Consider the following 56,062-nt stretch of genomic DNA (forward strand, 5'->3'; position numbering starts at 1 on the left):
TTGAGGCAGCACTTTCAGGGAAGTTGCGCGGGTCTTGAGGGCGCGACGGCGGCGCGAGGCGCGGTCAGCCGGGGAGGAAGGAGAAGCGGACCTGGCGGGTGGGGTTGTCACCGTTGGTGTCGACCAGGCAGACGGACTGCCAGGTGCCGAGGGCCAGCCGGCCGCCGAGCACCGGCAGTGTGGCGTACGGCGGAATGAACGCCGGCAGCACGTGGTCCCGGCCGTGGCCGGGCGAGCCGTGCCGGTGCCGCCAGCGGTCGTCGGTGGGCAGCAGCGCGTCGATGGCGGTCAACAGGTCGTCGTCGGAGCCGGAGCCCGTCTCGATGATCGCGAGGCCGGCGGTGGCGTGTGGCACGAAGACGTGCAGCAGGCCGTCACCCTCACTGGAGACGAACTGCTGGGCCTCTGCGGTGATGTCGTGGACGCTCGGGCGGGACCCGGTCCGGACGGTGATGACGTCGCTGCGCATACGTCGCATTCTGCCCGAGCGGGTCAGGACCCGCCGCCACCGCCACCAGAGTCCCCACCACCCCCACCGCCGGAGTCGCCACCGCCGCCGGACCAGTCCCAGCCGCCCGAGTCGCTCCCGTAGTAGGTCGCCGGGACACCTGTGTCCGCGTTCCTGCGGCGCTGGCCGGGCACGGGCCGCGCCTTCCGGTCAGCAGGTGCCCGCAGGCCGCCGCGCAACTGGGCCGCGCCGAAGACGGCCGCGGCCAGGGCGAGGACGATGATCGGGAGCACGGCGGGATCACCCGACAGGAGCACCCAGGTCGCTGGGATCGCCGCGAGCACCCCGACCGCCAGGAGTGCACCGCCGACAACTACTCGTCGCCCGAACATGTCACCACGGTAGGAAACGAGAACAAGGGCCGAAAGCTCGTCGTAGCGCTAAGTTACCGACGGGTACCTGTGTTGAGCGTCGCGTCAGGGGCCCCTAGACGTGACGACAGGTGCCACCAGGGGGCAGGATGGCGCTAGAGACCTATCCCACACACAACCGAGGGAACGCCTGTGGCTACGGAACGCAAGCGCCCGGTGATCAGCGACGGCCTACCGAGCCAGCTTCCGGACATCGACCCTGACGAGACAAGCGAATGGGTCGAGTCGCTTGACGGTGTCATCGACGAACGCGGCGCCAAACGCGCCCGCTACGTCATGCTGCGCCTGCTGGAGCGGGCCCGTGAGCGCCAGGTCGGGGTTCCGCCCCTGACCACCACCGACTACATCAACACCATCCCGTCGGAACGCGAACCGTGGTTCCCGGGTGACGAGCACGTCGAGCGGCGGATCCGGGCGTACGTCCGGTGGAACGCCGCGATGCTGGTGCACCGGGCGCAGCGCCCGGAGATCGGCGTCGGCGGGCACATCTCGACCTTCGCCAGCTCGGCTTCGCTCTACGAGGTGGGCTTCAACCACTTCTTCCGGGGCAAGAACCACCCGGGCGGCGGCGACCACATCTTCTACCAGGGCCACGCCTCCCCCGGCATGTACGCGCGGGCGTTCCTGGAAGGGCGGCTCAGCGAGCACCAGCTCGACGGGTTCCGCCAGGAGTTGTCGCACCCCGGCGGCGGGCTGCCGTCGTACCCGCACCCGCGGCTGATGCCGGACTTCTGGGAGTTCCCCACCGTCTCGATGGGTCTCGGCGGTCTGAACGCGATCTACCAGGCCCGGTTCAACCGGTACCTGCAGCACCGCGGCATCAAGGACACCTCGCAGCAGCACGTGTGGGCGTTCCTGGGCGACGGTGAGATGGACGAGCCGGAGACGCTGGGCGCCATCGGTGTGGCCGCCCGCGAGGAGCTGGACAACCTCACCTTCGTGATCAACTGCAACCTCCAGCGGCTGGACGGCCCGGTCCGGGGCAACGGCAAGGTCATGCAGGAGCTGGAGTCGTTCTTCCGGGGTGCCGGCTGGAACGTGATCAAGGTCGTCTGGGGCCGCGAGTGGGACCCGCTGCTCGCAGCGGACACCGACGGCGCGCTGGTCAACCTCATGAACACCACGACCGACGGCGACTACCAGACCTACAAGGCGGAGTCGGGCGCGTACGTGCGGGAGCACTTCTTCGGGCGCGACGCGCGGACCCGCAAGATGGTCGACCCGCTCAGCGACGACGAGATCTGGAACCTCAAGCGGGGTGGGCACGACTACCGCAAGCTCTACGCGGCCTACAAGGCGGCCACCGAGCACACCGGTCAGCCCACCGTCATCCTGGCCAAGACGATCAAGGGCTGGACGCTCGGCTCGCACTTCGAGGGCCGCAACGCGACCCACCAGATGAAGAAGCTGACGCTGGAGGACCTGAAGACCTTCCGCGACCGGCTCTACCTGGACATCCCGGACAAGGCGCTGGAGGACAACCCCTACCTGCCGCCGTACTACAACCCGGGTGAGAAGTCCGAGGAGATCCAGTACCTCAAGGAGCGCCGCGAGCAGCTCGGCGGCTACCTGCCGTCCCGGCGGACCAGCACCAAGCGGCTGACCATCCCCGGTCCGGAGCGGTTCGCCGACGTCAAGCGCGGCTCGGGCAAGCAGAAGGTGGCCACCACGATGGCCTTCGTCCGCCTGCTCAAGGACATCATGAAGGACAAGGAGTTCGGCAAGCGCTGGGTGCCGATCATCCCGGACGAGGCCCGCACCTTCGGTCTCGACTCGATCTTCCCCACCGCGAAGATCTACTCGCCGCACGGCCAGCGCTACACCTCTGTCGACCGGGAGCTGTTCCTGTCGTACAAGGAGTCGACGACCGGGCAGATCCTGCACGAGGGGATCAACGAGGCCGGCTCGGTGGCCTCGTTCACCGCGGCCGGTTCGGCGTACGCCACGCACGACGAGCCGATGATCCCGATGTACATCTTCTACTCGATGTTCGGGTTCCAGCGGACCGCCGACGGGCTGTGGGCGGCGGCCGACCAGATGGCCCGGGGCTTCCTGCTCGGCGCCACCGCCGGTCGCACCACGCTCAACGGTGAGGGCCTCCAGCACGAGGACGGCCACTCGATGCTGATCGCCGCCACCAACCCGGCGGTGGTCGCGTACGACCCGGCGTTCTCGTTCGAGATCGCGCACATCATGGAGCACGGCCTGCACCGGATGTACGGGGACGCGCAGGAGAACGTCTTCTACTACCTGACGGTCTACAACGAGCCGATCCTTCAGCCGGCCGAGCCGGCCGGGGTGGACGTGGAGGGCCTGCTCAAGGGCATCTACCGCTACTCCCCCGCACCGGAGGTCGACGGCCCGAAGGCCAACGTGCTCGCCTCGGGCACCGGCATGCAGTGGGCGCTCAAGGCCCAGCAGCTGCTCGCCCAGGACTGGGGGGTGGCCGCCGACGTCTGGTCGGTGACCTCCTGGACGGAGCTGCGCCGCGACGCGGTGGAGACCGAGGAATACAACCTCCTCAACCCGGGCGCCGAGGCGAAGGTTCCGTACATCCAGCAGAAGCTGGCCGACGCGGACGGGCCGAAGGTCGCGGTCAGCGACTGGATGCGTGCGGTGCCGGATCTGATCGCCCGCTGGGTGCCCGGCGACTACACGTCGCTCGGCACCGACGGCTTCGGCATGTCGGACACCCGGCACGCGCTGCGTCGGCACTTCCACGTCGACGCGGAGTCGATCGTGGTGGCCACGCTGCGGCAACTTGCCCGCAGCGGCGCTGTGGCGGCCACCGTGCCGGCCGAGGCCGCCAAGAAGTACGCGATCGACGACGTCAACGCCGCCCCGGTCGGCGAGACCGGCGGCGACAGCTGATCCAGCACGACCAAGGAAGGGCCCGGCGCGTGTGCGCCGGGCCCTTCCTGCGGTACGACCCACCCCCACTGCGGGGTCCGGGGTGCGGAGCCGGAAGCGGCGGCGGTCCGGGGTCCCTGGCGGGGATCCGGACCACCGCCGTCGCGGGTGACGCCGGGAGGATGTGCGCTCGTCAGCCGACGGCGGCCAGGTCGGTGAGCCGGGCCAGCGAGTCCTCCAGGTCGGCGCCGACCCGACGTAGTCCGAGGCGCAGCAGGGCCGCCTTGACCGGACCGGCCGGCCAGCGGACGACGATGAGCCGCACGACGGTCCCGCCCTCCTCCTCGTCGGTGGTGAGCTGGACGTAGATCTCGGTGCGCGCCTCCGCACGAGCACCGGCACCCTTGGCCCGTTCCCGCCAGCCGATCAGCGTCGGCTCCTGGTAGGCGATCACCTCGGCCTCATGCGCCGAGCCGCGCCCCGCCTGGACCAGTTGTCGCCTGCCGAAGCCCTCTCCCGAGAGCACTTCGGCCGCGCGGACACCCGCCAACCAGGCCGGCAACTGCTCGGCCCGCTGGACAACATCCCAGACCACTTCAATCGGCGCCGCCACGTGCGCACTGCGTTCAACGAGGATCATTTCCGTCTTCCTCCGGTGAGGACATCCCACGATATCGGCACTCTATGCGTTAAATCGGACTTACCTGGACGGGTTCGGAAAAAGACACGCCGATCAACCATTGCGGATTGCGCCAAGCCGGCCTATGGCGCATTCATCGAGAGCGCCCTAAAGTCCCGAGCACGTTTCACGTTGACCGGGAGGGCGCATGTCGACAACACCGATGCCCCAGTTCCCCACCGGCTTCCGTTGGGGTGTCTCCACATCGGCCCATCAGATCGAGGGCGCCACAGCGGTCGACGGGCGTGGTCCGTCCATCTGGGACACGTTCGCGCGCTCCCCCGGCCGGATCGGCGACGGCAGCACCGGCGAGGTGGCCTGCGACCACTACCACCGGCACACCGAGGACGTCGCGTTGCTGGCCGGGCTGGGCGTTTCCGCGTACCGGTTCTCGATCGCCTGGCCCCGGGTGCAACCCACCGGCACGGGCCCGGCCAACCGGGCCGGCCTGGACTTCTACGACCGGCTGGTCGACGAGCTGCTGGCCGCCGGCGTCGACCCGGTGGCGACCCTCTACCACTGGGACCTGCCCCAACCCCTCGAAGACGCCGGCGGCTGGCTGCACCGCGACACCGCCGCCCGGTTCGCCGAGTACGCCGACCTGACCGCCGCCCGACTCGGCGACCGGGTCCGGCTCTGGATCACCCTGAACGAACCCTTCATCCACATGAGCCTCGGGTACGGCATGGGAGTGCACGCTCCCGGTCGGATGATGCTCTTCGACGCCTTTCCGGTCGCCCACCACCAACTGCTCGGGCACGGGCTCGCGGTCACCGCGCTGCGGGCCCGCACCACCAGCCCGGTGGCGATCGCCAACAACTACTCGCCAGTGCGGGTGCTCGGCGACCGGGACGCCGACCGGGCCGCCGGGGCCGCCTACGAGGCGCTGCACAACCGGCTCTTCACCGACCCGCTGCTCGGTCGCGGCTACCCGGAGCTGCCCGGCTTCGACCCGGGCGTCATCCACCCCGGCGACCTCGACACGATCGCCGCGCCGATCGACGTGCTCGGGGTCAACTACTACAACCCCACCGGCGTACGGGCCGCCGAGGAGGGTTCACCGCTCCCGTTCGACCTGGTGCCGCTGGACGGCTACCCGCGTACCGCCTTCGACTGGCCGGTGGCCCCCGACGGGCTGCACGAACTGCTCGGCTGGCTGCACGACACCTACGGCGACGCGCTGCCACCCGTCGAGATCACCGAGAGCGGCTGCGCGTACGACGACGCGCCGGACGCCGACGGCCAGGTGGCCGACCCGGAGCGGATCGCGTACCTCGACGGGCACCTGCGCGCCGTCCGGGCCGCGATCGACGACGGGGTCGACGTGCGCGGGTACTTCGTCTGGTCGCTGCTGGACAACTGGGAGTGGGCCGAGGGGTTCACCAAACGCTTCGGCCTGGTGCACGTCGACTACGCCACCCAGAGGCGTACGCCGAAGTCGTCGTACACCTGGCTGCGGGACGTGATCGCGGCCTCCCGGCCGGGGTCGGCGCGGTGACCACCCTCGACCCGACGCCGGCGTCGCTGCCGGCGGCGCTCGCCGAGCCGACCGTGCCGGTGCGACGCGGCTGGATCGGGTTGATCTTCGCCGCCAACCTCGGCGTCTGGATGGCGTTCTTCACGCCCATCCAGGTGCTGCTGCCCCAGCAGATCGAGCAGATCGCACCCGGCGACAAGGAGAACATGCTGGCCGTGGTCACCGGCCTCGGCGCCCTGGCCGCAGTGCTCGCCAACCCCCTCGCCGGCGCGCTCTCCGACCGCACCTGCCTGCGGGTGGCCGGCCGCGAGTTCGGTCGTCGGCACGTCTGGACGGCGGGCGGGGCCCTGCTGGGCGCGGCGGCCCTGGTGCTGCTGGCCCAGCAACGGACCATCCTCGGGGTCGCGCTCGGCTGGGTGGCCGCGCAGGTCTGCTTCAACGCGATGCTGGCCAGCCTCAGCGCCGCCGTCCCGGACCGGGTCCCGGTGACCCAGCGCGGCGGCGTCTCGGGCTGGGTGGGCATCCCGCAGGCGCTCGGGCTGGTGCTCGGCGCGGTGCTGGTGACCGCAGTGGTCACCGGCAACGCCGCCGGCTACCTGGCCATCGCCGTGGCCATCCTGCTGTTGTCGCTGCCGTTCGCGCTGTTCACCCCCGACGAGCCGCTGCCACGTACGCACCGGCCCGTGGTGCGCACCCGGGCGTTGCTGGCCTCGATGTGGATCAGCCCGCGTCGGCACCCGGACTTCGCCTGGGCCTGGATCACCCGGTTCCTGGTGCAGCTCGGCAACGCCCTGGGCACCCTCTACCTGCTGTACTTCCTCACCGACGGGGTGGGCCACCCCGATCCTGAGGGTGGGCTGCTGGTGCTGATCCTGCTCTACACGCTCGGCATGATGCTGACCGCTGTGGTCGCCGGACGGCTGTCGGACCGTTCCGGACGCCGCAAGATCTACGTCATCGCGTCCGGGGTGATCATGGCGGTGGCGGCGCTGCTTCTGGCGGTGGCGCCGGTCTGGCCGATGGCGATCGTCGCCGCGCTGCTGCTCGGCGCCGGCTACGGCGTCTACCTCGCCGTGGACGCCGCGTTGATCACGCAGGTGCTGCCCCGGGCGACCGACCGGGCCAAGGACCTGGGCGTCATCAACATCGCGAACTCGGCGCCGCAGGTGCTCGGCCCTGCCCTCTCCGCCCCGCTCGTCGTGTACCTGGGTGGCTATCCCACCCTCTACGCCGTCACCGCCGTGGTCACCCTGATCGGCAGCGCGCTGGTCGTCAAGATCCGCTCGGTTCCCTGAGTCGAGGCCCCTGGCGGAATGCGCTCGACCGTCGCCGTAGGCTGGGGGACGTGACAGTACGTGTGCGCTTCGCCCCCTCCCCGACCGGCATGTTCCACGTCGGCGGCGCCCGCTCGGCGCTGCAGAACTGGATCTACGCCAAGCAGCAGGGCGGGGTGTTCGTGCTGCGTATCGAGGACACCGACGCGGCGCGCAACAAGCCCGAGTGGACCGAGGGGATCCTCTCCGCGCTGGACTGGATCGGCATCTCGCGGGGCAGCTACGAGGGCCCGCACTTCCAGTCGGAGAACGCCGGCGAGCACCGGGCCGCCGCCGCCCGGCTCTACGAGTCGGGTCGCGCCTACTACTGCGACTGCACCCGCGAGGACGTGCAGGCCCGCACCGGCTCGCAGTACCAGGGCTACGACGGCTACCACCGCGACCGTGGCCTCGGCCCGGGCCCGGGGCACGCGCTGCGCTTCCGCACGCCGGACGAGGGCGCGACAGTGGTCGTCGACCTGATCCGCGGTGAGCCCACCTTCGAGAACAAGCTCATCGAGGACTTCGTCATCGCCCGGGGCGACGGCTCGCCGGTCTTCCTGCTGGCCAACGTCGTGGACGACATGACCATGGGGATCACCCACGTGATCCGGGCCGAGGAGCACCTGCCCAACACGCCCAAGCAGCAGCTGCTCTGGGACGCCCTCGGGGTCAAGCCGCCGATCTGGGCCCACGTGCCGGTGGTGGTCAACGAGAAGCGGCAGAAGCTCTCCAAGCGCCGGGACAAGGTCGCCCTGGAGGCGTACCGCGAGGAGGGCTACCTCCCCGGTGCCATGCGCAACTACCTGATGCTGCTCGGCTGGGCGCCGTCGGGCGACCGGGAGATCGTTCCCTGGTCGGTCATCGAGGAGGAGTTCCGGCTCGAAGAGGTCAACCCCTCCCCCGCGTTCTTCGACGAGAAGAAGCTCCGCGCGTTCAACGGCGATTACATTCGCGCGCTGCCGGTGGACGAGTTCATCGACGCCTGCCAGCCGTGGCTGACCGGCACCGGCACCATCGCGCCGCCGCCGTGGCAGCCCGAGGAGTTCGACGCCGACGCGTTCGCCGCAGTCGCCCCGCTGGCCCAGACCCGGATCACGGTGCTCAGCGAGATCGTGCCGAACGTCGACTTCCTCTTCCTGGCCTCGCCACTGATCGACGAGGCCGCGTGGGCCAAGACGATGAAGGACGGCTCCGCCGAGCTGCTCGACGACGCCGTCGCGGCGTTCGAGGCGCTGGAGTCCTGGGAGGCCGAGTCGCTGAAGTCGACGCTGGAGGCGGTCGGCGCCGAGCGTGGCCTCAAGCTCGGCAAGACGCAGGCGCCGGTACGCGTCGCGGTCACCGGCCGCACCGTGGGCCTGCCGCTGTTCGAGTCGCTGGAGGTGCTCGGTCGTGAGCGCACCCTGACCCGGATGCGCGCCGCCCGGCTCCGACTGGTCTGACCTCCGAGCACCGACGCCGTCTCCGCCGCCGGTCGCCAGCCAACCGGGCTGGCGCCCGGCCGCTCAGCGGCGTCGGGCTCGGAGCCACCGCTGCAACCCGACGACGAGCGCGCCCACCAGCAGGGCCGCCGCGATCGTCCACAGCCAGCCGCGCATCTGGCTGCTCTCCTGCGCGGCCGGCACCGGGCTGCCCGCCGCGGTCGCACCGGCCGTCGCGGTGACGGCCGGAGCCGCCGACGACGCCCCGCCGGCAGTCGAACCCGCCGCCGCGGTCGGGGCGGTGCCACCGGCGGTCGCCGGCGAGGCGGACGGGTCGGCAGCGGTGCCGGTCGTGAGGGTGAATCGCACCTCGCCCTTCACCGGGTGTCCGTCCGAGGACGCGAGCTGGTAACCGACGATGTAGAGCCCGGCCGCCGCCGGCTTGAACGGCACCCGCACCCGGCTGCCGTCGAAGGCCGGCGGGCCGCCAGCGACCACATTGTCCGGCCCGGTTATTGTGATCTTCGTCGTAGCCGGTGCCGGCTTGGCCAGGAACCGCAGCTCGATCTGGGCGGGTGCCGTCGCCACCCGGACACCGTCGCGCGGGTCGCTGCCAGTCAGCGAGTTGTGCGCGGCGGCTGGCGTTGCCGGCGCCAGGAACGACACACCGAACGCCACGCCGAGCACCACTGGCACGACCCGTGCCATACGTGTAACCCTGCCCCCCATGAACCCCTCCGTAAGGGTACGATCCGCCCGCTGATCTAACCGCTCCTCATTAGTCGAGCAGAGATCGCAGATAGTTCCAATTACTGTTCCACAAGCTGCAACTCATCGACGTTTTCCGGAGTCTGTAAGGGTGAGCCCGACCATCTGGTCGGTGCCGCATCGGCAGACCGATCCAGACGTCACAACGATGCCATCCATCGAACGGGGCGAGGAGGCGGGATGGTCCGTCACATGAGGTGGTTGGCAACCGTGCTGGCGGGCGCGCTGGCCACGGCGTTGCTGTCACTCGGCACTGCCGGCCCGGCCTCGGCGGCGCCGAAGCCGCCACCCGCCGGAGTGGACATCGCCGGCGAGGGCCTCTCCGCGCCGCTGCAGTTGCGCGCCGACACCCAGCCCACCCACGTGGGCGCGGTCATCGACCAGGTCAACTTCCTGGCCCACACCGGCATGCCGAAGGGCCCGAAGCCGGCCGACCTCGGTCCGAAGTACACGGTCGTGGTGCTTGCCGGCGAGACGCCGAAGCAGACCTACGATCTCTATCCCAAGGCGGTCGGCGGCCCCCGCGTCTACCGGCCGGCGAAGCAGCCGGACGGCCGCAAGATCAGCGCCGGTTGGTTCCTGGGTCGGCTCAGCATGTCCGAGACCCTGCGCACCGCCGGCGTCCCGCTGGAGCGGCAGTTCGACACGGTCAGCGGTGGCGTGGGCGGCGGCGAACGGGTGCTCCCGGAGAACACGCTGGACCCCGCGAAGGACCTTGACAAGGCGCTCGGCGACCTGCAACGCCTGCTGCTGCTCAACGTCGGGGTGATGCTCACGATCACGGTCGGCCTCGCCGGGATCGCCCTGCTGATCCGTCGCCGCACCCGCTGAGCTACCCCCGCGCGGTGGTCAGCACCAGCGGCGCGGTGGGCGTTGCCGGCGGGTGGCCCGCGGCCGAGGCCGGACCGGGCCGTGCCGATGCGCCCCGGCCCAGCCGGGAAGTTCGCTGAGGCAACCAGCGGGAACGTCCGAGTCGGGTTCGGCGAGGATGTTGGGCTCCCCGGAGCGCTGGCGCGGCAGGGCGGCATCGTCGTCGGCACGACCGGCGAGCGGCTCCACCGGGTGCGACGGCGCGCCGCCGACCGGCCGGCGGTGTTTGCCAGCCGCCTGCGGGTCGTGGTGCCCCGGTCGGCAGGGCTCGCCCTGGGCGCAGCCGTGCTCGGCCTCCCCGTGCGCCATCCCCGGTCTCCTCACACTCGTCCCAACCTCGGGTACTCCCCCCGACGTGCCCTGTCACCGTACTGGCCGGGACCGGCGGGCCGCGCGCCGCGTACCCGGGGTCAGGACCGGGCGGTGCATCCGGACGACGGGGAGCGCGGGAACCGGTTACGCAGCTCACAGCTTCTTTTCGTGCCGTTCACCGTGAGGGCGCGGCCGGGGCGGAGCGGTGCTCAGCGGGTGCGGTGAGCCTCCAGGTCGGCGCGGGTGAAGAGCGCTCGCAACGCCACGCCGTGACCGGCGAGCGCCTGCGCTCCACCCTCGGCCCGGTCGATGACACAGAGGGCGTGCTCCACCCGGGCACCCAGGTCACGTAGTTGACCGGTGGAGATCACCACCTGTCCGCCGGAGGTGACCACGTCCTCGACCACCAGCACCCGCCGACCGACCAGCTCCGCCCCCTCGGCCAGCCGGGCCGTCCCGTACGGCTTGGCGCTCTTGCGGACGAAGGCGCAGGGCAGCCCGGTGTGCCGGCCGAGCGCGGTCACCACCGGAATGCCGCCCATCTCCAAACCGGCCAGCACTTCGGTGTCCGTCGGGACCAGGAGCGCCAGTCGGGCGGCCACCCGGTCCAGCAGACGGGGGTCGGCCTCGAAGCGGTACTTGTCGAAGTACTCGTCGGCGGTCCGCCCGGAGCGGAGCACGAACGTGCCGGTCAGCCGGCAGGTGGTGTCGATCTCGCAAGCCAGCGCGGACAGGGTTTCCACATCGGTCATGATGATCATTATCGCGTCGGCGGCTCGGGGTCCGCGTACCCCTTTCGGCGCATGTCGGCGCCGTCGGGCTCCTCCTGCCGACGGTGTCCGAGGGGCGGCGGCTGTGGTGGGATCGGGGCATGCGTCCGCCACCGTGGCTCGGCTCCGGCACCCTGGCCCGCGACGTCGCGCTCGCCGGCGCGTCGCTCGTCGGAGGCCTGGCGCTGTACGCCCTGGATTGGCAACCGCAGATCCACCGGAACGCGGACCTGCCGACGACGCTGTTCCTGCCCCCGCTGCTGGCGATGTGTCTGGCCGTCGGCCTGCGCCGGGTCGCCCCCCGCACCAGCCTGGCCACCGGCACCGTGGCACTGGTCGTGGACGTCGCACTCGGCGGCTCCCTGGGGACGATCCTGATCTACACCCAGGTGCTCTACGACGCCTGCGTGTACGGCCCGCCCCGCCTGTGGCGGTGGTTGCTGCGGGTGACCGTCGCGCTGAGCCTGGTGGGTGCGGTCCTCGGCGTCTTCGCCCTCGGCCAGTGGCGCGGGGTCGCCGTGGGGGTGCCAGTGGTGCTCGCCGGGTTGCTGCCGGTCCTGACCGGCGTCAGCGTGCGGCAGTACCGCGACCAGGCCGCTGCCGAGCGGGCGCGGGCCGAGCAGACAGCCCGGCTGGTCGAGATGGACCGCCGGCAGGCGGTCAGCGCCGAGCGCGCCCGGATGGCCCGGGAGCTGCACGACGTCGTCGCCAACCACCTCAGCGCGGTGGCCATCCACGCCACCGCCGTGCTGTCCGTACCCGGGCTGGACCGCGGCCAGGTCGAGTCGGCGTTGCGGGTGATCCGGGAGAGCAGCGTGCAGGGGCTCGCGGAGATGCGTCAGATGATCGAGGTGTTGCGCGAGCCGGGGACCACCGGTGGGCCGGCCCCGGTGGGAGACGACCCCGTACCGGAGATGGTCAGCGCGCGGTTGGCCGAGGCGGACGGGTTGGTCGAGCGGATCCGCGCTGCCGGCCTGGCGGTGCGGGTCCGCACCGACGGCACGCCGGGGCCGCTGCCGGTGGCCGTGGATCTGGCCGCCTACCGGATCGTGCAGGAGTCGCTGACCAACGCGCTCAAGCACGGCACGGGTGAGGCCGATCTGACGATCGCGTACGGCTCAGCGGAGGTGGTGCTGACGGTGGAGAACCCCGTGCGCCGGAACGGGAGCGGTCTGCCCGGCGCCGGGGCCGGGCTGATCGGGATGCGGGAGCGGACCACACTGCTGGCCGGTCGACTCACCGCCGGATCGCAGGACGGTCGCTGGCTGGTCCGCGCCGCCCTGCCCACCGGGCAGGGCGCGTGACCGGGCCGTCGGGAGACGCGGGCGCGGCAACGGTACGGGTGGTGCTCGCCGACGACCAGCCAGCGGTACGGGCAGGGCTGGCCCTGATCCTGGGTGGCTCACCGGGCATCGAGGTGGTCGGCGAGGCGGCCGACGGCGACGAGGCGGTGCGGTTGTGTCGGGAGTCGCGCCCGGACGTGGCGGTGCTGGACGTCCGCATGCCCCGCCGGGACGGGATCTCCGCGACCCGGGCCATCGTCGCCGACGGGCTCGCCGACGTGCTGGTCCTAACCACCTTCGACCTCGACGAGTACGTCTTCGGCGCGTTGCGCGCCGGCGCGGCCGGGTTCCTGCTGAAGGACACCGACGCCGACGGCCTGGTGACCGCTGTGCGTACGGTGGCGCGCGGCGACGGCTTCATCGCCCCCGCGGTGACCCGCCGCTTGATCGCCGCTTTCGCGGCCACCACGCCGGGCGCGTCCGCGGCCACCCGGGCGGCGCTGGGCACCCTCACCCCACGCGAGCGGGACGTGCTGGCCTGCCTCGGCCTGGGCCTGTCCAACCAGCAGATCGCCGATCGGCTGGTGCTGGCCGAGAGCACCACCAAGACACATGTGAGCCGGATCCTCGCGAAGCTGGATCTGCGTAGCCGGGTGCAGGCCGCGATCCTGGCCCAGGAGCTGGGGCTGACCGCTCCCCCACAACCCTGAGCCCGCGCGCAGCACGTCGGGGTGCCGGAGCGGGACCTGGACGGCCCGATCGACCGCTCACCACCTCACTGAAGGGTGTCGGCCGAACCGGCCTTCCGGCGGCCCGCTGACCGGTGCCGACGTGGATGGCCTGCTCACCACGTGTCAGGCTAGTGCGGTGAGTACGCCGGGCGGTGGAGACCTGTCGGCCACGCTGCGCCGGATCGAACGTTCGGCGGGGGCGTTGGCCACCTCCAGCGTGGCCCGGATGGACGACACGCTGCCGTGGTTCCGGACCCTGCCGGCCGACCAGCGCTCCTGGGTGATGCTGGTGGCGCAGGCGGGCGCACGGTCGCTGGTGCAGTGGCTGCGTGACGGCGGCGGCACGGCGGACAGCACCCAGGAGGTCTCGGACGAGGTCTTCGCCGCCGCCCCGCAGGCGCTGGCCCGGTCGATCACCCTCCAGCAGACCGTGGCATTGATCAAGGTGACCATCGACGTGGTCGAGGAGCAGGTGTCGCACCTGGCCGCCGAGGGTGAGGAGCAGCAGCTCCGCGAGGCAGTGCTGCGCTTCTCCCGGGAGATCGCGTTCGCCGCCGCCCGGGTGTACGCGCGGGCGGCCGAGTCGCGCGGCGCGTGGGACGCCCGGTTGCAGGCTCTGCTGGTCGACGCGCTGCTGCGCGGTGACTCGCCGGACGTGCTGGCCAGTCGGGCCGCCGCGCTCGGCTGGGCGGACGCGCCGCCGGTGGCGGTGGCGGTCGGTCGGTCGCCCGGCGGCGAGGTGTCCGCGGTGCTGCACGTGGTCTACCGGCAGGCCCGCCGAATCGGGGTGGAGGTCATCGGCGGGGTGCACGGCGACCGGCTGGTGATCGTGCTGGGTGGCGCACCGGACCCGTTGACGGCGACCGCCAAGTTGTTGAGCGCGTTCGGGGACGGCCCGGTCGTGGTAGGTCCGGCCGTGCCGAGCCTGGACGAGGCGACCGAGTCGGCACGGGCGGCGTTGTCCGGTTTCCGGGCGGCACCGGCATGGCCCAGCGCCCCCCGGCCGGTGCCGGCCGCGGACCTGTTGCCGGAGCGGGCCCTCGCGGGCGACGCGGAGGCCCGTCGACGGCTGCGGCACGACGTGTACGCGACGCTGGTACGCGCCGGTGGCGAGCTGCTGGCGACCCTGGACGCGTTCCTGGCCGCCGGCGGCACACTGGAGAGCGCAGCGCGGGCGCTGTTCGTCCATCCGAACACCGTGCGTTACCGGTTGCGTCGGATCGCCGAGGTGACCGGCTTCTCGCCGCTGTCGCCGCGGGACGCTTTCGCTCTCCAGGTCGCGCTGACAGTGGGCCGGTTGGATCCGGTCGCCCCGCTCATCTCGCCTGTCCCGACTCAGACAATGACCCCGGCCACCCGGAAAACCACCCAAAACGAGGATGATCCCCGCCGATCTTTGTAGGAAACCTCCAAAGGCGCTAGTGCGGTTTGGTCGAAGGCGGCACAGCGTTACCCGCGCGTATCCGGGAGAGTCATAGGCGTGCTCGCCGTACTTAGTCCCGGCCAGGGTTCCCAGAAACCCGGCTTCCTGACCCCCTGGCTCGACCTGACCGGCACCGAGGCGCGTCTGCGCGAGTGGTCGGCGTTGGCCGGGGTCGACCTGATGCATCTGGGCACCACCGCCGACGCCGACGAGATCAAGGACACCGCCCGCACCCAGCCCCTGCTGGTCGCCGCGGCGTTGCTCGCCGGCGAGCACCTGCCGCTGGACGACGTGACGCTCACCGCCGGGCACAGCATCGGCGAGCTGGGCGCTGCCGCCCTGGCCGGCGTGCTGTCGGCCGAAACGGCGATCACCCTCGCTGGCGTCCGCGGCCGGGAGATGGCGGCCGCGTGCGCGCTGGAGCCGACCGGCATGGCCGCGGTGCTCGGTGGCGACCCCGACGAGGTGCTCGCCGCGATCGAGGCGCACGGGCTCTACCCGGGCAACCGCAACGGCGCCGGGCAGATCGTCGCCGCCGGCTCGCTGGACGGGCTCGACAAACTCGCCGCCGAGCCGCCCGCCCGGGCCCGGATCATCCGGCTCAAGGTGGCCGGAGCGTTCCACACCCCGTACATGGCCCCGGCCGAGACCGCGCTCGCCGCGGTCGCCGCCGAGATCACCCCCGCCGACCCGGTCCGCCTCCTGCTGTCGAACCTCGACGGCACCACTGTCGACACCGGCGCGGACATGGTGCAGCGCCTCGTGCGCCAGGTGACCGCACCGGTGCGCTGGGATCTGTGCATGCGTACGCTGGCTGACCTCGGTGTCACCGGCGTGATCGAGCTACCACCGGCCGGCACCCTCGCCGGGCTGGTCAAACGGGACCTCAAGGGCGACGGAGCCCCGGAGATCGTCACCCTGAACACCCCGGACGACCTGCCGGCCGCACGGGACCTGATCGCCCGCACCGGAGGTCGCTCATGACTGGCAGTCGCATCGTCTCGATGGGGCACTACCAGCCCTCCCGGGTGGTGACCAACGACGACATCGCCCAGCTCGTCGACACCAACGACGAGTGGATCCGCGACCGGGTCGGCATCGTCAGCCGGCGGATCGCCGACAGTGAGACGGTGGCAGACATGGCTGCCGCCGCCGCCGGCAAGGCGCTGGCCAACTCGGGCCTGACCGCCGCCGACATCGACCTGGTCGTCGTCGCCACCTGCACCTCCATCGACCGCAGCCCCAACGTGGCCTGCCGGGTCGCCGCCAAGCTGGGCATCACCGCGCCGGGCGCGTTCGACGTCAACACCGCCTGCTCGGGCTTCGCGTACGCGTTGGGCACCGTCGACCACGCCATCCGGGCCGGCGCGTCGCGCAACGCCCTCGTCATCGGCGCCGAGAAGCTCTCCGACTTCACCGACTGGACCGACCGCTCCACCTGCATCATCTTCGCGGACGGCGCCGGCGCCGCGGTGGTCAGCGCCACCGCCGACGACGAGCCGGCCGGGATCGGGCCGGTGGTCTGGGGTTCGGCGCCGGAGAAGAGCGACGCGGTCCGCATCGAGGGCTGGCGCCCGTACGTCCAGCAGGAGGGGCAGGCGGTCTTCCGCTGGGCCACCACCGCGATCGCGCCACTCGCGCTGCAGGCCTGCGAGCGGGCCGGGGTCGACCCGTCGGAGCTGGCCGCGTTCGTGCCGCACCAGGCCAACGCCCGGATCATCGACGGCATCGCCAAGCGGCTCAACATCCCCAACGCGATCATCGCGAAGGACATCGTCGAGTCCGGCAACACCTCCGCCGCGAGCGTGCCGCTGGCCCTGTCCAAGCTGGTCGAGCGCCGGGAGGTGCCCTCGGGCGCACCGGTGCTGCTGTTCGGCTTCGGCGGTGGCCTGACCTACGCCGGTCAGGTCATCCGCTGCCCCTGATGACCCCCTCGGCGCGTACGCGTCCAGGAGCGGCGGTCGGCGACGCCGTCCGCCGGAAACCCCGATGAAAGGAACCAACCGTAATGACCCGTGACGAGATCACCACCGGCCTCGCCGAGATCCTCGAAGAGGTTGCCGGGGTGAACCCGGACGACGTGGCCGAGGGGAAGTCCTTCACCGACGACCTCGACGTCGACTCGCTCTCCATGGTGGAGGTCGTTGTCGCCGCCGAGGAGAAGTTCGGCGTCAAGATCCCGGACAACGAGGTGCAGAACCTCAAGACCGTCGGTGACGCCGTCAGCTACATCGCGGCGCAGTCCTGATCATGAGTCGTCCCGACGTCGTCGTCACCGGGCTCGGCGCGACGACCCCGCTTGGCGGGGACGTCGCGTCGACCTGGGACGCCATGCTCGCCGGCCGCTCCGGGGTGAGTGCCCTCACCCAGGAGTGGGCCGCGCAACTGCCGGTCCGAATCGCCGCCCAGCTGGCCGTGGAGCCGTCCGAGGTGCTGGACCGGGTCCGGCTGCGCCGACTGGACCGTTCCGAGGCGATCGCCATCATCGCGGCGCAGCAGGCCTGGGCGGACGCCGGCCTCGCCGGCTCCGACCTCGACGGGGAGCGGCTGGCCGTCAGCGTCGGCTCCGGCATCGGTGGCGCCACCACCCTGCTCGCCCAGGACGACATCCTGGAGGCATCCGGGCCACGGCGGGTCTCCCCGCACACCATCCCGATGCTGATGCCGAACGGTCCGGCCGCCTGGGTCGGGCTGGAGCTGGGCGCCAAGGCCGGCGTGCACTCGGTGGCCAGCGCCTGCGCCACCGGTGCCGAGGCCATCGCCCTCGGGCTGGACATCATCCGCGCCGGTCGTGCCGACGTGGTGGTGGCCGGCGGCACCGAGGCGGTCATCCACCCGCTGCCGATCGCCGGCTTCAGCTCGATGCGGGCCATGTCGACCCGCAACGACGACCCCGAGCGCGCCTCCCGCCCGTGGGACCGGGGCCGGGACGGCTTCGTCCTCGGCGAGGGCGCCGGCATCGTGGTCCTGGAGCGGGCCGAGCACGCGGCCGCCCGGGGCGCCCGGGTGTACGCGCGCCTCGCCGGTGCCGGCATCACCTCCGACGCGTACGACATCGTGCAGCCGCACGCCGAGGGTGAGGGCGCCATCCGGGCCATCGCCAAGGCGATCGCGGACGCGGACGTGGCGAAGCGGGACATCGTGCACGTCAACGCGCACGCCACCTCGACCCCGGTCGGGGACATGCTGGAGATCAGCGGGCTGCACAAGGCGCTCGGCGACCACCCGGTGCTGTCCGCGACGAAGTCGATGACGGGTCACCTGCTCGGTGCGGCCGGAGCGCTGGAGTCGATCGCCACCATCCTGGCGATCCGCGACAGTGTCGTCCCTCCGACGATCAACCTGGACGACCCGGAGCCAGGCCTCACCCTGGATGTCGCCGCGCACAAGGCCCGCCACATGGAGATCCCGGCCGCGTTGAACAACGCGTTCGGCTTCGGCGGGCACAACGTGGCGCTCGTCTTCGCCCGGCCCTGAGATCCCGCAGAAGGGCCCCTCCTCGTCGAGGAGGGGCCCTTCTGTCGTTCAGCCCCGATTGCGGGGGTGCTGTTTCGCGGTGCGCTCGTTGCCGTGCCGGTAGTTGCCGGTCCAGCGGGCCATCACCAACTGCGGGTCGTCGTCGACCTCGGCGAGGAACTCCGCGGCCCGACCTCCGCGCAGCGTGCCGGCGACCCGTCCGTGGTGGGTGATCACCACAGTGCCGTCCGCCCGTTGCACGTGCCGGAATCCTTCTGCCGCTCCCATGGGGGAGAGGTTGTCAGACCGACCGAACCGAGGCGACCCGATTTTCGGTCCGTGGCGGCGGTCAGCTACTGGCGCAGGTCGTCGCGGGCAGGCCCGGCACAGCCACCGGGGACCGGCCGCCCGGCCGGGCCTTGCCGGCCAGCACGGCGGCCAGCCCTGTCATGGAGGCCCGGCTGGAGGAGTACGTGGCCAGCAGCGTCGGCGACTTCGCGCCGCTCAGCACGTACGGGGTGTCCATCGCGACAGTGACCGCCGCGTCGGCGCGCAGGTCGTTGGCGCCGTCGCCGTAGCCCACCAGGTGCACGATCGTGCCGCCGCTGGGCTTGACCTGCACCCCGGCGGCGGTCAGTGCGGCGGTGAGCGCCGCCCGAGTGCCGTCGCGGCCACCGGAGGAGGTGACGGTGACCGGCCCGCGTACGGCACCGCCGCAGGTGCCCCGCAGCACGGTGACGGCGGCGGTGGCCAGCGCGTCGGCCGCCGCGCGGTGCGCCGGGGCGTTGAGCGTGGACATCTGCGCGGCCGGGGTCTCCGCGAGCCGGAACTTCATGGTCAGCACCCGGGTGACCGCCTCGACGAGCCGGGCGCGTGGCAGTGAACCGCCGCGCAGCGCGGCGAGCAGCCCGTCGTACGCCTGGCCGACGTTCGGGGTCATCAGGATGAGGTCGTTGCCGGCGTTCAGCGCGCGGACGGCCGCCTCACCGGGAGCCCAGCGCTTCGCGGGCGGCATGTTCATCCCGTCGGTGATCACCACGCCCTTGAAACCGAGCTGACCCCGCAGGACGTCGGTGAGCAGCTTGTGCGAGAACGTCGCCGGGGTCCCCGGGTCGATCGCGCGGGCGTCCAGGTGACCGGACATCACCGCCATCGCCCCGGCGTCCATCCCGGCGGTGAACGGCGGCCACGCGCCGCTCCGCAACGCCTCGGCGGACTGGGTGAGCACCGGCAGGTCCTGGTGGGAGTCGTCGGCGCTGTGGCCGTGCCCCGGGAAGTGCTTCAGTGTGGCCGCGACCCCGGCCGCCTGGAGACCACGGACGGCGCCGCCCACCTGCACCGCGGCCTGCTTCGGGTCCGAGCCGTACGACCGGGAGCCGATCACGGTGCTGCGGGTGGCCAGCACGTCGGCCACCGGGGCGAAGTCGACGTTGATCCCCATCGCCGCCAGTTCAGCACCGGCGGCCTGCCAGGCGGCCTCGGTCAGCTTCGGGTCGCCGGCCGCGCCCGCCGCCAGGGCGCTGGGCAGCACGGTGACGCCGTCGGTCACGCGGGTGACGACGCCGTACTCCTGGTCGGTGCCGATCAGCAGCGGCGCGGGGCCGGCGGCGAGCCGACCGGCGGCGGTACGCAGCCCGCTGGTGAGCTCGTGCACCTGCTTCGGGTTGTCGACGTTCGTGGTCTCCTGGTTGCCCTTGGTCGGGTCGTCGGCGCTGAAGCCGACCAGGATCAGGCCACCCAGCCGATACTTGCTGATCATGTCGGCGGGGGTGTCGACCCCAGCGAGGGCCTGGTTGCCGGCGGCCGAGCCGGCCGAGACCTTGGTCGCGGAGTCGCCGTAGGCGTACGGCATCAGCACCTGACCGACCAGGTCCTCGTCGGACAGCGTGGCGACCAGCGCGGCGGCCCGGGCGGCCGGGTCGGTGGCCGGCGACGCGGCGGGTGCGCTCGGGGCGGCGGATGTGCCGGCCGGGCTGGGTGTCGGCGCGGGGCGCTCGGGGTCGCTTGAGCAGCCGGAGACGAGCAGGGCGGTCAGGGCGGCGACTGCGACGGTGGCGCGCCACGGGCGATTCGACACGCCGCCCATCCCACCAGCTTCCCCCTTATCGGGGCAACTTGACCTTACCGGTCGCACCCTTCCGGGGGCGTGCGGCCAGCGGATCGACTGTCGGGTCAGCCGACCCGGGTGAGCAAGGTCACCGGGGCGCCGTCGCCGGCGTACCGGTAGGGCTCCAGGTCGGCGTCCCAGGCAGTGCCGAGCGCCTTGTCCAGGGCGTGCGCCAGCGCCTCCGGGGCCCGCGAGGAGACCATCAGCGCCCGTAGCCGGTCCTCGCCGAGCTGGATGTCGCCGGCCACGCCGACGGTGGCCCGGAACAGGCCACGAGCCGGCACGTACATGAAGCGTTCACCGTCGACGCCGGCGCTCGGCTCCTCGGTGACCTCGAAACGGATCATGGGCCACTGCCGTAGGGCAGCAGCCAGCTCGGCGCCCGTTCCCGGACGACCGGTCCACCCGCACTCGGCCCGGCGTGCGCCGGGGTCGACGGGCTGAGCCGTCCACTGCAGGTTGACCGGCGCGGCTAGGACGCGCGCGATCGCCCACTCGACGTGTGAGCACACGGCGAGCGGGGTCGAGTGGACGTATACGACGCCACGCGTTGGCACGGTGACCTCCCGGAGAGCGAGGTGCGTCTTCCCCTACGACCTCGTCCACCCAGGTGGTTCCTGCAACACATGATTACTCCTGTGACGGGTGGTGCGCCAGGGAATCGGAAAAATCGCCGGGTGGAATAGCCGGACGGGTGGTCGCCGTTGCCTCTCAGGACACCGCGACAACCAGCGTGATGTCGTGGTCATGTACAGTTCCACCGGCGGCTTATGCCGCGTTACACCTTCGCGAGCCGAGTCAAGTGCGGCCCGCACACAGCCCCCGGACGTCCAGTCCTCCCGTACGTCTTGCAAGGAGTACCTCCGTGGCGAGCAACACCTCTAAGACCGCGCGCGCGTCCGTCCGGGCCGGCCAGGCTGGCCAGGGTGGCGCCCTCAGCGTGCTGGGCGAGTTCAAGTACCTCATCCCGCTCAACGGCGGCAAGCACGCCTACGTGCGGAACCTGACCAACGGCAAGACCGCGCACCTGCGTACGGACTCCGACGCCTTCGTCGAGGAGATCCGCGTGCTGGCCGCCGCCGGCCACGCCGCCAAGATCCGGGCGGAGATCAACAACCTGGCTGCCACCCACCCGGGTGACGGCTGGGAGGCCACCGAGAAGCGCCTGGTCGCGGCCGGCGTCTTCGAGGGCTGAGCTCTCCCCCACCGCAACACGTAGAGCGCCCGCCGGGAGTCCCGGCGGGCGCTTTCGCGTGTCCGGCGCGAGATCGAAAAGGCCACGGTCGAGCGCGTCGGGGCGGGTTCAGCCCGGATCGAGCAGAGCGACCTCACCGGTGGCCAGGTCGTAGAGGCCACCGACCACGGCCACCCTTCCGGCGGCGATCGGCCCGGCCAGCAGGTCGTCAGCGCGCAGCGTGCCCACCGTTCGCCGGACATGCCTGCGGATCGCCAGCGGATGCACCGCCGGGTCGTCGATCCCCACCTCGGTCACCGCCGGGGCGATCTCGTCCACCAGGTGCGCCAGCGACCCCCCGGGACGTTGCCCGCTGCGCAGCGCCTCCACCGCCGCGCCCACCGCGCCGCACCGCTCGTGGCCGAGGACCATCACCAGCGGTACGCCGAGCTGGCCGACCACGTACTCGATCGAGCCGCACACCGCGCGGTCGAGGACATGCCCACCGGTACGGATCACGCAGATCGCGCCGAAGGTCTGGTCGAAGATCGCCTCCAGCGGCACCCTGGAGTCGATGCAGCCGAGCACCACCGCGTACGGCTGCTGGTCGCCGGAGGCGGCAGCGGCGGCGGTGACGTCGTGTCCGTGGATCGGCTGGCCGCTGACGAACCGCCGGTTGCCGGTGAGCAGGTCGGCCAGCGCGGCGCGGGGCGTACCCCCGGCCTGCCGTCCCTGCCCCGCCGCCCCGCCCATGGACGCCCCCGACGACCCCATGCCGTTCAGCTTGGTCCCCCGCTGACGACCACGGGCGCGGTCGGGAATGTTAGCCCCGGCGCGATTGACGTGGTCTGATGGCGGGTAGCCCGTGTTACCGCCGGGTATCCCGGTGCTGGTGATGCTGGGCGGCCCTGGGAGGCGGCGATGCCGGAGCGGTTCGAGGTGGGTCTGCCGGACGGTGTGCGGCTCAACGTCGAGGTCACGGGGCCGACGGACGCCCCGGTGACCGCCATCCTGCTGCACGGTTGGACGCTGGACGGGCGCGCCTGGCACCGACAGGTCGACGCGCTCACCGCGGCGCCGCTCGGCGGGGCGGTGCGGGTGGTCACCTACGACGCGCGGGGGCACGGCCGCTCCAGCTGCATGGCGCTGCCCACGGCCACCCTGGCCCAACTGGGTGACGACCTGGCCGCGGTCATCGACGCGGTGGCGCCTCCCGGGCCGGTGCTCCTGGTCGGGCACTCGATGGGCGGCATGACGATCATGGAGTACGCCCACCGCCACCCCACGCACTTCGCCGCCCGTACGGCCGGGCTGGTCTTCGTCTCGACCACCGCCGAGGGGCACACGCACACCGTCTACGGGCTCTCGCCACGGATCGCCCGGTTGATCCGGCTGGCCGAGACGACCGGAGCCGGAGTGCTCGCCCGGTGCGGGTCGTGGCGAGCGCCCCGGGCCCTGCTGAACGCGCTGCAACCGAGCATCCGGTGGATGCTCTTCGGCGACCGCTGCGAGCCCTCCGACATCCGCCTGGTGACCTCCGCGGTGGCTCGTGCCTCGCTGCGCTCGATCGGCGGGTTCCGCGCCTCCATCGGCACCCAGCACCGACTGGACACCCTCGCCGCGCTGGCCCACCTGCCGGCCGCCGCCCTGGTCGGCGACCGGGACCGACTGACCCCACCGCCCTGTGCCGAGTCGATCGCGGCGGCGCTGCCGGCCACCGAGCTGACCGTCTGCCCGGGTGCCGGGCACATGCTGATGATGGAGCGCCCGGACGAGGTCAACGCCGCCCTCACCGGCGTACTCCGCCGGGTGCTCGCCGCACCGCAGCGCAGGGTGACGCCCGCCGGGACGGGCGCCTGAGCGCGTTCCCGCACCTCGGGCGCGGCGGGCCGGGCCGGGGGCCGTACCCTTCTGCGGTTGGCTTGCGCGGTTTCCGCCGCCTGCCGGCGACCTTCGAAGGAGCGTGCGTTGACCGACCAGACCGGCCTGGAGCAGGAGATCGCCGTCGAGCAACGCCACCTCGACCGGGTGTACGCCCGACTCGCCGAACTGCGGCAGTCGGCGGTCCGCGCCGAGCGTGACGGCTACCGGATGGCCCGGGTGGGCACGCACGGGGCGCTGGTCGAGCGCGACGCGATGGTCTTCCACGCGGCGCAGCGGCGACACACCCTGGACGCCGAGCACGAGGGGCTGGTCTTCGGCCGGCTGGACCTGCGCGACAGTCAGGTGCTGCACGTCGGGCGCCTCGGCATCCGCGACGAGGACGCCCGCACGCTGGTCGTCGACTGGCGGGCGCCGGCCGCCGCCGCCTTCTACCAGGCCACCCCGGCGCAGCCGCTGGACGTGGTGCGCCGCCGCACGATCCAGACCCGCGCCGAGCGGGTCACCCGCATCGAGGACGACCTGCTCGACCCGAACGCCGCGCCGGAGGGCATGACGGTCGTCGGTGACGGCGCGCTGCTGGCCACCCTGTCCAAGGCCACCGGCCGGGGCATGCGGGACATCGTGGCGACGATCCAGCGGGAACAGGACGAGGCGATCCGCTCCCCCGGCTCCGGGGTCACGATCGTCGCGGGCGGCCCCGGCACCGGTAAGACCGCTGTCGCCCTGCACCGGGCCGCCTTTCTGCTCTACTCCGACCGCAGCCGGTACGCGGGCGGCGGCATCCTGGTGGTCGGCCCGTCGTCGGTCTTCGTGGAGTACATCGGCTCGGTGCTGCCGTCGCTGGGCGAGGACACCGCGACCCTGCACTCGCTGGGCACCCTCTTCCCGGGCATGAGCGCCACCCGCACCGACCCGCCCGAGGTGGCGGCGGTGAAGGGCTCGCTGCGGATGCGTCGGGTGCTGGAGCGGGCTGCCCGCGACGCGGTGCCGGGCGGCCCGGGTGAGCTGCGGCTGCTCTACCGGGGCACGCTGCTGCGGCTGGACCGGACGGCACTGGACCGGATCCGGGACCGCGCGTTGCAACGGGGTGCCCGCCGCAACGAGGTGCGCCGGGCCGGCTTCGACGGGGTGTTCGCAGCGCTCTGGGCGCAGGCCCGTGAGGTGGGCATTCGACTGCCGGACCAGCGGACCTTCGAGGCGGAGATCGCCGAGCGGTCGGAGTTCCGGGAGTTCCTCAAGGCGTGGTGGCCCCGGCTGCACCCTCGACACGTCCTGGGCTGGCTGGCGCAGCCGGACCGGCTGCGCCGGTATGCCGGGGGGATCCTCTCCTCCGCGGAGATCCGGCTGCTCAGCGCCGCGTACCGGCACCTGGACACGACCGGGCTGACCATCGCCGACATCGCGCTGCTGGACGAGTTGGACTCCCTGCTCGGCAAGCCGGCGCAGTCGGCAAAGGCCCGGCGCGACCCGTTCCAGCTGGCTGGCGGCGTACGCGAGTTGAGCACCCTCGGCGAGCGGCAACGGGCCGCCCGTGCGGCGGCCCGCGAGCGCCCGGAGGACTACCGGGACTACGCGCACGTGGTCGTGGACGAGGCGCAGGACGTCTCACCGATGCAGTGGCGGATGGTCGGTCGACGTGGCCGTCTGGCCTCCTGGACGGTGGTCGGTGACCCCGCCCAGACCGCGTGGACCGGGGACCCCGACGAGCTGGACCGGGCCCGGGACCAGGCGCTGGGTCGGCGCAAGCGGCACGATTTCACGCTCACCACCAACTACCGCAACTCCTCGGAGATCTTCGCGGTGGCGGCGGCGGAGATCCGCCGGCTCTACCCTGACCTGCCGCTGCCGACCGCGGTCCGCTCCACCGGGGTCGACCCGGTCGAGCTGGTGGTGCCCCCGAGCGGGTTGGAGACCGCGACAGTGGAGGCGGCCGCCGGCCTGCTGGCCGAGGTGGAGGGCACCGTCGGCGTGATCACGCCGGTCCCCCGCCGCGACGAGGTTGCCGGCTGGGTCGCCGCACTCGGCGCGCCGAGGCTCCAGGTGGTCACCAGCCTGGAGGCCAAGGGCATGGAGTACGACGGGGTCGTGCTGGTCGCCCCGAGCGAGATCCGGGCGGATCCGGGTGCCGGGGTGCGCACCCTGTACGTGGCGCTTTCCCGGGCCACGCAGCGCCTCACCACCATCGACCCGACCGGCTGATCCGTGCTGGCGAGCCGCCGGCGAGAGCTGCTGCCCCTACACTTGCATACATAGCGATGTGAACATACATTGGACCGGGTCCCGGCTGGCGGCGGAGGGTGGTTCTCGTGGGCGCAGGTCATGACCACCACCACGGGTCCGTCGCCAATGCCGCACACCAGCACCGGGGCCGCCTCTGGGCTGCATTCGGGCTGCTCGCCACCCTGATGGTGGTCGAGGCGGTGGCCGCCCTGCACACCGGCTCGCTCGCCCTGCTCTCCGACGCCGGGCACATGTTCACCGACGTGCTCGGCATCGGGATGGCGCTCGCCGCGATCACCGCGACCCGGCGGGCCACCGGCGACCCGCAGCGCACCTTCGGGCTCTACCGACTCGAGGTGCTCGCCGCGCTGGCCAACGCCGTCCTGCTCTCCGGCGTCGCGATCTACGTGGTGATCGAGGCGATCCACCGCTTCGGCGACCCGCACGAGGTCATCGCCGGCCCGATGCTCGCGGTGGCCGTGCTCGGCCTGCTCGCTAACATCGCCGCCTTCGCCCTGCTCCGCGCCGGAGCCCGGGAGAGCATCAACCTTCAGGGCGCCTACCTGGAGGTGCTCGGCGACCTGCTCGGGTCGGTCGGCGTGATCGGTGCCGCACTGCTCATCACCGTCACCGACTGGTGGTGGGCCGACCCGCTGGTCGCCGTCGCCATCGGCGTGTTCATCCTCCCGCGCACCTGGCGGTTGGCACGGGCCGCCGTCCGCATCCTGGTGCAGGCCGCCCCGGAGCACCTCCAGGTGACCGCCGTGCACGACCGGCTGGCCGCGGTCCCCGGTGTGGTCGAGGTGCACGACCTGCACGTCTGGACGCTCACCTCCGGCATGGACGTGGCCTCCGCACACCTGACCATGGCACCCGGGGCGGAGGTCGGCGCGGTGCTCACCGCCGCGCGTACGGCCCTGCACGACGACTTCCGGATCGAGCACGCGACGTTGCAGATCGAGCCGGGTGCCGCCTCCGGAGCGTGTGGCTCGATCGAGTGGTGACAGCAGCTTCTCGTGACGACGCACGCACCGTCCGTCACATTGGCTGCAGCCGCCCCACCCGCACCGGTAGGCTCGGTCCCGGCCTCCACCAGGCGGCGCCCTCCCGGCGCCGGTGGTGGTCGCCGCCTAATCGCCCGCGAGGGCGAACCGGGGAACCACGTACCTGGGGTGCATCCGCGTCAGCGGTAGGGATCTTCCGTCCCGAACCCGTCAGCTAACCCGGTCGGCGGCTGACGGAAGGACATGCTCAGTGGCACCAGCACGACCACCCGCCGCCCGACTGGCGGCCCTGATCGTCGCGATGTTCGCCCTCGGCGTCGCGCTCCCGGCCGGCACCGCCTCGGCCGCTCCCCCGACCGGCCTGCGGGCCGCCGCACCCGACTCCGACGAGGAGGGCGGCACCCCCGCGCTACGAGCCCAACTCGAGGCGGCCAGCAAGGGCTACCTGGACGCGAAGCGCGCCCTGGACGCCTCGGTGCAGCGGCAGCAGCAGCTCGCCACCCAACTGAAGACCCTCGAGGTCGATCTCAACCAACGCAGCGGCAAGGTCGGCGAGATCGCCGGCGTCGCGTACCGCACCGGCCGGCTCAGCGCGGTGTCGGCGCTGCTCAACAGCGACAGCCCGGAAGGCTTCATGGACCGGGCAGCCGCACTGGACGCGGTGGCCGCCAACGAGGACCGGGTGCTGCGCGACCTGCTCAGCAGCAAGGACCAGGCCAACCGCACCCAGGTCGCCCTGAACGGTGAGATCAACGAGCAGCGCAAGCAGGTCGCGGTGATGGCCAAGCGCAAGGAGCAGGCCGAACGGGCCCTGACGGTGGCCACCACCCCCAAGCCGCAACCCGCCGCCGACACCGACTCCAACCGGGGCACCTCCGCCGCCAACGCGAAGGCCGCGCCGCGCAACTCCGACGGCTCCTGGCCGTCGGAGACGTGCAGCGTCAACGACCCCACGCCGGCCAGCGGCTGCATCACCCCGCGCACCCTGCACGCCCTCAACCAGGCCAAGGCGGCCGGCTTCACCCGATACGTCTCCTGCCACCGCCCCAGCGGCTCCGGCGAACACCCGAAGGGCCGGGCCTGCGACTTCGCGGCCCAGACGGGCGGCTTCGGCGGCGACGCCACCGGCGGCGACAAGACGTACGGCAACAACCTGGCCGCGTACTTCATCCGCAACGCCGACCGGCTCGCCGTGCTGTACGTGATCTGGTACAGGCAGATCTGGCTGCCCAGCAGCGGATGGAAGTCCTACAGCGGGGCGGGTGGCGACCCGTCCAGCGACCACACCAACCACGTGCACCTGTCGGTCTACTGATCCGGCCGTTCCCCAAAGTGTGTGATGCCTGTGAGTCATCAAGATGACTCACAGGCATCACGTTCGTCCGGGCAGCGCTGTCCGACCGGGCTACGTCGCCGGGCGTACCCCTGATGTCGTCGCTCGTCGGACGACCCGGCGGCGGTCGGCGGGCAGCATCGCGGTATGCCTCGGATCCCACCCACCGCCCGCAAGGGGCTGCTCACCCTGCACCTGGTCACCTCGCTGGGCTGGCTCGGCGCCGACCTGGTGCTGCTCACCCTCGGCATCGCCGTGCAGCGTGGCGCTGACCCGGCGGTGCTCTACCCGGTCGGCGCGCTGGTCGGCACCGTCCTGTTCGCGCCGCTGAGCGTCCTGGTCTGGCTCATCGGTGTCGCCAGCTCGCTGCTCACCCCGTGGGGCCTGCTGCGCTACCGGTGGGTGGTGGTCAAGCTGGTGCTCACCACGGTGATGGTCGGGCTGGTGCTGTTCCTGCTCACCCCGAATCTGCGGCACGCCGGAGCGGTGGGCGCCGCCCTGCCCGCACAGGACCGCGCCGATCTGGTGATCGCCCCCGCGGTGTCGACCAGCCTGATGATCATCGCAACGGTGCTGTCCACGTACAAGCCGTGGGGACGGCGTCCCGCCGCCCAGCCCACACTGGCCGGCCGCGCCCGCAACCGGTGACCCCACTGCCCTCCCGCGGTCGGGTCAGGCTGGGGGCGGCGGGTCACCGGTGCGGTCGAGGGCAGCGCCGAGGCGGGTGGCCAGGGCGAGGTGGGCGGCCCGGGCCTGACGGAACGCGTACCGGAACAGCGGGGTCGGCGCGGTCAGGGTGATGTCGACGTCGATCCGGGTCAGGCCGTCCGGCTCGGGGCGCAGCCGGGTGTGGTTACGCACAGTGGTGGCCGGCCACTGGCGGGCCACCATGACGATCTCGTCGTCCTCGCTGATCAGGACGTCCGCGTGGTAGGTGGTCCGGAAGCGCAGCGGGCCGGCAGCCAGCCGGTCGTTGATCGTGTAGCTGGCCTGCGCACCCGGTCGGGGCGGCAGTCGGCGGACCCGGACGATCAACGGGTGCAGCTCACCCTGCCGGGTCAGGTCGCTGAGCAGCGCCGCCGCCTCGGCCGGCGAACACCGGGCCTGCACGGTGTAGCTGAAGGTATCGCTGCTGAGCACACCGTCTCCCGCCGTCGATGGTCGCACGATCGTCCCGTACCGATGTCTGGCTGGCAATGTCCGAGGGCCGGCCCGGGCCGGCCCGATGACACGCCCAGTCACCGTTTAGCGCATTAAGGTCTTTTAGTGAGGAATTACCCGACCGTGCTGGAGGCGGACATCATGAACGGTGACGATCCGGTGAGCGGACACGTGATGGTCTTCGCGCCCACTCCACAGCTGACGGTGACCGTCGACCAGCCGAACGACCACCCCGAGCTGCACCTGCACCCCGGCGGGCAGGGCGTCTGGCAGGCCCGGATGGTGATGTCGCTCGGTGTCGAGGTGGTGCTCTGCGCCGCCCTCGGCGGCGAGATCGGCCAGGTGCTGGAGCCGCTGCTGGTCAGTGAGGGCGTGGACCTCAAGGCGGTGGCCCGTGATTCCGGCAGCGGCGGGTACGTGCACGACCGCCGGGACGGCTCCCGGCAGGAGATCGCCGACGTGCCCGGTCAGCCGCTGAGCCGACACGAACTCGACGAGCTGTACAACCTGGCCCTCGGCGAGGGCCTGTCAGCCGCGGTGAGCATCCTCAGCGGGCCGAACGAGCCGTGGCTCGTGCCTGCCGACCTGTACCGACGCTTCGCCGCCGACCTCAGCGCCAACGGCGGTCGGGTGGTGGTCGACCTCTCCGGCGATCACCTCGGCTCGGCGCTGGAGGGCGGCGTCTTCTTCCTCAAGGTGAGCCACGAGGAGCTCATCCGCGACGGCCGCGCCCGCAGCGACGACATCGTGGAACTGACCCGGGCCATGTACGAGCTGCACGCGGCCGGCGCCGAGACGGTGGTGGTGAGCCGGGCCGACCGGCCGGCACTCGCGCTCATCGACGGGGAGCTGTTCGAGGTCGAGATGCCCCGGTTGGAGGCCGCCGACCCGCGCGGCGCGGGGGACTCGATGACGGCCGGGGTGGCGGCCGTCGTGGCCGGCGGCGGGGACATCCGGACCGCCATCCGGACCGGGGCCGCGGCCGGCGCGCTGAACGTCACCCGGCACGGCCTGGGCACCGGACGACTGGACTCGATCACCGGCCTGGTGGAACGGGTGCGACTGGTGCCCGCGGACAGCCGGCAGCAGGAGCGGACCACCCCGGACGAGCTGGCCGACCGGGCGGTCGACCGATGACCCTGCGGGTGCTGATCACGAACGACGACGGGATCGCCGCGCCGGGCATCCAGGCACTGGCCTGGGCTGCCCGGCAGCGGGGCCTGGACGTGGTGGTCGCCGCACCGCTGGAGGAGGCGAGCGGCACCAGCGCCGCGATGAGCGCCGTGGAACGGGACGGACGGGTGGTCGTGAACGACCACCCGCTGCCCGACCTGGAGGGCGTGCCGGCGTACGGGGTCGGCGGCTCACCGGGCTTCATCACGCTGATCGCCCTGCACGGCGCGTTCGGTCCGCCGCCATCGGTGGTGCTCTCCGGCATCAACCGTGGTGCCAACGCCGGCCGGGCCGTGTTGCACTCGGGGACGGTGGGGGCCGCGTTCACCGCCGCCACGAACGGGTGCCGGGCGATGGCGGTCTCCCTGGACGTGCTCTCCGCGGGCGAGGCGACGGCGGCGAGCGGTGGCGCGGCGGTGGACGCGGCCGCCCGGGTACGCGACGCCGAGCGGCACTGGAGCACCGCGGCGCGGGTCGCCCTGGACCTGCTCCCCCGGTTGACGTCCGCACCGATGGAGAGCGTGCTCAACGTGAACGCCCCCGACCTGCCGCACGGACGACTGCGCGGGGTGCGGCGAGGCACGCTGGCCAGCTTCGGTCAGGTGCAGATGACGGTGGCCGAATCCGGCCACGGCTTCGTCCGCACGTCGCTGGAGGAGCCGGGCCAGGCCGCCCAGCCGGGCACCGACGTGGCGTTGCTGGCCGCCGGGTATGCCTCGGTGACGGCCATCCGGGCGGTCACCGAAGCAACCGACATCGACCTGACCGGGCTGGACGAGCAGCCCTGACCGGAACGCCCGGTGCGCTCAGGCGCCGGGCAGCACTTCGGGGGTGGCGGCACCGGCGAAGTAGGGCTCCGGTGCGCCGAACAGGCCGAGCAGACCGGTCACCCAGAGCTGTCGGTGCACGAACCGGCTCGGCTGCGTGACCACCAGCTTGACGTCGCTGACCTCGGCCGTCTGAAAGCCGGCGACCATGGCGCTGATGCCGACGGAGTCGATGAAGGTGACCAGCCTCATGTTCAGCTCGATGCGGAGCGGGCGGCCCTTGGCCAGCACCTCCGCGATCGCCTCGCGCACCTCGTACGCGGTGTCCACGTCGATCTCGCCCCGCGGGGCGATCTCCACCACACCACCGGACAGAACCGACTTCACGATCGACAGGCTCACGCGAGCACCTCCACCCGCCCGTCCCCCGGGCGCCTCATCAGTACGCGGGCCGCGACCGAGAGTATTCCTCCGACGGCCTCGGTCGCCACCCCTCGGGATGAGTAATTCGCGGATCCGGACCCACAAAGCCGCCCATATCCGTACTTTTCAGTATCTGATTACTCAACACTTTTCGTTATCTGACCCTCGGCGATCAGTCGGGACCGACGCGCCGCGGACAAGGGTAGCCGCCCGGACCCGACAGGCCCGACAACCGGACCACCACCTACGCCCGCCCCGTGTGCCACCGGCGTGTCGCCCGCGAACGCCCGCCCTGATCGGCACCCGCGGTTGCCGACGCGCCCTAGCATCGGGCCGGGACACCCACCGTGACGGAGAGGACCTTCGATGATCAAGCGACTTGCGGGGCTGGCTGGCGTCGGCGTCTTGCTCGCCCTCGTACTGGCCTGCGGTTTCGGCGGTGGAGGGGACGATGACGACGATGACGACGACTTCGCCCGGGGCGTCGCCGTGACAGTGGTGCGCTGAGTTCCTCCGAGCCAGGGCCGGCCGGGTTTGCGCTCGGGCGGCCCTGGGCACTGCGGGGTAGGCGAACCGTGACGCGCTGAACAGACGCCGAAGTCCGAAGTGGCCGGCGGCTTCGGCACCCGAGGAGGTAACCACGATGTTCGGAACCAACCTGCTGGACCGCCGCAGCAAGCCGGAGCGGATCGCGGACCAGGCCTGGGAGCACCTGCTCTCGGCCGTGAGCTCCGCCGGAGACAGTGTGCGGGACACCGCCCGGTCGGCCCGTCGCAACAGCGGCGACCTTGCCGATGGCGCGGGTGACCTGGTGGGCTCCGCCGCCGAGGAGGCACGTCGGCGTGCCTCGCTGGCCTTCGACGCGCTCGCCGGCCGCCAGCCGGCACTGCCCTGGACGCTGCTGATCGGTGCCGCGCTCGTGGGCGCAGCGGTCGGCTGGGCCGTCGGGTCCGCCGCGCGGGCCGCCGGCAGCCACGACGACCGTGCCGTCGACGACGTGGAGTTCGTCGACGTCGACCGCCCCAACTCCCCAGCGGTCTGATCAACCGCTCTCCCCGCACCACCACGGGCCCCACTCGACCACTGTCGAGCGGGGCTCGCCGGCATTGCGGCGGGACAGGGCGGGTTGGAAGTGGCCGATTACCGGGCAGGTCGGGGCCGGTCCGCCGGGTGCCGGAACCCCTCAGGCTGTCCGGCGGACCGGTGCTCGGGTGGTGGGCCGCATGGAGGCTGCTGGGTGGGTGCTGTTCCTCTCGGGCGGAGCCCCGGGGGACGGGGTCGACCGGACGGGAACGCCGTGGCCCGGGGGACGGGCACAGCGACGGGGACGGGAAGAGCTGCCCTGGCTCCACCACCCGACGCGAACGGCTCCCGCAATCGAGGAACGCCACTACCGTAACTGACGGCGGCTCGCTTTGGAAGCGCTCCCATGGTGGAAGTCCGCAACAGCACGGCCGGGCCGTCACCCCTTCCGGGCGAGGATGGTTCACCCGGAGCAACGGCAGGATCGGATGACGGCGGACTCCCGGCCGCGACCGCCGCCCGGTCCGCCGACAGAGCACGGGAGGAGGGGCAGATGGCCATCGCGGAGATCAGCCGAACCGACCAGGACATCCAGTCCGCCGTACTCGACGAGCTGACCTGGGAACCGCGGGTGCAGCCGCACGAGATCGGCGTGACCGTCGCCGAGGGCGTCGTCACGCTGACCGGACGCGTGGACAGCTACGCCAAGAAGTGGGCCGCCGAACGAGCCGCGCACCGGGTCGCCCGGGTCCGGGCGGTCGCCAACGACGTGGCCGTGCAACTGGACAGCGGCTCCGAGCGCGCCGATCCCGACCTGGCCGCCGCCGCCAGCCACGCGCTGGAATGGGACGCCTTCGTGCCCATCGAGAAGCTCCAGGTCACCGTCTCGGCCGGCTGGGTGACGCTGCACGGCGACGTCGAGTGGGAGTACCAGCGGCGGGCCTCCGAACGGGCGGTCAGCCGGCTGACCGGCGTACGCGGGGTGAGCAACGGCATCACCGTCCGTCCGGCCGCCCCACCCGACGGCCGGGATCTGGCCGAGCGGATCGTCGACGCCCTGGCCCGGGCCGGCGCGACCGAGGCCGAACGGATCAGCGTCCGGGTGCACGGCGACACGGCGGTGCTCGCCGGTCTGGTGCACTCGATGCCCGAGCGGGCCGAGGTGGAGCAGCTGGCCTGGTCCGCGCCCGGCATCCGCGAGGTCCAGAACCACATCGCGGTCGCCCCGGTGCTGCGCTGAGCGGACGCGGGCGCCCGCTCAGCGGGCGCTGAACGGGCGTGGAACCACCCGGGGTGGGTGAGTCCGTCTCACCCACCCCGCGAGCAGGCTGGGGGCATGAGTGATCCGAACGGGCTGATCCAACCGGGCCGCCCCGCGCCCGGTTTCACCCTGGCGGCCACCCCGGACGGGGCCCTCGTCGGCCCTGAGCAGTTCCGTGGCCGGCCGGTCGTGCTCGCCTTCTACCCCGCTGACTGGAGCCCGGTCTGCGGTGACCAGATGTCCCTCTACCAGTCGGCGGCGCCTGTCTTCGCCCAGTACCGGGCAGCGGTGCTCGGCATCTCGGTGGACAGCATCTGGTCGCACCGGGCGTTCGCCGAGAGCCGGGGCATCGAGTTCCCGCTGCTGGCCGACTTCGAGCCCAAGGGCGAGGTGGCCCGCCGCTACGGCGCGTACATGTCGAACGGTGAGGCGGCCCGCGCGCTCGTGGTGCTGGACCCGGCGGGGACGGTGACCTGGAGCTACCTCTCCCCGCCCGACGTCAACCCGGGCGCGGACGGCATCTTCGACGCGCTGGACCAACTCGCCGCCGATCGGAAGGTGATGGCCGGATGACCACGCCACTTCAGGTCACCGCCCGGCTTCGGGACCCGGTGACGACCGATGACCACATCCGGGGACCGGCCGACGCGTCGGTGACCATCGTCGAGTACGGCGACTTCCAGTGCCAGTTCTGCGGTGCCGCGTACCCGAACCTGCACGAGTTGCTGCGGCAGCGGGCCGACACCGTGCGGTTGGTCTACCGGTACTTCCCGATCGCCAACATGCACCCGTACGCGGAACGCGCCGCCGAGACGGCCGAGGCCGCCGGGGTCCGAGGCCGGTTCTGGGAGATGCACGACTGGCTCTACGAGCACCAGGACCAACTCGACCCGGTGCACCTCTCGCTCGGTGTCGAGCAGGTCGGGTTGCCGCCGGACGAGTTGAACGCCGAGGTGGAGGGCCGCAGTCACGCGGACCGGGTGCGCCGGGACTTCGTCGGCGGCATCCGCAGCGGGGTGAACGGCACCCCCACCCTGTTCGTCAACGGCGTTCGGCACGACGGTGGTTACGACCTGCCCGACCTGCTGGCGGCCGTGGACGCCGCCGGCAACGCCTGACCGCCGACCCGCTGAGAACCGCCGACCCGCTCAGATCAGCCGCAACTCGCGCGCCCGCCGGACCGCCTCGCGCCGGCGGGTCGCGTCGAGTTTGCGGTAGATGTTGCGGACGTGGGTCTTCACCGTGTTGACCGAGAGCGACAGTTCGCTGGCGATCTCCACGTTGGACAGGATGCTCTGCAGGTAGCGCAGGATGGTCAGCTCCCGCTCGGTGAGCGGCTCGTCGAGCGTGTCCCTCGGCTCGGCGGCGGGGCGGGCGGTGCTCCTGCCGGCTCCCCGCACCAGGTCGCTGACCAGCGCGAAGTGCGCGGTGCCGGCGTCCAGGTGGGCGGCCAGCAGGTCCCGCACGGGTGGTTCGGCGCGGGTGAAGACCCGTCGACAGCCCTGCGGCCCGGCCAGGTCCAGCACCTGCTCCAGGATCCGGCCCGCCCGCCGCCCGTCGCCGGCCCGCTCGGCCAGCAGGGCGTCCAGCAGCCCCGCGTCGAGGCGTACCGGCAGGGGCCAGGAGGTGGCCGCTGGTGACTGCCAGCCCGGCAGGGCGCGCCCTGCGGCAGCGGCGTCACCGGCCAGCAGCTCCACCTTCGCCGCCGCGACCGTGAGGACGGGTTCGCTCGCGCCGACCAACAGGTCGCGGGCGGCGTCCAGGTCACCCCGCTCGGCGCGCAGTTCGGCCTCGGCGGCCCGCAGCAGGCCGGCCAGCTCGGTCGCGGACGGCCGGTCGGCCAGCGCCTCCCGGGCCCGGACGAGCAGTCGTTGCCCGGCTGCCGGGTCGCCGGAGTCGCGGTGCAGCTTTGCCTGGCACAGCGCGGCCACCGTTGCCGCTACCGGTTCGTCGACGGCGGCGGCCGGCCAGTCGTCGCCCGCATCCGTCTCGGGGCCGCCGATCCAGCCGCCGACGATGCCGAGGGCCGGGCCGGCGAGAGCGAGGTTGGCGGCAGCCTCCTCGGGCTGGTCGCGGAGCTGCGCCACCAGGGCCAACGCCAGGTACGAGTAGGCGCAGTCGAGCCGACAGGACCAGCCCCGACAGGGTGGCATGCCCAGCGCGTCCCGAGCCGCCTGCTCGGCCGCCCGCAGCTCGCCGCGCACCGCGAGCAGCAGCGCGGCACGGCTGGCGCCGACCAACTCGGTACGCGGACGGCCGGCCTCGCGCGCCGCCGCCCGGGCCCGGACGAACCGGGCGGCCGGGAGTGCGCCGTCGGCCAACTCGACCAGCCCGAGTGCGGTGCCGGTGAACGCTCTCAGGTCGGCGTCGTCGGCCGCGCCTCCCCCACCGGCCGTCGGGGCGGAGCTGGCCGCTCCGGTCGACGCGGAGTCCGGCACCCGCGTCGGCGTGGCGCCCGCCGGGCGGGTCCGCAGCAGTCGGGCGGCGGCGGCCCGGACCTCCGCCGGGTCGCCGGAGAGGCGTGCCACGCTCACTTCCAGCGCGGTGACCAGGCGTAGGAACCGGTCCCGCCGCGGCACGGGCAGGCCAGCGGCATGGTCGGCGGCCGAGCGCAGGTGGCTGCTGGCGGCCGGCAGATCACCGGCGTACGCGCGCTCGGCGGCGCAGGCCAACGCCACCTCCGGGTCGGCGCGGATCACCTCCGCCGGCGGGGTCATGGGGGCGGGGGCGTGCACGGGGTCCCGGTCGTACCGGGTCAGTTCCGGCCAGTGCGCGACGAACAGGTCACCGGCCAGGTCCCACCGGCCGGCGGCCAGCGCGTGTCGCAGACCGTCGGCCGGCCGCCCGTCGCCCGCGTACCAGTCGGCGGCCCGTGCGTGCAGGTCACGCAGTTCGTCGGGGGGCAACCGGGCCAGGTCGGCGCGGAGCAGGTCGGCGAGCAGGGGCTCGCAGCGGTACCAGGGTGGGCGGGTGTCCTCGCGGTGCAGCAGACCACCGGTCCCGGCCAGGGCGGCCAGCACCTGCGCGGCGTCGGCCCGACCGGTCAGCGCCTCGGCCAGGTCGGCGCAGACGGTGTCGACGATGGCGGTCCGGCGCAGCAGGTCCTCCTCGGCCGGGTCGAGTGCGGGGAGCACCTCCTCGTGCAGGTAGCCGGCGATCTCCGGCTGGTCACCGCCGAACTGCCCCACCCAGCGCTCCGGGTCGGGCTGCCCGCGCACCGCCAGCGCGGCGATGCGCAGCGCGGCCGGCCAGCCCCCGGTCCGGTCGCGCAGCCGGTGCACGGCGGCTGCCGGCAGCGCTGCGGCGTGCGCGGTGAGCAGGTCGGCCACCTCGTCGTCGGTGAACGCCAGCTCGTCCGGGCCGATCTCGGTCAGCTCTCCGGCGAGGCGTAGCCGGTGCAGGGGCAGGTGCAACCCGGCCCGAGCGCCGATCACCAGGCGCAGCTGGTGCTCGGCATGTCGCAGCAGGAACTCCAGGCCGGTCAGCGCCGCCGGGTCGGCGACCCGGTGCAGGTCGTCCAGGACCAGCAGCACCGGCCGGTCCCCGGCGGCGAGCGTGGCGGCCAGCACCTCCAGTTGCTCCGGGCGCGGCGGCCGGTCCGGCAGCGGGCCGTCCTCCGCCGACCCGGTAGCCGACCGCAGCGCCGCCGCGAGGTACGCCCAGAGCCGGTCGCCGTCGTCGCCCACCTCCACGGACAGCCACGCCGAGACCGGGCGGGCCTCGGGCGGCACCGACAGGTCGCCGGAGTCGGGCACGACCGCGCCCGGCTCGACGTCGGGCGCAGCACCGCCCAGCCGTACCCAGGAGGCGAGCAGCGTGGTCTTGCCCCAGCCGGCGGGAGCAGCGATCAGGGTGACCGGCCCGGCACTGCCCTCGTCCAACCGGCGCAGCAGTCGGGGCCGGGCCACCACCGGCTCCGGCGGCACGGCCGGAGTCAGCCGGGACGCCAGCAGCGGAGACTCCGCCGGACGCCCCGGTGCCGTATCGACCTGTCGTGCGGTTTCGACCCGTACGCGATTCCGCTGTTCCGGCACCCAGCCCCACCCCCACCACGCGCTCCGCCCCCGGTCGGCGAGCGGTTACCCGGCGGGGGCCGGTTCACCCCTTCCGGGCGAGCACGCTTCACCCGGCCGAGACCGAGGATCGGGGGACGTGGACCGCGAGGACGGGTGGGGACGAATGGGACGGCTGGCGCGGGCGGGACCCGCCCTCGGCAGCGCGGCGCTGACCGGGGCGGCGCGGTTGCTGCGCGTACCCCGGCGGCGCGGCCGGACCGGCGCGGACGGTGACCCTGGCGCGCCGGCTCGGTGGCAGGTGGTGACTGTCGACCGGCCTCCGGAGCAGGTGCTCCCCGATGGTCGCTGGCCCGAACCGCTGCGCCGCCTGGGCGGCGCGGTCGAGGTGCGGGTGCGGCCGGCGCCCGGCGACCGGGGCACGGAGCTGGCGGCCCGGCCGCTGCCCGGCGGCACCCCGCCCTCCGGGCTGGCCGCGCACCTGGTCGGTGACGACCCGGGCCTGCTGGTGCGCCGCACCCTGCGCCAGGTCAAGCAACGGGTGGAAGCCGGCGAGGTGCTGCGCGCGGACCGGTCGGCGCTGGACCGCCGCGAGGTGCACGGGTGAGGGCGCTGTGCTGGGTCGCCGCCGACGAGGTGGCGGTACGCGAGGTGAGCGACCCGGAGCTGCGCAACGAGCGTGACGTGATCGTCCGGGTTCGTCGCAGCACCACCTGCGGCGGGGACCTGCCACTGCTGGCCGGGCGGGATCCGCTACTGCGGGCCGGTGACGTGCTCGGGGCCGAGTTCCTGGGCGAGGTGGTCGAGGTCGGGCCCGCCGTCCGCCGGCACCGCACCGGCGACCGGGTGGTCGTCGGCGCGAGTGTCGCCTGCGGCGGCTGCTGGTACTGCCGTCAGGGCCTGCACTCCTGCTGCGACAACAGCAGCGTCGACCTGGCGAGCGCCGACCCCGACCAGGGACGGGACGCCGGCGGTTTCGGCCGGCCCCGGGCGGCGGGCGGCTTCGCGGGCGGTCACGCCGAGTACGTGCGGGTGCCGTACGCCGACGTGGGCGCGTTTCCGGTGCCGGACGCTGTCGACGACGACCGGGCGTTGTTCGCCGCCGACGCGGCACCGGCCGGCTGGTCGGCGGCTGAGCTGGGCGCGGTGCGCCCCGGCGACGTGGTGGCGATCTGGGGTGCCGGAGCGGTGGGCCAGTTGACCGCCTGGGCGGCGGTGCGGCGCGGTGCCGCCCAGGTGCTGGTGGTGGACCGCTACGAGGAGCGGTTGCGGATGGCGGAGCGGCACTGTGGCGCGGAGCCGCTGGACTATCGCCACACCGACGTCGCGGCGGAGCTGCGGGACCGCAGCGGCGGACGCGGGCCGGACGTGTGCGTGGTGGCGGTCGGCTGGTCGGCGGCCGGTCGCTTCGGTGGCCGCACCGCCGACCACCCGGACGCCCTGCGGGAGGCCGTGTACGCCTGCCGCAAGGGCGGTGTGGTGGTGGTGCTCGGCGAGGCGGCCGGTTTCGTCGACGCGTTTCCGCTGGGTACGGTGACCGACCGGCGGCTCACGCTGCGCGGGGTCCGGCGGCCGGACCTGCGGGACGTGCCGATGCTGCTGGACCGGATGGCCCGCGACGAGCTGCGCACCGAGCAGCTGGCCACCCACCGGCTGCCGCTGGAGCAGGGCCCGCAGGGGTACGCGCTGTTCCGGGACCGGGCCGACGGATGCGTACGGGCCGTGTTCACGCCGTGACGGCCCTTTCGTGATCTGCCATCGGGCACCGCGAATGGCAGACTCTGGGGATGGCTGGGGAGCGAACGTACGACGTGGTGCTGTTCGGGGCGACCGGGTTCACCGGGGGCCTGACCGCTGAATACCTGGCCCGGCACGCGCCGCCGGGGCTGCGCTGGGCGCTGGCCGGGCGCGACCCGGGCCGCCTCGCCGCCGTCCGGGACCGGTTGGCCGCGATCGACCCGACGTTGACCGACCTGCCGCTGCTCACCGCCGACGTGACCGACGCGGCCTCGCTGCGCGCCGTCGCGGAGAGCGCCCGGGTGGTGGCCAGCACTGTCGGCCCGTACGTCCACCACGGCGAGCCGCTGGTCGCCGCCTGCGCCCGGGCCGGCACCGACTATCTGGACATCACCGGTGAGCCGGAGTTCGTCGACCTGATGTATGTGCGCCACCACGCCGAGGCGGCCCGCACCGGCGCGCGGCTGGTGCACGCCTGCGGGTTCGACTCCATCCCGCACGACCTGGGCGTCTGGTTCACCGTCAAGCAGCTGCCCGCCGACGTGCCGATCACCGTGGACGGTTACGTGCGCGCCGGTGGCCGGTTCTCCGCCGGCACCTACCACTCGGCGCTCACCGCGTTCTCCCGTACCGGGCAGGCCAGCCAGGCCGCCCGGGACCGCCGGGCGGTCGAGCCGCGCCCGACCGACCGCCGGGTGCGGGCGGTGCCCGGCCGGCTGGGCCGCTCGGCGGAGCTGGGCATCTGGACCGTGCCGCTGCCGACCATCGACCCGCAGGTGGTCCGCCGCTCGGCGGCGGCCCGCCCGGAGTACGGCCCGGACTTCCGTTACCGGCACTTCGCCGCCGTGAAGCGGCTGCCCACAGTGCTGGCCGGCGCGGTCGGGCTCGGAGCGGTGGTCGGGCTGGTGAAGCTGCCGCCCAGCCGACGGTGGCTGCTCGGCCGGCTCGCGTCCGGGCAGGGGCCCACCGCCGAGCAACGGGCGGCGTCCTGGTTCCGGGTCCGGTTCGTGGGCACCGGCGGCGGGCAGCGGGTGGTCACCGAGGTGGCTGGCGGCGACCCCGGTTACGACGAGACGGCGAAGATGCTCGGCGAGTCGGCGCTGTGCCTGGCGCTCGACGAGCTGCCGCGGACCGCCGGTCAGGTCACCCCGGTCACCGCGATGGGTGACGCGCTGCTCGACCGGCTCGTCCGGGCCGGGCTCACCTTCCGGGTGCTCAAGCAGGACACGGCGGAGCACTCGGCTTGACCCTCGACCGGGTCGAGGAGGCAGGATGCCCAGCGTGAGCGACCTGCACAGCATCGGTGAGCTGGCGAGGGCCAGTGGCCTGACCGTCAGCGCCCTGCGTTTCTACGACTCGGCGGGGGTGCTGGAACCAGCCCTGGTCGACCCGGTGACCGGCTACCGCTGGTACACCGATGAGCAGATCGCCCCGGCCCGGCTGGTGGCCGGGCTGCGCCGGATCGGCATGCCGGTGCCGGAGATCGCCGCCGCGGTCCGCGCCGAGCCGGCTGCGGTGCACCGGTTGCTCGACACGCACCTGCGCCGGTTGGTCGACGGGCTGGCCGACGCCCGTCGGGAGGTGACCCGGCTCCGGGCGCTGGTCGACCCCGCCCAGCCGAGCACCACCACGCTGCTGCTCTCCCCCGCCGACCTGGCCGCCGCGCTCGACGCGGTGCGCTTCGCCGTCGGCGCGGACCCGGAGGTGCCGATGCTCTGCGGTGTGCTGCTCGACGTGGAGCCCGACGGTGTCCGGCTCGTCGCCACCGACCGGTACCGCCTCGCGTTGGCCCGGTCCAGGGCCGACGTCGACGGTCCGCCGGTGCGGGTATTCGTCCCCGTAGCCCTCGTCGACCAGCTCCGGCCGCTGCTCGACGCCGCCGACGCCTGGCCGGTGTCGTTGACAGTGGCGGGCGCGGACCTGCGGGTGCTGGTGGCCGACCGGACGTTGACCGGCACCGCCCTGCCGTACGACTTCCCGGACTACCGCCGGTTGCTGCGCAAGGCCGTCGGCGAGCGGCCCACCGCGCGCCGGATCACTGTCGACGTGGCCACGCTGCGCGCCGCGTTGGCCGACCCGGCGGCCCCCACCGTCGCCCGCGACGACGACGGCACGGCCCGGGAGGTCACCGTGCTCGGCGTCGACGACCAGGGCGGTCTTCGGCTGCTCCCCGCCGCCGACCTGGACAGCGACGCGCTGCGGGTCGGGGTGGACGGTCGCTACCTGCTGGACGCGTTGAACGCGGCCGGCGCGCCGCAACTGGTGCTGGAGCTGGACGGGCCGATCTCCCCGCTAGCCCTACGCCGACCGGACGACGCGGACACCTACTCGGTGCTCATGCCGATCCGGCTCTGAGCCGGCGGCCAGCAATCCCCGTCCCGCGAGGAAAAGCCCGCGACGGTAGCATCTGGTGGTTCACCTGTGAACCCCGGACGGAGGCGTACAGAGCAGCATGCTCGACATGGAGTTGATCCGGAAGGATCGCGAGGCGGTGGCGACCGCGCTGGCGAAGCGTCTGGATCCCGCCGAGGTCACCAGTGCCCTGGACGAGATTCAGCGGCTCGACCAGGAACGACGCGCCCTGATCACGGAGATCGACGCCGAGCGGCAACGCCGCAAGGCGGAGGCCCGGGCATACGCGCAGGCCAAGCGCGCCGGCGAGGAGCCGCAGGCCGCCGCGCCGGAGGCCGAGCGTAAGCAGCTCGCCGAGCTGGAGTCCCAGCTGGACGAGGTGCAGGCCCGGCTGCGCGACGCGATGAGTGAGCTGCCCAACCTGCCCAGCGACGACGTCGTGGCCGGCGGCAAGGAAGCCAACCGGGTCGTGAAGACCTTCGGCGAGCCGCCGGTGATCGAGAAGGTCCGCGACCACGTCGAGCTGAGCCGCGCGCTGGGCCTGGTCGACTACGAGCGCGGGGTCAAGCTCGGTGGGTCCGGTTTCTGGATCTACACCGGCGTCGGTGCCCGGCTGGAGTGGGCGCTGCTCAACTACTTCGTCGACCAGCACATCAAGGCCGGCTACGAGTTCCTGCTGCCGCCGCACCTCCTGCTGGACTCGGCCGGCTTCGCCGCCGGGCAGTTCCCCAAGTTCTACGACGACGTCTACCACCTGGACTCGGCGTCCGCCCCGCGCGGGCAGTTCCTGCTGCCCACGTCGGAGACGGCGATCCTCGGTGCGTACCAGGACGAGATCCTGGAGACCCCGAAGCTGCCACTGAAGGCCTTCGCGTACACCCCGTGCTACCGGCGGGAGTCGGCCGGCTCGCACTCCGACGAGCGCGGCACGGTGCGCGGGCACCAGTTCAACAAGGTGGAGATCTTCCAGTTCACGCTGCCGGAGCAGGCCGACGCGGCTCTGGAGGAGATGCTCGCGCACGCCGAGAGCCTGGTCGAGGGGCTGGGTCTGCACTACCAGCGCACGCTGCTCTCGGCCGGTGACGCCAGCGCCTCGATGAAGAAGACCCTCGACATCGAGGTGTGGATGCCGAGCACCGGCAAGTACAAGGAGGTGTCGTCGGTTTCCTGGGCCGGCGACTACCAGGCCCGTCGGGCGGCCATCCGCTACCGGGAGCCGGGTGGCAAGCAGACGCGCTTCGTGCACACCCTCAACGGGTCGGCGCTGGCCACCAGCCGGCTCTTCCCGGCCATCCTGGAGCAGAACCAGCAGGCCGACGGCTCGGTGCTGATCCCGAAGGTCCTCCAGGACCGCCTGGGCACCGACCGTCTGACCCCGCGCTAACCCCCACCCGGTGGTTGATCATGAAGTTATTGCCACTCGCCCCGGCGTGTCGCGGCAATAACTTCATGATCAACGGGGTCTGGCGGGCGGTCGAGGCGCTTGATGAAGAGTGCGGTCAGGATCAGCCCGGCCAGCCCGGCCAGCAGCAGCGCCGGGCCGACGGCGTCGAGAGCGTCGGCCAGGGCGTGCTGCACCTCCGACGCCACCCGGATCACCGGGTCCCGCAGGGCGTCGCGGCGGCCGGCGGCCAGCCGTAGCTCGTACCAGCCGTACCAGGCGACGTAACCACCGGCGAGCAGCAGCATCAGGCCACTGAGCCGGGGCACGAGCGCGCCGGCGACGCGCAGCCGCGCCACCAGGCCGTCGCGCACCAGCGCCACGCCGAGCGCGGCGACCGCGACCACCAGACCCATCCCGAGGGCGTACGCGCCGAAGAGCGCCACCCCCTGGCCGGTCGAGCCGGCCTGGAGGCTGGTCACCACGATGGCCAGGAACGGCGCGATGGCGCAGCCGAGCGACGCGAGCGCGTACGCCGCACCGAACAGGACCATCGACGGCCAGGAACGGGTCAGCCGGGGCGCTCGGGCCGACCAGCCCGGGGAGGGCAGTCGCCGTCCGGCGAGCAGCCAGCAGCCCGCCACCATCAGCAGCACGCCGAGCGTCACGGTCAGCCAGGGCAGCCGGGGTCGCAGCCAGCCGGCCAGCGGCGCGAGCGCCAGCCCGAACGCGCCGAAGACCAGCACGTACCCCACTGTCAGCCCGGCCGCCGCGGTGAGCGCGCGGCCGACCGCGCCGCGGGTGTCCGACGCACCGGCGACCAACAGCGAGAGGTACGCGGGCAGCAACGCGAAGCCGCACGGGTTGACCGCGCCGAGCATGCCGGCGGTCAGCGCGAGCAGCAGTGCGGCGGTCACGCCCCGGCCAGGGCGGCGACGCGGGCGGTGAGCGCCTCACCGTCGAGGAAGCCCTGGTGGACCACTGTGCCGTTCCGGTCGATGATCACGAAGATGCTCTGTTCGGTCACCTTGAACCGCTTCCAGAGCGCGCCCTTGCGGTCCTCGATCTGCGGCGTCCCGGTGAGGTCGAACTCGGTGACGAACTCCTTCATGGCGCGTTGCTCGCCCAGCCCGGCGACGCCGATGATCGGCACGGTGTCCCGGTATCGGGGCGCGACCTCGGCGACCGTCCAGGCCTGGCTGGCGCAGGTGGCGCACCACGGCGCCCAGAACCACAGGACCACCGGCTTGCCGGCGAGCTGCGCGGCGTCGAACGCGGCGCCGGTGAGGGTGGTGCCGGTGAAGCGCAGGATGTCCGGGACCTGCGCCGGGGCTGCGGGTGGCGCGCCGGCCGGCGTACCGGTCGGTGTGGTCGCCGTACCGGTCGAGGCCGGGGCCGATCCGGCGACGGCGGGCCCACCCGGCGCGGTGCCGGTGCAGGCAGCAGCGCCGGACAGGGCCACGACGAGCGTGCCGGCGGTGGCGGCGCGGCGTAGATGCCCGGCCGCCGTCCATGCCATGCCACTGGGCATCCGCTTCTCCGTTCCGGTCAGGAAGGGACCCTTCCCGACGCTCATCAGGCGTTGACTGGGTGCCCTTCCCTACTCGGCCTTGGCGAGGCGCAGAGCCAGCTCCGGGCACACCTTGACGGCCTTCAGCGCGCCCTCGCGCAGCCAGGTCGGCACGGGGGTGGGCGGGAAGGCGGGGTATCCGTTCGCGTCGAGCCGGATGAAGTCCGGTACGACGTGCGCGCAGAGGCCGTGCCCGTCGCAGCGCGACCAGTCCAGGGTGAGCTTCTGCGGGTTCTCGTCGGGTGCGCCCGGCAGCCCCATCACGCCCTTGACCCGCCGCCCACAGCCGTCGCCGGTGCTGTGCAGCCGCAGGTCCTCGGCGAAGACCTCGATCGCGGAGAGCGCGAACCGGGCGGTGCCGTCCGGGTGGCTGCACGCGCCCCGGCCCTTCACCTCGCCGGCGGCGGCTCGCACCACTTCCGCCGGTTGGCTGCCGGCCACGGCCAGGTCCACGGCGCGGGCCAGGTCCGGCAGGCCCATCTTGCACGGCCCGCACTGGCCGGCGGACTCCCCGGCCAGGTAGCGCACCACCTGGGCGGCCTCACCGAGCGGGCAGGTGTCGACGCCGAGCGGGATGATGATGCCCGCGCCGAGGGTGCCGCCTACCGCGGCCAGGCCCTTGCGGGAGACCTCGGCGGTCTCCGCCGCCTCCGGGGTGATCCACTTGCCGTGGTAGCCGCCCATCAGGATGCCCTGAATTTCCGGCACCTCGCACAGGTCGAGGACGTCGCGCAGCGGCATGCCGGCGGTGCACTCGATCACTGCCGGCCGGCCCGCCGCGCCGGTCACGGTGAGCAGCACGGTGCCCGGCTCGTCGTCGGTGCCGAGGGCCGCGTACTCGTACGGGCCGAGTCGGGCGCCGACGGCGAGCTGGGCGTACGTCTCGGCGTTGGAGAGCAGGGTGGGCAGGCCGCTGACCCCGGAGTCGCTGGAGCGCTTCTTGGTGCCGGGCGGGATGTGCGGCAGCCCGTTGATCCCGTTGACCAGTGCGCCGCCCTCACCGGAGATGAACCGGTGCGGCACTGTGACGATCGTCGTCTGCACCGGCATCCGGCGCTCTTCGAGCGCATCCATCAGCGAGTCCCGGCCGACCCCGTCGTCCGCCACGCCGATCACGATCTCGTCGGCGTCCAGCGCGTACGCGGCCAGCGCCGCCCCGTCCAGGATCAGGTGCGGCGCGCGGGTCAGCAGCACCTTGTCCTTCCAGCTGGCCGGCTCCCCCTCGGTGGCGTTGACCACCACCACGGCGGCGAGGTCCTGCCGCTCGCAGGACTCCAGCACCGCGCGCAGTTTGCGGGCGAACGGGAAACCCGCTCCGCCCTTGCCCTTGAGCTGCATGCCCTCGGCAAGCCGGAGCAGCTGCGCCGGCTCCATCGGGCCGATCGGTCCGTGCACCTCCTCGTGCGCGAGCAGGTCGAGTCGGCCGTACTCGGCGAAGCCGGCGGTGAGCCGGGGTTCGCCCACACAGGCGACCGGTGGTACGGCGGTCCGCATCACTTCGCCTCACCCCGCAGCCCGGCCCAGTAAGCCCCGTCCACCGCGTCGGCGCTGGCCTTGCGGCGCTTGGCGGACCGGCCCTCGCCGGCCGTCCGGCGCGCGCGCCGGGAGGCCAGGTCGACCAGGGTCGGGGTGTCGTCGACCGGCGGCGGCACCTCGTCCGGTACGTACCGGGCCGGCGGGCGCCAGTAGTCCGGCTCGTCCGCCAGGTCCTCGTCGGCGCTGTGCCAGCCGCTGTCACTGCGCGGCGTCGCGGAGATCGGGCTGCTGGAGATGGGGCCGGCCGAGATCGGCTCGACGGAGATCGGGCCGGCCGAGATCGGCTCGGCGGCCTGCCACCGGCGCGGGCTGTCCCACGGCTCCTCGGGCTCGACCGTCGGCGGGGCCGAGTACCGGCTGCCGTCGTCCTCGCTGCGGGACCGGCGGCTGGACCGTTCGACGACCGGGTCCTCGGCGCGTCGCCGGCCGGTCGGAACGTCCTCGTCCCGGGTACGCGAGCCGCGACGCCGGGCCACCGGCGCCAGCTCTTCCTCGTCGCGCCGGCGGGTGTCGGTCTCCTCGACGCCGCGGCGGGTCGACCGGCGGGTCGTGGGCTCCACCTCGTCGCGCCGGCCGCGGGAGCGTTCGGTGTCGCGGCGGGCCGCCGGCTCCTCCTCCCGTCGACGTCGGCTCGGCCGGGTCGGCTCGACGAGGGAACCGGGCTCGGGCACCACGGGGACGGTGAACCGTTCGGGGTCGCGTCGCGCGGCCGGCGCGGCCCAGGTGGCGGTGGTGGTCTCCGCCCAGGCGGGACGCTTGTCGGCGGCCTTGCTGCGCCGACCCAACCCGGCCAGCAGCGATCGGGCGGTCTTCGCCTCCTCGGCCCGGCCTACCATCACCGCGTTGCGCACCGCGGCCTGGTGCTGTTCGCGGCTGCGCCGACCGATGGTGACCGAGAACCGGACCAGCAGGGCAAGCACCACCAGCAAAATGCAGCCGAGGTAGCTGAACATCACCCAGGGCGCTGCGGCGCGACCGGCGTTGAGGCCGTGAAAGACAGCGAACGGCCAGGCCAGGTACGCGGTGGAGTGCAGCGTGCGCCACAGCCACTTCGGACCGACGCCCGCGAAGCGGGCCCGGATGATCCCGGTCCAGATCACGCTGACCATGAGCAGGGCGGCCACCGTGCCGAGCCCGACGTAGAGCCCTCTGCCGCCGACGAACGGCACCACCGCGTCGGTCGCCGCCGCCCGGCCGGTGGCGATCTTGGTGAGGACGTGGAAGCCGAGGCCGGCCACGCCCAGCACACCGGTGGCCCGGTGCGCCGACTGCATCAGCACCCGGTGCGAGATGCGCAGCACCAACCGGTCGGTGGCGAGCAGACCGAGCATCACGGTGAGGCTCAACGCCACCAGGGAGATCACCCCGGCGAAGAACTCGGTGAAGAAGAAGCCGTACGCGTACGCCTTCTGGCCGGCGCCGGTCAGCATGACCGCAGCCCAGAGCGCGGCGAGCACCGACGCGATCAGCATGGCTGTCGCCGACCGCGACCGGGTCCGCACCCCCCGACTGCTGGCGCTGGTCCGGACGGTCGCCGCCTTCGTGTCCTGCTGTGCCCGGGCCATCTGCTCCTCGATCGTCTCGCGGCGGCGTACCACCGGCCGACCCCTGCTCCCCCATCCAGTACGGACGGTGGGGGCGCGCGGATCACCCGCTGCCAAAAATTTCTGGGGCGGGATCGAACCAACTGCCGCCAACGTGCGTTGCGCACGCTCACACGCGCGGGTCATTGCAGTGACGACCGTCCATGCATTGACAGTGGCTGCAACAGGCTTGTAATCTTTCGGAAATTTTCAGCATGGGTTGCAAGATTCCGACAACCCAGCGTTTCCCGCCGCGCCACCACCCCCACCCCGCCCTGCGTTCGTCAGGAGTCCTCGATGCACCGACGTCGACGCGGCTCGGCGATCCTCGCCCTCGGCCTGGTCGCCAGCCTGCTTCTCCCCGCCACCGCGCCGGCATCACCGGCCGTCGCCGCCCCGTCCGGCTCCAAGAAGGTCATCGTCCAGCTCTTCGAGTGGAACTGGCCCTCGGTGGCCAGCGAGTGCCAGAGCACGCTCGGCCCGAAGGGCTACGGCTACGTGCAGGTCTCGCCCCCACAGGAACACGTACGGGGCAACCAGTGGTGGCTGGCGTACCAGCCGGTCAGCTACCGGATCGAGTCCCGCAAGGGCACCCGGGCCCAGTTCCAGTCGATGGTGAACACCTGCCACGCGGCCGGGGTCAAGGTGCTCGTCGACGCGGTGATCAACCACATGTCCGGTCAGGACAACGGCGGCACCGGCTGGGCCGGCTCGTCCTTCTCGCACTACGACTACCCGGGCATCTACCAGACCCAGGACTTCCACCACTGCGGTCGCAACGGCGGCGACGACATCGCCAACTACAACGACCGGTACGAGGTGCAGAACTGCGAGCTGGTCAACCTCTCGGACCTCAAGACCGAGTCGGACTACGTGCGCACGAAGATCGCCTCGTACCTCAACGACCTGCTCTCCCTCGGTGTGGACGGTTTCCGACTGGACGCCAGCAAGCACATGCCGGCCGCCGACATCGCCGCGATCAGGGGCAAGCTCTCCCGCTCGGCGTACATCGTGCAGGAGGTCATCTACGGTGCCGGCGAGCCGGTCCAGCCGACCGAGTACACCGGCAACGGTGACGTGCACGAGTTCCGCTACGGCAAGGACCTGGCCCGGGTGTTCCGCTCGGAGCGGTTGGCGTACCTGCGCAACTTCGGTGAGGGCTGGGGGCACCTGCCCACCGGAAAGGCCTCGGTGTTCGTCGACAACCACGACACCCAGCGCGACTCGGGTGGGGTGCTGACCTACAAGGATCGGGGCATCTACTCCCTGGCGAACGCGTTCATGCTGGCCTGGCCGTACGGCTCGCCGACCGTGATGTCCAGCTACACCTTCAGCAACCGGGACGCCGGCCCACCCTCGGACGGCGCCAACAAGACGCTCAACGCCACCTGCTACTCGGGCTGGGAGTGTGAGCACCGCTGGTCGGTGATCGCCAACATGGTGGGCTTCCGCAACGCCACCGAGGGCGCCAGCGTGGCCAACTGGTACGACAACGGCAACAACCACATCGCGTTCAGCCGCAGCGGCAAGGGCTTCATCACCGTCAACGACGAGGGCTCCGCGGTGAACGGCCGCTCCTACTACACCGGGCTGCCCGCCGGTCGGTACTGCGACGTCATCCACGGCACGTACGCGGGCGGCACGTGCAGCGGACCGGTGATCACGGTGGACGGTAGCGGCTGGTTCGCGGCCAACGTGCCGGCACACGACGCCGTGGCGATCCACATCGGCGCACGGGTCTGACGCACCGCCGGGAAGAGCCCCCTGTTATCGCATTTTGTCTGGCAAGGGGCTCTTCCCGGCGAACCTGCGTCCTATACAGTCATTTGGTGGAGTTTGCCGGAAAGTCCCCGTACCGCCGCCGTGGCGTCTGGGTGGCCGCCGCCATCGCCGTGCCCGTGCTGCTGGTGAGCGCGCTGCTGATCGGCCAGGCCCTCACCCCGAGCCCGACGGCCCCCGAGAAGGTCGTCGCGGCGGCCGACCCGACGCCGAGCAGTGTCGAGCAGAACGCCGAGGAGCCGATCCCCCCGGCCGCGCCCGCCCCGGCCGGGCTGCCGGTGGTCGACTACGACCCAGCCCCCAAGGGGTTCCCCGCCGACCCGGCCACCATGGACACCACACCGCTGACCGAGGGCGCGCACCCGACCACGCGGATCGCCGCGTACGACGCGCCCGGCGGTCGTCCGCGAGCGTTCCTCGAACCGACGATCCGCGGCGTCGAGCTGACCATGCCGATCGCCGAGCACCACGCCGGCTGGACGGCAGTGCTGCTGCCCTCGGCCAACCGGCGGCTCGCCTGGCTGCCGCCCGGTGGGTTCGACACCGTGCCGCTGCGCGACCAGATCGTGGTGGAACGCAAGGTCCACCGTCTCACCTGGTACCGGGCCGGCAAGGCGGTGCGCTCCTGGGAGGTCAGCCTCGGCCAGTCGGGGCAGGAAACCCCCCTCGGGCGCACCTTCGTCCTGGGTCGCACCCCACCGCCGGAGTCGGTCTACGGCGGGGTGGACATCTACGCCCTCGGTTCGGTGCCCGACGACCCGGAGTCTGTGCCGGCCGGGCTGCGCGGCGCGCACATCGGGGTGCACACCTGGCACAACGACGACGAGCTGGGCGAGAACACCACCAACGGCTGCATCCGGCTGACCCGCTCCGGCCAGCGGGAACTGCTCGCCGAGGTCCGCCCCGGCAGCAGCGTGCTGGTGGTCGACCGGTTGCCCACCCCGCCGCCGACCGCCTGAGCGGAGCACGCCGGGACCCGGGTGTCACTCGCCGAGCAGCCAGCCGTTCTGCTCGGCGACCCGGATCGCGTCGGCGCGGTTGCGGGCACCGGTCTTGCCGATCGCCGCCGAGAGGTGGTTGCGCACCGTCCCCTCGGACAGGTGCAGTGCCCGGGCCAGGTCGGCGACCGTTCCACCGCCACGGGCCGTACGCAGCACCTCGGTTTCCCGCTCGGTCAGCGGACTCACACCGGTGGCCAGGGTTTCCGCGGCCAACGTCGGGTCGACGACCCGCAGGCCGGCGTGCACCCGGCGGACCGCGTCGGCGAGTTGCCGGGCCGGGGTGTCCTTGACCACGAAGCCGCTCGCGCCGGCCTCCATCGCCCGGCGCAGATAGCCGGGCCGGCCGAAGGTGGTCACCACCAGCACCCGGCAGGTCGGCAGCGCGGCCCGCAACGCGGTCGTGGCGGCGATCCCGTCCAGGCCGGGCATCTCCACGTCCAGCAGGGCCACGTCGGGGTCGGTCCGCCGGGCCTCGGGCACCACCTCGTCGCCCCGGCCGACCTCGGCCACCACTGTCAGGTCCTCCTCCAGCGAGAGCAGCGCGGCCAGCGCACCCCGGACCAACGCCTGATCGTCGGCGAGCAGCAGCCGGATCCGCGCGGACCCGCCGCTCACCGGGCCTCCGCCGGCGAGTGCACCCGCAGCAGGAAACCGCTGCCCTCCGGCCGGCGACCGACGGTCACCACGGCGTCCAGCCGTCGCGCCCGCTCCCGCAGACCGACGAGCCCGTGGCCGGTGGTGTCGGGAGTGGACGGACCACGGCCGTCGTCACTCACCTCGACCCGGTCCGGGTGGACCCGGACCGTGCAGCACCTCGCCCCGCTGTGCCGGACCACGTTGGTCACCCCTTCCCGTACCGCCCAGCCGAACAACCGGTCCCACTCCTCCGGCAGGTCCGGCACCTCGGCCGGCAGATCCGCCGCGATGCCCGCCGAGGCCAGCGCGGAGCGGGCGCCAGCCAGCTCCGCGGCGAGAGTGACCTCGCGGTACGCCCCAACCGTCTGCCGTACGTCGGCCAGCGCCGCCCGGGCCAACGCTTCCACCTCGGCGATCTCGACGGCGGCCCGGTCCCGGTCGACGTCGATCAGACGCCCGGCCAGCTCGGCCTTGATCGCCACCACGGTCAGCGAGTGCCCGAGGATGTCGTGCAGGTCGCGGGCGGCGCGGGCCCGTTCCTCGGCGACCGCGAGCCGACCGATCTCCTGCTGGGCGGCCTGGAGCTGACTGTTGCGCTGGGCCAACTGGGACACCCCGAACATGGCGAACGAGGCGAGCAGCACCGCGAAGACGATGCCGCTCTCGGCCTGCCATCCGGGCACCAGCCAGGAGGCCGGCGCGGGGGTCACGGCGCAGACCACCACCACCGCCAAAGCCTCCCAGGGCGGCAGCAGGAACACCGCCGCGGCCGCCACGTAGACCAGGGTGGCCAGCCAGTCCCCGCCGGTGCCCGGGATGCTGGCCAGGCCCACCAGGAGCAGCAGTGCCAGCCCGGCCCGTGCCCGGCCCGCCGGGATCGGCGCCAGCAACTGGCGCAGTCGGCGGGCCCACTGGAACAGCAGCACGTAACCGATACCGAAGGCGATCAGTGCCGTCACGCCGAGCACCCGCCGCCACAGCTCCGGCTGGTGCAGCGCGGTGGCGAGCGGCACGTTGAGGAAGAACAGCCAGACGGCGGCCAGCAACCAGCCGGTGACCCGCCAGTGGCGGTTCGCCGGCCGGGGCTGTCCCGTCGAGAGGTCCATCGGGTTCACGCTAGCCGTCGATGCGCTCAGACCCGCGCGGTGTCCCGGCGGAACAGCCGCGCCGCACCGACGCCGAAGACCAGCGCCCAGCCGACGAGGTTGACCACCGCCGCCGCGCTCACCCCGTCGCCGGTCAGCGGGGCGCGGGCCAGGACGCCCATCCCGTACACCGGGGTGAACTTCGCGACCTGCTGGAGCACCTCCGGCAGCACCTCGACCGGGACGAACAGGCCGCCGAACATGGCCAGCACGGCCAGGATCGGGCCGATGAACTGCATGACGTTCTCGGCCGGCACCAGATAGCCGATGAACAGACCGAACGCCGCGAAGACCAGCGAACCGAGCCAGGCGGCGAGCCCGGACAGCAGCCAGACGTCCGCCGGGATGCGGACGCCGGCCGCCGCGCCCACCAGGAACTCGACGACCACCGCGAGCAGGCCGAGGGTCATCGCGGTGACCAGCTTGGTGGCCACGTACGCGCTCGGGCGCAGTGGGGTGAGCCGCAACTGACGGCTCCAGCCCAGCGCCCGCTCGGTGGCGACCGCGCCACCGGCGCTGGTGGTCGCCACCATGGCCGCGTACACGGCCAGGCTGATCATGACGTACGCCGTCACCGGGCGGCCGTTGTCCAGGTTCTGCCCGCCCTGCGGCAAGCCGAAGATGAGGAAGAAGACGCCGGGCATGATCAGCGTGAAGGCGAGGGTGCGGCGGTTGCGCAGCACCCGGCGCAGTTCGATGCGCAGCACCCCGGGGGCGAACCCGCCCAGGGCGGGCAACCGACGGTCCGGCTCGACGGTACGGGTGGGGGTGGCCGGCAGGGTTGTCATCTCAAGGCTCCGGTCTGCGCGGTGGTCAGGGCGAGGAAGGCGTCTTCGAGGTTGCGGGAGGTGATCTCCACGTCCCGGGCGGCGGTCCGGGTGAGCAGGTGCCGGGCGATGGCGTCCGAGTCGCTGGTGCGCACCAGCACGCTGTCGCCGCGTACCTCCACGGCGTCCACCCCGGGCAGCGCGGCGAGGGCGGCCTGGTCGGCGCCGGGCAGGGTGGCCCGCACGGTACGACCCGCGGCCAGGTTCTTGATTGCCGCGGTGGTGCCGTCGGCCACGATGCGCCCCTGCCGGACCAGCACGATCCGGTCGGCGTACGCGTCCGCCTCGTCCAGGTAGTGGGTGGCGAAGATGACGGTCCGTCCGGCCCGCGCGTCGCGGCGCAGCGCCTGCCAGAAGTCCCGGCGGCCCTCGACGTCCATGCCGGTGGTGGGCTCGTCGAGCACCATCAGGTCCGGGTCGGGCAGCAGGGCCAGCGCGAAGCGCAGTCGCTGCTGCTGGCCGCCGGAGCAGCGCCCGACCACCCGACCGGCGATGTCGGCGATGCCGGCCCGCTCCAGCACCTCGGCTGCCGGGCGGGTGTGCCGGTAGAAGTGCGCGGACATCTCGACCGTTTCGCCGACGGTGAGGTCCTTGAGCAGCCCGCCGGTCTGGAGTACGGCGGCGACCCGGCCCCGGGCCACCGCGTCGTCCGGGGTGCCGCCGAGGATGCGGACGGTGCCCGCGTCCGGGCGGGCCAGCCCGAGCAGCATGTCGATGGTGGTGGTCTTGCCCGCGCCGTTCGGGCCGAGGAAGGCCACCACCTCGCCGGGCTGGACCCGCAGGCTCAATCCGTCGACAGCGGTGACCGCGCCGAAGGTCTTGGTGAGGCCGTCCAACTCGACGGCCGGATGCGTACTTGTCATGGCACAGATACTCCGGCGGCGCGGACCTCGACTCCCGGAGCGGCCGTCACGTCCCGGCCGTGACATTTGTCAGGGGCACGCGGCTCGACCGGCCGAGGAATTCACGGCAGGGCAACGGGTATCCGCGGGGCCGGACACCGCGACACCGGGGGGACGCGATGGGTGCCACGCCGCAGGGCCGGACCGACACGGTCGTGCTGATTCACGGACTCTGGATGACTCCGCGCAGCTGGGAGGGGTGGGCCCAGCGGTACACCGCGCGCGGCATGCACGTCATCGCCCCCGCCTGGCCCGGGATGGACCGGTCCGTGGAGCAGCTGCGAGACGATCCCGGCCCGATCGCCGAGCAGAGCATCGCCACGGTCGTCGCGCACTACGACAAGATCATCCGGGCGCTGCCCCGACCGCCGATCATCATGGGGCACTCGTTCGGCGGTCTGTTCGCCCAGGTCCTCGCCGACCGGGGTCTCGGCGCGGCGGTGGTGGGGGTGCATCCCGCCGCGGTGAAGGGGGTGCTCAAGGTGCCGCTGAGTCAGCTGCGCTCCGGCTTCCCGATCCTGCGCAGCCCCGCCAACCGCACCAAGGCCGTCCCGTTCACCCCGGACGACTTCGCCTACACGTTCGGCAACACGATGAGCCGGGAGGACTCCGACCGGGCCTGGCAGCGCTACGCCGTCCCCGGTGCCGGGCGGATCTTCTTCGAGGGCGCCTTCGCCAACGTCGACCCGCGCTCACCCGCCCGCGTCGACAACGGGCGCAACGACCGCGCGCCGCTGCTGCTGATGGCCGGAGGCTCCGACCACGTGGTGCCGGCCTCGGTGGTCCGCGCCAACGCAGGGCTCTACCAGAAGTCCCGGGCGCTCACCGCGTACGAGGAGTTTCCCGGCCGCTCGCACTTCACTGTGGGGCAGGACGGCTGGGAGGAGATCGCCGACTACGCGCTGGACTGGGCGCTGCGCGCCGCGGCGCTCCCCCGCGAGGTGACCATCGCCAGCGAGTCCCCCCGCCGCTGAGCCGGGCGAGCGCACGATCCACTCGGCTTTCCGGAAGTCGGGGTGTCGAAGGGTCGTGGATACCCCGGTTTCCGTGAACCCGAGTCGATCACCAGCCCTTCGGGCGCCAGGGCCGGCATGGGCGGGTCTGTCCGGGGTATCTCACCGGGATGAGGGCCAGTTTCCGGCTTGGCCGGGTCGCGGGAGTGCCGGTCGGCGTCAACTGGAGCGTTCTGTTCATCTTCGCGCTGATCGCGTGGGGGTTGGCCGCCAACCAGTTCCCCCGCTCGTACCCGGACCGCTCACCGGTCGCGTACGCGATTGCCGGGCTTGCCGCCGCGGTGGTGTTCTTCGTCGGCCTGCTCGCCCACGAGGTGTCGCACGCGGTGGTGGCGAAGCGCAACGGGCTGGAGGTCGACGGCATCACGCTGTGGCTGTTCGGCGGCGTGGCCGAGTTGCGGGGCGAGCCACGCGACCCCGGCGCGGAGCTGCGGATCGCCGGCGTCGGCCCGCTGGTCAGCCTGCTGCTCGGGGCGTTCTTCGGTGTCGTCGCCGCGCTGCTCGCGCTGGCCGGTCAGGGCGGGCTGCTGCTCGGGTCGGTGGCCTGGCTGGCGGGCATCAACGTGCTGCTGGCCATCTTCAACGTGCTGCCGGCCGCGCCCCTGGACGGCGGCCGGTTGCTGCGCGCCGCGGTGTGGAAGGCAACCGGCGACCGGACCCGGGCATCCGTGGTGGCCGCCCGCGCCGGCTGGGTGCTGGGTGTGCTGCTGATCGGCCTGGGGCTGTGGCAGTTCCTGTCCGGTGTCGGTTTCGGTGGGCTGTGGCTGGCCCTGATCGGCTGGTTCCTGATCGGGGCCGCCGGGATGGAGGAGCGGCAGGCTCGCA

General features: G+C 72.7%; 54 protein-coding genes, 1 pseudogene and 1 riboswitch (1 of these 56 running past the window's edge). Of the genes and pseudogenes, 34 read left to right on the plus strand and 21 right to left on the minus strand.

Going from position 1 to position 56,062, the window contains the following annotated elements; genetic code table 11:
- Window positions 1-64 precede the first annotated feature (64 nt).
- Together AC3CF1_RS11555 and AC3CF1_RS11560 are read right to left on the minus strand one after the other, a co-directional pair.
- A complete protein-coding gene (locus tag AC3CF1_RS11555) occupies window positions 65-469 on the minus strand; it encodes a secondary thiamine-phosphate synthase enzyme YjbQ (RefSeq protein ID WP_185755388.1) in 405 nt (134 codons plus the stop codon).
- A 23-nt stretch (window positions 470-492) separates the two neighbouring features.
- Entirely contained in the window at window positions 493-840 is a 348-nt protein-coding gene (locus tag AC3CF1_RS11560; protein WP_488450451.1) for a hypothetical protein, read from the minus strand.
- 171 nt (window positions 841-1,011) lie between these two features.
- Between AC3CF1_RS11560 and aceE the strand changes: the two genes are divergently transcribed.
- Window positions 1,012-3,750: a pyruvate dehydrogenase (acetyl-transferring), homodimeric type gene (aceE, locus tag AC3CF1_RS11565; protein WP_088949557.1), complete on the plus strand. Its 2,739-nt coding sequence runs from the start codon at window positions 1,012-1,014 to the stop codon at window positions 3,748-3,750.
- Between the two features lie 172 nt (window positions 3,751-3,922).
- Here the strand turns inward: aceE and AC3CF1_RS11570 are convergent, their stop codons facing one another.
- The gene (locus tag AC3CF1_RS11570) at window positions 3,923-4,369 is read right to left on the minus strand and encodes an SRPBCC family protein (RefSeq protein ID WP_088949558.1); all 447 of its coding nucleotides are present in this window, start codon (window positions 4,367-4,369) and stop codon (window positions 3,923-3,925) included.
- A gap of 187 nt (window positions 4,370-4,556) precedes the next feature.
- Between AC3CF1_RS11570 and AC3CF1_RS11575 the strand changes: the two genes are divergently transcribed.
- From AC3CF1_RS11575 to gltX, 3 genes are read left to right on the plus strand one after another with little or no spacing between them, the layout of a single operon-like run.
- On the plus strand, window positions 4,557-5,906 hold the full coding sequence (locus AC3CF1_RS11575) for a GH1 family beta-glucosidase (RefSeq protein ID WP_488450452.1): 1,350 nt from the start codon (window positions 4,557-4,559) through the stop codon (window positions 5,904-5,906).
- Entirely contained in the window at window positions 5,903-7,180 is a 1,278-nt protein-coding gene (locus AC3CF1_RS11580; protein ID WP_210928076.1) for an MFS transporter, read from the plus strand. Before AC3CF1_RS11575 ends, AC3CF1_RS11580 begins: the two co-directional genes overlap by 4 nt.
- A gap of 50 nt (window positions 7,181-7,230) precedes the next feature.
- Window positions 7,231-8,640: a glutamate--tRNA ligase gene (gene gltX, locus AC3CF1_RS11585; protein WP_355160641.1), complete on the plus strand. Its 1,410-nt coding sequence runs from the start codon at window positions 7,231-7,233 to the stop codon at window positions 8,638-8,640.
- 63 nt (window positions 8,641-8,703) lie between these two features.
- Here gltX and AC3CF1_RS11590 read toward each other — a convergent pair whose 3' ends face one another.
- On the minus strand, window positions 8,704-9,327 hold the full coding sequence (locus AC3CF1_RS11590) for a copper resistance CopC family protein (protein WP_488450453.1): 624 nt from the start codon (window positions 9,325-9,327) through the stop codon (window positions 8,704-8,706).
- Window positions 9,328-9,567: 240 nt separating this feature from the next.
- On the opposite strand from AC3CF1_RS11590, the gene AC3CF1_RS11595 reads away from it, so the two are divergent.
- A complete protein-coding gene (locus tag AC3CF1_RS11595; protein ID WP_354983169.1) occupies window positions 9,568-10,218 on the plus strand; it encodes a hypothetical protein in 651 nt (216 codons plus the stop codon).
- Between the two features lie 18 nt (window positions 10,219-10,236).
- On the opposite strand, the gene AC3CF1_RS11600 is transcribed toward AC3CF1_RS11595, so the two are convergent.
- Entirely contained in the window at window positions 10,237-10,566 is a 330-nt protein-coding gene (locus AC3CF1_RS11600) for a hypothetical protein (RefSeq protein WP_088949564.1), read from the minus strand.
- A 212-nt stretch (window positions 10,567-10,778) separates the two neighbouring features.
- Complete coding sequence (locus AC3CF1_RS11605; RefSeq protein ID WP_354983170.1) at window positions 10,779-11,321, minus strand: orotate phosphoribosyltransferase; 543 nt, start codon at window positions 11,319-11,321, stop codon at window positions 10,779-10,781.
- Window positions 11,322-11,440: 119 nt separating this feature from the next.
- On the opposite strand from AC3CF1_RS11605, the gene AC3CF1_RS11610 reads away from it, so the two are divergent.
- The 7 genes and pseudogenes from AC3CF1_RS11610 to fabF all read left to right on the plus strand — a co-directional run bounded on the left by AC3CF1_RS11610 (window position 11,441) and on the right by fabF (window position 18,253).
- Window positions 11,441-12,643: a sensor histidine kinase gene (locus AC3CF1_RS11610; protein ID WP_354983171.1), complete on the plus strand. Its 1,203-nt coding sequence runs from the start codon at window positions 11,441-11,443 to the stop codon at window positions 12,641-12,643.
- Window positions 12,640-13,332 (plus strand): response regulator, encoded by a 693-nt coding sequence (locus AC3CF1_RS11615; RefSeq protein ID WP_354983172.1) that lies wholly within the window; start codon window positions 12,640-12,642, stop codon window positions 13,330-13,332. The genes AC3CF1_RS11610 and AC3CF1_RS11615 overlap by 4 nt, the downstream gene beginning before the upstream one ends.
- A 121-nt stretch (window positions 13,333-13,453) precedes the next feature.
- Complete coding sequence (locus AC3CF1_RS11620; RefSeq protein ID WP_305069558.1) at window positions 13,454-14,755, plus strand: PucR family transcriptional regulator; 1,302 nt, start codon at window positions 13,454-13,456, stop codon at window positions 14,753-14,755.
- 78 nt (window positions 14,756-14,833) lie between these two features.
- Window positions 14,834-15,751: pseudogene (locus AC3CF1_RS11625) on the plus strand (ACP S-malonyltransferase); the annotation flags it as partial.
- 5 nt (window positions 15,752-15,756) lie between these two features.
- A complete protein-coding gene (locus AC3CF1_RS11630; RefSeq protein ID WP_088949570.1) occupies window positions 15,757-16,701 on the plus strand; it encodes a beta-ketoacyl-ACP synthase III in 945 nt (314 codons plus the stop codon).
- Between the two features lie 83 nt (window positions 16,702-16,784).
- Window positions 16,785-17,024 (plus strand): acyl carrier protein, encoded by a 240-nt coding sequence (locus AC3CF1_RS11635; protein ID WP_030330276.1) that lies wholly within the window; start codon window positions 16,785-16,787, stop codon window positions 17,022-17,024.
- A gap of 2 nt (window positions 17,025-17,026) precedes the next feature.
- The gene (fabF, locus tag AC3CF1_RS11640) at window positions 17,027-18,253 is read left to right on the plus strand and encodes a beta-ketoacyl-ACP synthase II (RefSeq protein WP_088949571.1); all 1,227 of its coding nucleotides are present in this window, start codon (window positions 17,027-17,029) and stop codon (window positions 18,251-18,253) included.
- Between the two features lie 48 nt (window positions 18,254-18,301).
- Here the strand turns inward: fabF and AC3CF1_RS11645 are convergent, their stop codons facing one another.
- From AC3CF1_RS11645 to AC3CF1_RS11655, 3 genes are all read right to left on the minus strand, one after another.
- Entirely contained in the window at window positions 18,302-18,520 is a 219-nt protein-coding gene (locus AC3CF1_RS11645) for a hypothetical protein (RefSeq protein WP_278147418.1), read from the minus strand.
- Between the two features lie 61 nt (window positions 18,521-18,581).
- A complete protein-coding gene (locus AC3CF1_RS11650) occupies window positions 18,582-20,318 on the minus strand; it encodes a glycoside hydrolase family 3 protein (protein WP_354983173.1) in 1,737 nt (578 codons plus the stop codon).
- A gap of 86 nt (window positions 20,319-20,404) precedes the next feature.
- Window positions 20,405-20,896: a DUF3145 domain-containing protein gene (locus AC3CF1_RS11655; protein ID WP_088949573.1), complete on the minus strand. Its 492-nt coding sequence runs from the start codon at window positions 20,894-20,896 to the stop codon at window positions 20,405-20,407.
- A 308-nt stretch (window positions 20,897-21,204) separates the two neighbouring features.
- On the opposite strand from AC3CF1_RS11655, the gene AC3CF1_RS11660 reads away from it, so the two are divergent.
- Window positions 21,205-21,534, plus strand: a complete 330-nt coding sequence (locus AC3CF1_RS11660) for a hypothetical protein (protein ID WP_030330285.1) — start codon at window positions 21,205-21,207, stop codon at window positions 21,532-21,534.
- A gap of 108 nt (window positions 21,535-21,642) precedes the next feature.
- Here AC3CF1_RS11660 and AC3CF1_RS11665 read toward each other — a convergent pair whose 3' ends face one another.
- On the minus strand, window positions 21,643-22,287 hold the full coding sequence (locus AC3CF1_RS11665; protein ID WP_488450454.1) for a carbonic anhydrase: 645 nt from the start codon (window positions 22,285-22,287) through the stop codon (window positions 21,643-21,645).
- 147 nt (window positions 22,288-22,434) lie between these two features.
- On the opposite strand from AC3CF1_RS11665, the gene AC3CF1_RS11670 reads away from it, so the two are divergent.
- The 5 genes from AC3CF1_RS11670 (at window position 22,435) to AC3CF1_RS11690 (ending at window position 28,602) form a co-directional block, all read left to right on the plus strand.
- Window positions 22,435-23,373, plus strand: a complete 939-nt coding sequence (locus AC3CF1_RS11670; protein WP_488450455.1) for an alpha/beta fold hydrolase — start codon at window positions 22,435-22,437, stop codon at window positions 23,371-23,373.
- Window positions 23,374-23,481: 108 nt separating this feature from the next.
- Entirely contained in the window at window positions 23,482-25,596 is a 2,115-nt protein-coding gene (locus AC3CF1_RS11675; RefSeq protein WP_354983175.1) for a HelD family protein, read from the plus strand.
- A gap of 107 nt (window positions 25,597-25,703) precedes the next feature.
- Window positions 25,704-26,621, plus strand: coding sequence for a cation diffusion facilitator family transporter (locus tag AC3CF1_RS11680; RefSeq protein WP_488450456.1), 918 nt, complete (start codon window positions 25,704-25,706; stop codon window positions 26,619-26,621).
- Between the two features lie 113 nt (window positions 26,622-26,734).
- Window positions 26,735-26,866: riboswitch (cyclic di-AMP (ydaO/yuaA leader) on the plus strand.
- A gap of 5 nt (window positions 26,867-26,871) precedes the next feature.
- Complete coding sequence (locus AC3CF1_RS11685) at window positions 26,872-27,936, plus strand: coiled-coil domain-containing protein (protein WP_435794837.1); 1,065 nt, start codon at window positions 26,872-26,874, stop codon at window positions 27,934-27,936.
- Between the two features lie 165 nt (window positions 27,937-28,101).
- The gene (locus AC3CF1_RS11690) at window positions 28,102-28,602 is read left to right on the plus strand and encodes a hypothetical protein (RefSeq protein ID WP_488450457.1); all 501 of its coding nucleotides are present in this window, start codon (window positions 28,102-28,104) and stop codon (window positions 28,600-28,602) included.
- Between the two features lie 24 nt (window positions 28,603-28,626).
- Here AC3CF1_RS11690 and AC3CF1_RS11695 read toward each other — a convergent pair whose 3' ends face one another.
- Window positions 28,627-29,094, minus strand: coding sequence for an SRPBCC family protein (locus tag AC3CF1_RS11695; RefSeq protein ID WP_088949579.1), 468 nt, complete (start codon window positions 29,092-29,094; stop codon window positions 28,627-28,629).
- A gap of 195 nt (window positions 29,095-29,289) precedes the next feature.
- On the opposite strand from AC3CF1_RS11695, the gene AC3CF1_RS11700 reads away from it, so the two are divergent.
- The gene (locus AC3CF1_RS11700; RefSeq protein ID WP_354983238.1) at window positions 29,290-30,252 is read left to right on the plus strand and encodes a PfkB family carbohydrate kinase; all 963 of its coding nucleotides are present in this window, start codon (window positions 29,290-29,292) and stop codon (window positions 30,250-30,252) included.
- Window positions 30,249-31,076 (plus strand): 5'/3'-nucleotidase SurE, encoded by an 828-nt coding sequence (surE, locus tag AC3CF1_RS11705; protein WP_210794669.1) that lies wholly within the window; start codon window positions 30,249-30,251, stop codon window positions 31,074-31,076. The genes AC3CF1_RS11700 and surE overlap by 4 nt, the downstream gene beginning before the upstream one ends.
- An 18-nt stretch (window positions 31,077-31,094) precedes the next feature.
- Here surE and AC3CF1_RS11710 read toward each other — a convergent pair whose 3' ends face one another.
- Window positions 31,095-31,457, minus strand: coding sequence for an STAS domain-containing protein (locus AC3CF1_RS11710; RefSeq protein ID WP_088949581.1), 363 nt, complete (start codon window positions 31,455-31,457; stop codon window positions 31,095-31,097).
- Between the two features lie 387 nt (window positions 31,458-31,844).
- On the opposite strand from AC3CF1_RS11710, the gene AC3CF1_RS11715 reads away from it, so the two are divergent.
- The 5 genes from AC3CF1_RS11715 (at window position 31,845) to AC3CF1_RS11735 (ending at window position 34,880) form a co-directional block, all read left to right on the plus strand.
- The gene (locus tag AC3CF1_RS11715) at window positions 31,845-31,985 is read left to right on the plus strand and encodes a hypothetical protein (protein WP_157744063.1); all 141 of its coding nucleotides are present in this window, start codon (window positions 31,845-31,847) and stop codon (window positions 31,983-31,985) included.
- 136 nt (window positions 31,986-32,121) lie between these two features.
- Entirely contained in the window at window positions 32,122-32,520 is a 399-nt protein-coding gene (locus tag AC3CF1_RS11720) for a hypothetical protein (RefSeq protein ID WP_088949582.1), read from the plus strand.
- 534 nt (window positions 32,521-33,054) lie between these two features.
- On the plus strand, window positions 33,055-33,741 hold the full coding sequence (locus AC3CF1_RS11725; protein ID WP_354983178.1) for a BON domain-containing protein: 687 nt from the start codon (window positions 33,055-33,057) through the stop codon (window positions 33,739-33,741).
- 96 nt (window positions 33,742-33,837) lie between these two features.
- Entirely contained in the window at window positions 33,838-34,335 is a 498-nt protein-coding gene (locus AC3CF1_RS11730; RefSeq protein WP_210793466.1) for a redoxin domain-containing protein, read from the plus strand.
- The gene (locus tag AC3CF1_RS11735) at window positions 34,332-34,880 is read left to right on the plus strand and encodes a DsbA family protein (RefSeq protein ID WP_088949584.1); all 549 of its coding nucleotides are present in this window, start codon (window positions 34,332-34,334) and stop codon (window positions 34,878-34,880) included. The genes AC3CF1_RS11730 and AC3CF1_RS11735 overlap by 4 nt, the downstream gene beginning before the upstream one ends.
- Before the next feature lie 30 nt (window positions 34,881-34,910).
- Here AC3CF1_RS11735 and AC3CF1_RS11740 read toward each other — a convergent pair whose 3' ends face one another.
- The gene (locus AC3CF1_RS11740) at window positions 34,911-37,796 is read right to left on the minus strand and encodes a winged helix-turn-helix domain-containing protein (RefSeq protein ID WP_488450458.1); all 2,886 of its coding nucleotides are present in this window, start codon (window positions 37,794-37,796) and stop codon (window positions 34,911-34,913) included.
- Between the two features lie 145 nt (window positions 37,797-37,941).
- Here AC3CF1_RS11740 and AC3CF1_RS11745 point away from each other — a divergent pair, with 145 nt between their 5' ends.
- The 5 genes from AC3CF1_RS11745 to serS all read left to right on the plus strand — a co-directional run bounded on the left by AC3CF1_RS11745 (window position 37,942) and on the right by serS (window position 43,248).
- Entirely contained in the window at window positions 37,942-38,382 is a 441-nt protein-coding gene (locus AC3CF1_RS11745) for a hypothetical protein (RefSeq protein ID WP_328533662.1), read from the plus strand.
- Window positions 38,379-39,512 (plus strand): alcohol dehydrogenase catalytic domain-containing protein, encoded by a 1,134-nt coding sequence (locus AC3CF1_RS11750; RefSeq protein ID WP_488450459.1) that lies wholly within the window; start codon window positions 38,379-38,381, stop codon window positions 39,510-39,512. The genes AC3CF1_RS11745 and AC3CF1_RS11750 overlap by 4 nt, the downstream gene beginning before the upstream one ends.
- Before the next feature lie 50 nt (window positions 39,513-39,562).
- Complete coding sequence (locus AC3CF1_RS11755) at window positions 39,563-40,759, plus strand: saccharopine dehydrogenase family protein (RefSeq protein ID WP_488450460.1); 1,197 nt, start codon at window positions 39,563-39,565, stop codon at window positions 40,757-40,759.
- A 25-nt stretch (window positions 40,760-40,784) separates the two neighbouring features.
- The gene (locus AC3CF1_RS11760; RefSeq protein ID WP_327645502.1) at window positions 40,785-41,867 is read left to right on the plus strand and encodes a DNA polymerase III subunit beta family protein; all 1,083 of its coding nucleotides are present in this window, start codon (window positions 40,785-40,787) and stop codon (window positions 41,865-41,867) included.
- Between the two features lie 97 nt (window positions 41,868-41,964).
- Window positions 41,965-43,248, plus strand: coding sequence for a serine--tRNA ligase (gene serS, locus AC3CF1_RS11765; protein ID WP_141910682.1), 1,284 nt, complete (start codon window positions 41,965-41,967; stop codon window positions 43,246-43,248).
- A gap of 26 nt (window positions 43,249-43,274) precedes the next feature.
- Here serS and AC3CF1_RS11770 read toward each other — a convergent pair whose 3' ends face one another.
- Genes AC3CF1_RS11770 through AC3CF1_RS11785 form a run of 4 tightly spaced genes read right to left on the minus strand, consistent with a single transcriptional unit; the run spans window position 43,275 to window position 47,949 of the window.
- Entirely contained in the window at window positions 43,275-44,162 is an 888-nt protein-coding gene (locus AC3CF1_RS11770) for a cytochrome c biogenesis CcdA family protein (protein WP_488450461.1), read from the minus strand.
- Window positions 44,159-44,821 (minus strand): TlpA family protein disulfide reductase, encoded by a 663-nt coding sequence (locus AC3CF1_RS11775; RefSeq protein ID WP_488450462.1) that lies wholly within the window; start codon window positions 44,819-44,821, stop codon window positions 44,159-44,161. Before AC3CF1_RS11775 ends, AC3CF1_RS11770 begins: the two co-directional genes overlap by 4 nt.
- A gap of 24 nt (window positions 44,822-44,845) precedes the next feature.
- Entirely contained in the window at window positions 44,846-46,309 is a 1,464-nt protein-coding gene (locus AC3CF1_RS11780) for an NADH-ubiquinone oxidoreductase-F iron-sulfur binding region domain-containing protein (protein WP_355161643.1), read from the minus strand.
- Window positions 46,309-47,949, minus strand: a complete 1,641-nt coding sequence (locus tag AC3CF1_RS11785) for a ferric reductase-like transmembrane domain-containing protein (protein ID WP_488450463.1) — start codon at window positions 47,947-47,949, stop codon at window positions 46,309-46,311. Before AC3CF1_RS11785 ends, AC3CF1_RS11780 begins: the two co-directional genes overlap by 1 nt.
- Before the next feature lie 282 nt (window positions 47,950-48,231).
- Between AC3CF1_RS11785 and AC3CF1_RS11790 the strand changes: the two genes are divergently transcribed.
- Window positions 48,232-49,677: an alpha-amylase gene (locus AC3CF1_RS11790; RefSeq protein ID WP_488450464.1), complete on the plus strand. Its 1,446-nt coding sequence runs from the start codon at window positions 48,232-48,234 to the stop codon at window positions 49,675-49,677.
- 86 nt (window positions 49,678-49,763) lie between these two features.
- A complete protein-coding gene (locus AC3CF1_RS11795) occupies window positions 49,764-50,672 on the plus strand; it encodes a L,D-transpeptidase (RefSeq protein ID WP_488450465.1) in 909 nt (302 codons plus the stop codon).
- A gap of 24 nt (window positions 50,673-50,696) precedes the next feature.
- On the opposite strand, the gene AC3CF1_RS11800 is transcribed toward AC3CF1_RS11795, so the two are convergent.
- Genes AC3CF1_RS11800 through AC3CF1_RS11815 form a run of 4 tightly spaced genes read right to left on the minus strand, consistent with a single transcriptional unit; the run spans window position 50,697 to window position 54,185 of the window.
- Window positions 50,697-51,329 carry a response regulator transcription factor gene (locus AC3CF1_RS11800; RefSeq protein WP_185755392.1) on the minus strand — a complete coding sequence of 211 codons (633 nt, stop codon included), beginning with the start codon at window positions 51,327-51,329 and terminating at the stop codon, window positions 50,697-50,699.
- A complete protein-coding gene (locus tag AC3CF1_RS11805) occupies window positions 51,326-52,456 on the minus strand; it encodes a sensor histidine kinase (RefSeq protein WP_488450466.1) in 1,131 nt (376 codons plus the stop codon). The genes AC3CF1_RS11800 and AC3CF1_RS11805 overlap by 4 nt, the downstream gene beginning before the upstream one ends.
- 26 nt (window positions 52,457-52,482) lie before the next feature.
- A complete protein-coding gene (locus tag AC3CF1_RS11810; protein ID WP_488450467.1) occupies window positions 52,483-53,283 on the minus strand; it encodes an ABC transporter permease in 801 nt (266 codons plus the stop codon).
- Window positions 53,280-54,185 carry an ABC transporter ATP-binding protein gene (locus tag AC3CF1_RS11815; RefSeq protein WP_088949598.1) on the minus strand — a complete coding sequence of 302 codons (906 nt, stop codon included), beginning with the start codon at window positions 54,183-54,185 and terminating at the stop codon, window positions 53,280-53,282. Before AC3CF1_RS11815 ends, AC3CF1_RS11810 begins: the two co-directional genes overlap by 4 nt.
- Window positions 54,186-54,343: 158 nt before the next feature.
- On the opposite strand from AC3CF1_RS11815, the gene AC3CF1_RS11820 reads away from it, so the two are divergent.
- Entirely contained in the window at window positions 54,344-55,198 is an 855-nt protein-coding gene (locus AC3CF1_RS11820) for an alpha/beta hydrolase (RefSeq protein WP_488450468.1), read from the plus strand.
- A gap of 149 nt (window positions 55,199-55,347) precedes the next feature.
- On the plus strand, window positions 55,348-56,062 hold the 5' portion of the coding sequence (locus tag AC3CF1_RS11825) for a site-2 protease family protein (protein ID WP_141910690.1). It continues 425 nt past the right edge of the window; the window shows 715 of its 1,140 coding nt (coding positions 1-715); its start codon is at window positions 55,348-55,350; its stop codon lies beyond the right edge, outside the window.

This window comes from Micromonospora sp. MGP-C2 (genome assembly GCF_057766525.1).

Coding starts and splice junctions, on each gene's coding strand:
- fabF (WP_088949571.1), top strand. CDS start 17,027: ATGAGTCGTCCCGACGTCGTCGTCACCGGGCTCGGCGCGACGACCCCG.
- AC3CF1_RS11600 (WP_088949564.1), bottom strand. CDS start 10,566: ATGGCGCACGGGGAGGCCGAGCACGGCTGCGCCCAGGGCGAGCCCTGC.
- AC3CF1_RS11665 (WP_488450454.1), bottom strand. CDS start 22,287: ATGGGGTCGTCGGGGGCGTCCATGGGCGGGGCGGCGGGGCAGGGACGG.
- AC3CF1_RS11605 (WP_354983170.1), bottom strand. CDS start 11,321: ATGACCGATGTGGAAACCCTGTCCGCGCTGGCTTGCGAGATCGACACC.
- AC3CF1_RS11590 (WP_488450453.1), bottom strand. CDS start 9,327: ATGGCACGGGTCGTGCCAGTGGTGCTCGGCGTGGCGTTCGGTGTGTCG.
- AC3CF1_RS11670 (WP_488450455.1), top strand. CDS start 22,435: ATGCCGGAGCGGTTCGAGGTGGGTCTGCCGGACGGTGTGCGGCTCAAC.
- AC3CF1_RS11820 (WP_488450468.1), top strand. CDS start 54,344: ATGGGTGCCACGCCGCAGGGCCGGACCGACACGGTCGTGCTGATTCAC.
- AC3CF1_RS11700 (WP_354983238.1), top strand. CDS start 29,290: ATGGTCTTCGCGCCCACTCCACAGCTGACGGTGACCGTCGACCAGCCG.
- AC3CF1_RS11645 (WP_278147418.1), bottom strand. CDS start 18,520: ATGGGAGCGGCAGAAGGATTCCGGCACGTGCAACGGGCGGACGGCACT.
- AC3CF1_RS11745 (WP_328533662.1), top strand. CDS start 37,942: ATGGGACGGCTGGCGCGGGCGGGACCCGCCCTCGGCAGCGCGGCGCTG.
- AC3CF1_RS11725 (WP_354983178.1), top strand. CDS start 33,055: ATGGCCATCGCGGAGATCAGCCGAACCGACCAGGACATCCAGTCCGCC.
- AC3CF1_RS11775 (WP_488450462.1), bottom strand. CDS start 44,821: ATGAGCGTCGGGAAGGGTCCCTTCCTGACCGGAACGGAGAAGCGGATG.
- AC3CF1_RS11730 (WP_210793466.1), top strand. CDS start 33,838: ATGAGTGATCCGAACGGGCTGATCCAACCGGGCCGCCCCGCGCCCGGT.
- AC3CF1_RS11630 (WP_088949570.1), top strand. CDS start 15,757: ATGACTGGCAGTCGCATCGTCTCGATGGGGCACTACCAGCCCTCCCGG.
- serS (WP_141910682.1), top strand. CDS start 41,965: ATGCTCGACATGGAGTTGATCCGGAAGGATCGCGAGGCGGTGGCGACC.
- AC3CF1_RS11755 (WP_488450460.1), top strand. CDS start 39,563: ATGGCTGGGGAGCGAACGTACGACGTGGTGCTGTTCGGGGCGACCGGG.
- AC3CF1_RS11650 (WP_354983173.1), bottom strand. CDS start 20,318: ATGGGCGGCGTGTCGAATCGCCCGTGGCGCGCCACCGTCGCAGTCGCC.
- AC3CF1_RS11570 (WP_088949558.1), bottom strand. CDS start 4,369: ATGATCCTCGTTGAACGCAGTGCGCACGTGGCGGCGCCGATTGAAGTG.
- AC3CF1_RS11635 (WP_030330276.1), top strand. CDS start 16,785: ATGACCCGTGACGAGATCACCACCGGCCTCGCCGAGATCCTCGAAGAG.
- AC3CF1_RS11805 (WP_488450466.1), bottom strand. CDS start 52,456: ATGGACCTCTCGACGGGACAGCCCCGGCCGGCGAACCGCCACTGGCGG.
- AC3CF1_RS11560 (WP_488450451.1), bottom strand. CDS start 840: ATGTTCGGGCGACGAGTAGTTGTCGGCGGTGCACTCCTGGCGGTCGGG.
- AC3CF1_RS11810 (WP_488450467.1), bottom strand. CDS start 53,283: ATGACAACCCTGCCGGCCACCCCCACCCGTACCGTCGAGCCGGACCGT.
- surE (WP_210794669.1), top strand. CDS start 30,249: ATGACCCTGCGGGTGCTGATCACGAACGACGACGGGATCGCCGCGCCG.
- AC3CF1_RS11610 (WP_354983171.1), top strand. CDS start 11,441: ATGCGTCCGCCACCGTGGCTCGGCTCCGGCACCCTGGCCCGCGACGTC.
- AC3CF1_RS11720 (WP_088949582.1), top strand. CDS start 32,122: ATGTTCGGAACCAACCTGCTGGACCGCCGCAGCAAGCCGGAGCGGATC.
- AC3CF1_RS11780 (WP_355161643.1), bottom strand. CDS start 46,309: ATGCGGACCGCCGTACCACCGGTCGCCTGTGTGGGCGAACCCCGGCTC.
- AC3CF1_RS11555 (WP_185755388.1), bottom strand. CDS start 469: ATGCGCAGCGACGTCATCACCGTCCGGACCGGGTCCCGCCCGAGCGTC.
- AC3CF1_RS11815 (WP_088949598.1), bottom strand. CDS start 54,185: ATGACAAGTACGCATCCGGCCGTCGAGTTGGACGGCCTCACCAAGACC.
- AC3CF1_RS11760 (WP_327645502.1), top strand. CDS start 40,785: ATGCCCAGCGTGAGCGACCTGCACAGCATCGGTGAGCTGGCGAGGGCC.
- AC3CF1_RS11790 (WP_488450464.1), top strand. CDS start 48,232: ATGCACCGACGTCGACGCGGCTCGGCGATCCTCGCCCTCGGCCTGGTC.
- AC3CF1_RS11735 (WP_088949584.1), top strand. CDS start 34,332: ATGACCACGCCACTTCAGGTCACCGCCCGGCTTCGGGACCCGGTGACG.
- AC3CF1_RS11575 (WP_488450452.1), top strand. CDS start 4,557: ATGTCGACAACACCGATGCCCCAGTTCCCCACCGGCTTCCGTTGGGGT.
- AC3CF1_RS11715 (WP_157744063.1), top strand. CDS start 31,845: ATGATCAAGCGACTTGCGGGGCTGGCTGGCGTCGGCGTCTTGCTCGCC.
- AC3CF1_RS11595 (WP_354983169.1), top strand. CDS start 9,568: ATGGTCCGTCACATGAGGTGGTTGGCAACCGTGCTGGCGGGCGCGCTG.
- AC3CF1_RS11690 (WP_488450457.1), top strand. CDS start 28,102: ATGCCTCGGATCCCACCCACCGCCCGCAAGGGGCTGCTCACCCTGCAC.